Genomic DNA, 53590 nt, shown 5'->3' with positions numbered 1-53590 from the left:
ACCGGCGGCGTCACCGCCTCCTACGCCATGCTGGGCGACGTCCACCTGGCCGAGCCGGGCGCCCTGATCGGCTTCGCCGGTCCGCGCGTCATCGAGCAGACCATCCGCGAGACCCTGCCGCCGGGCTTCCAGCGCTCGGAATACCTCGTCGAAAAGGGCATGGTCGACCGCGTCACCGCCCGCAAGGACCTGCCCGAGACCCTGGGCTCGATCCTCGGCACCCTGATGCTGGGCCGTCGCAAGGCGGCGTAGCCTTCCACGCAAACAAAAAGCTCGTCATCCCGGAAGCCTCGAAGAGGCTATCCGGGACCCAGGGGCCGTGCGCACCGCCCCTGGGTCCCGGCTCTACGCTGCGCTTCGGCCGGGATGACGAAATAAATTCGGGGCCGGAAGCAGCAGCATGACCGACCACCTCCGCGCCCACGACGCCGCGCTGGAGCGCCTGCGGGCGCTGCATCCGCTGAAGATCGACCTGTCGCTGGACCGCATGCGCCGCCTGTGCGCGGCGCTCGACAACCCGCAGGACCGCCTGCCGCCGGTGATCCACGTGGCCGGCACCAACGGCAAGGGCTCGACGGTCGCCTATCTGCGCCACATGGCCGAGGCGGCGGGCCTCAAGGTTCACGTCTTCACCTCGCCGCACCTGGTGCGCTTCGTCGAGCGCATCCGCCTGGGCGGCACGCTGATCACCGAAGAGCATCTGGCCGACGTGCTGGAGCGGGTCGAAGCCGCCAACGCGGGCGAGGCCATCACCTTCTTCGAGATCACCACGGCCGTGGCCTTCGTCGCCTTCGCCGAGACGCCGGCCGACCTCTGCATCGTCGAGGTGGGGCTGGGCGGCGTGCTCGACGCCACCAACGTCATCGCGCAACCGGCCGTCAGCGTCATCGCGCCGATCGACCTCGACCACCGCGAGTTCCTGGGCGACACGATCGAAGAGATCGCGGTGGAGAAGGCCGGGATCATCAAGCCCGGCGCCCCCGCCGTCAGCGCCCGGCAGCAGGACGCCGTCGACGGCGTTCTGGAGACCGCCGCGGCCCTGGCCGGGGTGGAGCTGACCCTGATGGGCCGCGACTTCGACGCCTGGGAGGAGCGCGGCCGCCTGCTGGTGCAGATGGAAGACCGCCTGCTCGACCTGCCCGCCCCCGCCCTGCCCGGCGAGCACCAGTTCGCCAACGCAGGCCTGGCCGTCGCCGCCCTGCTGGCCCTGGGCGACCCCAGGATCGACGAGGCGGCCATGGGCCGGGGGATCGCCGGCACGGTCTGGCCGGCCCGCTTCCAGCGCCTGACGGCCGGTCCCTATGCGGAGGCCGCGCAAGGCGGCGGCGCCGACCTGTGGCTCGACGGCGGGCACAATCCCCACGCCGGCCGCGCCGTGGCCCGCGCCGTGGCGGATCTCGCCGCCCGCGACGGCCGCCCCGTGGCGCTGATCTCGGGCCTGCTGGCCAACAAGGACGCCACCGGCTTCTTCGGAGCCTTCCGGGGGATCGCGGCGAAGGTCTTCACCGTCACCTTCGAAGGCCACGCCGCCGCCAGCGCCGCCGAAACCGCCGCCGCCGCCGAACTGGCCGGCCTGCGCGCCTGCGCCTGCGAGGGGCTGGACGACGCGCTCACGCGCGCGCTCGCGCTGGACCCCGTCCCCCACGTGCTGATCTGCGGCTCGCTGTATCTGGCGGGCGAGGTTCTGGGGGCCAGCGAAGCGACCTGGCCGGTCTGAACCCCGCCTCCTCCCACCTTCCCGTCATTCCCGCCCTTGTGGCGGGAAACCCTCTGTCAGCCGCAAGGGCAGTCGTGGCGGCGCGCCAAGCACGCCGCTGGCGTCTCACCTGCGAGTGGAACCAGGGGTTCCCGCCACAAGGGCGGGAATGACGGGCTTTGGTGGGCGCCGGGGCGTGGGCCCTAGAAGTTCCGCACCGAGATATCCGGCACCGCCAGCACGCCGGCCTCGCCGCTTTCGTCGCCCCAGGCCAGGCGCGAGCCGTCGGCGTTGACCGCCAGGCTGCTGATCGGGGCGCCCTTCTCGGCCTTCAGGGTCTCGATGCGGCCCGAGCGCATGTGCGCGGCCCAGACGCGGCCGTTGTCCTGGCCGGCGATCATCACCGGCAGGGCGTCGATGCCGGCCACCTGCACCACCAGCGAGTCGCGCGAGAAGCCGATCTCGGCGGCTTCCTTGCCCATCGGGCCGCTGGCGCCGGCGAACGGCCAGATCACCGCGCCGTTGGCGCCGGCCGTGGCCAGCAGGTTGCCCTTGTCGAAGAAGTCCAGGCTCTTGATCTTGGCCGGATAGCCGCCCATCCGCATGTCCTTGCCGTCCGACAGGCGCCAGCCGTGCAGCTGGTTCTCCTGCATGGCCGAGACCAGGAACTTGCCGTCGGGGCTGTAGGCCAGGGCCACGTGGCTGCCGGCCCACTTCATCACCGTAGGCTTCTGGTCGGCGATGCGGCTCCACCACAGCGACACGCCGCCGTAGCCGGCCGCGGCCAGGCGCTTGCCCTTCGGGTCGAAGGCCACGCCCGAGACGGTCTTCTCGTGGACAAAGGTGCGGCGGAACTCGGCGTCGGCCGAGTCGAGCACGTGGACCTCCTTGCCGGCCGTGAAGGCGATCAGCCCCGAGGCGGCGCTGGCCGCCACATGCTCAATCCACTTGCCCTTCACCTCGGCCAGCAGGGTGGCCACGACCTCGTCGCCCTCGACCCGGCTCCAGACCACGCGGCCGTCGTCGCCGCCGGTCACCAGGCCCCGGCCCGAGGGGTGCACGCAGGCGGCCAGCACGGCCCCGCCCAGCGGTCCGCCATGGGCTTCCACGGTGACGAAGCCGCCTTCGGCCTCGAATCGGACGGTGCCGTCGCCCAGGGCGAATCCGGCGCGTCCAGCGCGATCGAACAGGGCGGCGGTGACGTAGGCGTCGAAGGAAAAGATCATGCGCGGGGGCTTAGCGCGGCCTGATGGCCAGCGCTAGTCGCGCACGGCGCGAAGCCTGGCGCCCAAAACGCTCTCCTGAACGGCGTTAGGCCAAAAAGACTCACAAAAGGGGTTGCCATTGCAGCGCGTCCTCGGGCTTTACTTCCGCGCTCGTCTGCGCCAGACGTGGCATCTAACAATTTCTGGACCGCCTGGGGGCGGTCCCCGGGAGACAGTCAGGCTATGGCGGCTAAACTTGCTGGCGGCGGCGGCGGTCGCTACTCGCTGAACCAGAATTCAGAAATCAACGTCACGCCCTTCGTCGACATTCTGCTCGTTCTGCTCATCATCTTCATGGTCGCCGTGCCGATGGCCGTGACCTCGATCAAGATCGACCTCCCCCCCGCTTCGCCGCCGCCTCCCGGCGTGAAGCCGAAGGAGCCGGTGTTCATCTCGATCCAGAAGTCGGGCGCTCTGTTCATCGCGGACAAGCAAACCAGCCTCGACAACCTGCAGTTCGACCTGGACGCCAAGTTCACCTCGAACGGCCAGGCTGGCCCGAAGGACGACCAGCGCGTGATGATCCGCGCCGACGCCGACGTCATGTACGCCGACTTCATGGGCGTGCTGAACCAGCTGCAGACCGCTGGCTGGTACAAGGTCGGCCTGATCAACGAAGACATCCACTAAGCAGGACGTCTTCGGCGACAGTCGAAAGTATCAAGGGGCCGGCGGCGAAAGCCTCCGGCCCCTTTTTCTTGCCCGTTTTCCGGAGCCTCTCCCGATGCCCGACGCCAAGACCTGGATCGCCTTCGCCCTGGTGTGCTTAGGCATGGCCCTGACCCCGGGGCCGAACATGCTCTATCTGGTCAGCCGCTCGATCTGCCAGGGCCGCTGGGCCGGGATCGTGTCGCTGGTCGGCACGGCGGCGGGCTTCATCGTCTATCTGGTCTGCGCGGCGCTGGGCATCACCGCCCTGCTGATGGCCGCCCCGATCGCCTACGACGTCCTGCGGTTCGGCGGGGCGCTCTATCTGGGTTGGCTGGCCTGGCAGGCGATCAAGCCGGGCGGACAGTCGCCGTTCCAGGTGCGCGAACTGCCCAAGGACCCGCCCCTGAAGCTGATGGCCATGGGCTTCCTGACCAACCTGCTCAATCCCAAGGCGGCGATGCTCTATCTATCGCTGCTGCCGCAGTTCATCGACCCGAAGCACGGGGCGGTGCTCAGCCAGTCGCTGCTGCTGGGCGGGACCCAGATCGCCGTTAGCCTGACGATCAACGGCCTGATCTGCCTGGCCGCCGGCTCGATCGCGACCTTCCTGGCGACCCGCCCCAGCTTCGCCCTCGTCCAGCGCTGGCTGATGGCCAGCGTGCTGGGGGGCCTGGCCGTGCGCATGGCCACCGAGGCGCGGCGATAGCCTCCAGACTGCTGAGGCGGGCTCAGCAGGCCATGGACGAGCCCGCGGCTAATCCCGCCGCCTGAAGGGCGCTATCTGGGCCTCCTGAACAAAGGAGAGGCTCATGAGCGACGTCATCGTGGTCATCGGGGCCGGCCAGATCGGCCAGGCGATCGCCCGGCGCGTGGGCGTCGGCAAGCGCGTGCTGCTGGCCGACCTGCGGCTGGAGAACGCCCAGGCCGCCGCCGAGGTGCTGGCCGACGCCGGCTACGAGACCCACGTCGCCGCGGTCGACGTCGCCTCGCGGGAAAGCGTGCAGGCCCTGGTCGCCACCGCTGCGGCCCTGGGCGCCGTCACCGGCCTGATCCACGCCGCCGGCGTCTCGCCCAGCCAGGCGCCGCCGAGCGTCATCCTCAAGGTCGACCTCTACGGCACGGCCCTGGTGCTCGACCTGTTCGGCGAGGTGATCGCCCCCGGCGGCTCGGGCGTCGTCATCGCCTCGCAGTCGGGCCACCGCCTGCCGCCGCTCAGCGTCGAGCAGAACCACGCCCTGGCCACGACCCCGACCGAAGCGCTGCTGGCCCTGCCCTTCCTGGCCCCCGACCAGGTCACGGACCCGCTGAGGGCCTACCAGCTCTCCAAGCGCGGCAACGCCCTGCGCGTGGCCTCCCAGGCCGTGCGCTGGGGCTCGCGCGGGGCGCGGATCAACGCCATCAGCCCCGGCATCGTCATGACGCCCCTGGCCCGCGACGAGCTTTCCGGCCCGCGCGGCGAAGGCTATCGCCGGATGATCGAGGGATCGGCCGCCAGGCGCGCCGGAACGCCCGACGAGGTCGGAGCCGTCGGCGCCCTCCTGATGGGCCCCGACGGCGGCTTCATCACCGGCAGCGACATCCTGATGGACGGCGGCGTGACGGCCGCGTGGCTCTATGGGGATCTGGCGAAGGGGTGAGGGTCCGACCCTCCCCTACTCCCGTCATTCCCGCCCTTGTGGCGGGAAACCCTGGTTCCGCTGACACGTGAGATGCGAGCGGCGTGCCGAGCACGCCGCCCCTCCTGCCCTTGCGGCTGACAGAGGGGTTCCCGCCACAAGGGCGGGAATGACGGAAGTTAGTGGGATCGGGAAGTTAGTGGGGCCGGAAGTTAGTGGGGCCGGAAGTTAGTGGGGCCGGGAGGCTAGTGGGGCCGGGAGGCTAGTGGGACCAGGAAGCTGGAAGCCTAACCCTCACCCCCGCGCCTTCACCGGCGCGGCGCCGTCGACATAGGCCTCGTTGAGATAGACCTCGGCCTCCTGCGGCGACAGGGCCGGCGCGTAGCCGAAGCCCTGGCCGTAGTCGCAGCCCAGCTTCTGCAGCGCGTGGGCCATCTCGGCGTTCTCGACGCCCTCGGCGACGACTTCCAGGTCGAGATCCTGGCCCAGCTTGACCACCGACCGGACGATCTTGGCCGAGCCGGCGTTGCCGCCCATGGTCCGCACGAAGTAGCGGTCGATCTTCAGCGTGTCGAACGGCAGGCGCGTCAGGTACGACAGCGACGAGAAGCCGGTGCCGAAATCGTCCAGCGCCAGGCCAGCCCCCGCCTCGCGCAGGCTGCGCAGGATCACCGCGGCCCGCTCGGGGTCGCGCATGATGTCGCTTTCGGTGACTTCCAGCTTCAGCGCGCCGCGCGGCAGGCCGTTGTCGCGCAGCACCTGGGCCACGTCGTGCACCAGGCCCGGACGGTCGATCTCGCCGGTCGACAGGTTGACGCTGACGGTCAGGGCGCCGACGGCCGGGTGGGTATGACGCCAGGCGGCCAGCTGCTTGCCGGCGCTGCGCATCATGTGCTCGCCGAGCTCGGCCATCAGGCCCATCTCTTCGATCAGCGGCAGGAATTCGTCGGGCGGCAGCAGGCCGCGGCGCGGGTGAATCCAGCGCGCCAGGGCCTCAAAGCCCGACAGGGCGCCGGTCGACAGGCGCACGACCGGCTGGAAATAGGGAATGATCTCGCCGCGGCCGATGGCGCCGCGCAGGTCGGCTTCCAGCGCCAGGCGCGACAGGCCGTCGGTCTCCATCGAGCGGCCGTAGGCGGCGGCCGAGCCGCGCCCGTTGGCGGCGGCGGCCTCGACGGCCAGCTCGGCCCGGCGGACCAGCTCGGCGGCCTCCGGCGCGTCCTCGCCGCCCTCGGCCGAGACGGCGCCGATGGTCAGGGTCGGGTGGATGTCGAAGCCGGCGATGCGCAGCGGCTGTTCCAGCGCCGAGCGCAGCAGGTCGGCCGGCTCGTAGCCGTGCGGCTCGCACAGCACGGCGAACTCGTCCTCGCCGATGCGGCCCAGGATCGAGCCCTCGGGGAAGGCGGCGGCCAGGCGCGAGCCGAGAGCGGCCAGCACGAGGTCGGCGCGCTCGTGGCCCAGGGCCTCGTTCAGGCGGCGCAGGCGGTCGAGGTCGGCGACCACCAGCTCGTGCACGCCGGTATGGGTCAGGCGCTCGCGGGCGCGGGCGATGAAGCTGCGACGGTCGAGGAGCCCGGTGAGGTCGTCCTTGCCCGAGGCGGCGAATTTCACTTCCGGGGCGATGACGCCGGCGGCGCGCAGGCCCTCTTCCAGCCAGACGCCGCGCCAGATGCAGGTCTCGCCGCCGCGCATGCGCATGCGCACGACGATCTCGGAGCCGGCCTCGCGCACCCGCAGCAGTTCGTCGGCCTGGGCGCGGTCCTGCGGCAGGGCCAGGGCGCGGAAGGCGGCCGAGGCGCATTCGGGGGCCAGGGGCGACAGGCCCAGGGCCCGGGCCGCGCCGTTGATGCGCAGCCGGTCGGTCTCGGGGTCCCAGTGCCACAGCGCGACCTCAGCGGCGCCCAACGCTTCCAGCGTGGTCGTCGCGTCCCAGATCCTACGCTCGGCTACCTTGAAAGACATGCCCGTTCCCGCGCCGCCCGATCCCCCATGGATGGACGGCGTGCGATCCGAGCGAACTCACGACGGAGCAATCAACCCGAACAGACGATGATCTCGCCACTCGCCGTTAATTTTAAGATAAGCGCGCGCATATCCTTCCTCGGAAAACCCGCATCTCGTGAGCAGGTCGGCCGAGCGCGCGTTATGCGGCATGCAGGCCGCCTCCAGCCGGTGAAGACCCAGCGGGCCGAAGGCGAAGTCGATCACCGCCCGCACGGCCTCGCTCGTATAGCCCTGCCCGGCATGCGCCTCGCCGGCCCAGTAGCCGACCACCCCGGTCTGGGCCACGCCCCGGCGGATGTTGAACAGCCGCACGCCGCCGACGATGGCGTCGTCGGACTTGCGGAACACGAAGAACGGAAAGGCTTCTCCCAGCTCGAGTTCGCGCGCGTAGGCGGCCAGGCGCTGGCGGAAGGCGGCCCGCGTCAGGTCGTCGGCCGGCCAGGTCGGCTCCCACGGCGTCAGGAAGGCGCGCGAGCCGCCGCGCAGCTCCGCCCACGGCTTGTGATCGGCCAGGCGCGGCAGGCGCAGATAGACCCGCTCGCCCTCGATGCGCGGGCCCGGGTCGATGCGGAGAAGACGGAGAATGGCGGACAAGGACGGGTCTCGAACGATAGGGCCGCACAATTGCGGCTTATTGTCCGCCGAACAACGTCCGCCGGAAGATTTCCCCCGCGCCCAGCGCGCCCTTGGCGCCCAGGACCGCCGTGGCGGCCTTGCCGGGCGCCAGCATCCGCCGGCCCAGGCGCGCTATGTCGGCGGCGCCGACGGCCTCGACCCCGGCCGCCAGCTCGGCGGGCGAGAACAGCCGGTCGAAGGTCAGGGCCTGGCCGGCGGCCTGCTCGGCGCGGGCCAGGGGCTGCTCGCGGGCCATGAACATGTGCGCCTTCAGCTGGGCCTTGCAGCGGGCCAGCTCGGCCTCGTCGATGCGCTCGACCAGGGCCAGCAGCTGCTCGGCGCAGACCTGGGCGGTCTGGCCTGCGTCCTTGGCCGCGCAGCCGGCGTAGATGCCGAGCGCCCCTATGTCTGCATAGGTGTCGGCATAGGCGTCGATATTGTAGGCCAGACCGCGCTTCTCGCGGGCCTCCTGGAACAGCCGCGACGACATGCCCCCGCCCAGGGCCTCGGCGAAGACGCGCAGGGCGAAATAGTCGTCGTCGCGCGAACCGGCGGCCGGCAGCATCAAGACGAGATGCGCCTGCTCCAGCTTGCGGGTCTCGGCGAAGGCGCCGCCGACGAAGGGGGCGGGATCGGGCACCGGCGCGCCCGGCGTGGCCGGCAGGTCGCCGAAGGCCTTCTGCGCCAGGTCCAGCAGCTCGGCCTCCTCGACCGCGCCGGTGGCGCTGACCACCAGCCGGTCGGCGGCGTAGAGGCTGGAGCGCCAGTCCGACAGAGCCTCGGGCGTCGCGGCCTCGACGGTGTCGACCGTGCCCAGGATCGGCCGGCCGACCGGATGGTCGCCCCAGGCGCCCTTCTGCAGCAGGTCGAAGACGTAGTCGTCGGGCGCGTCGGCGGCCTCGGCGATCTCCTGGGCCACGACCTGCTTCTCGCGGGCGAGATCCCCGGCGTCGAGCGTCGGGCGCCGCACGAGGTCGGCGATGACCTCGACGCCCAGCGGCAGACCGCCTTTGAGCGCGCGGATCTGGAAGCTGGTGCGCTCATAGCCGGTGGCGGCGTTGATCTGGCCGCCCTGGGCCTCGACCACCTCGACGATGTCGCGCGCGCTGCGTCCGCCCGCGCCCTTGAACACCATGTGCTCGAGCAGGTGCGACCAGCCCGACCGCGCCGGATCCTCATAGGCCGCCCCGCGCCCGGCGACGACGCTCAGGGCCAGGGTCTCGAGCCCCGGCATCGGATCGCAGACGACGCGGACGCCATTCTTCAGGGTGTGGAGGGTCGGAAGGGTCATTTCCCTCCGTGTAGACGCCTAAGCGCGCGAAAGCCACAGATCCGGGAACCTCCCCCTGTGGGGGAGGCGGCCGAAGGCCGGAGGGGGGACGTTTTCAGCTTCCGCTTTGCGAAGCGGTCAATCGCCCGCTCCCCCCCACCGATCGCTCGCGCGATCGCCTCCCCCACGGGGGGAGGTTCTCTCAAGTCACTTCCCCGCGAACGCCCGCACGTGGGCCTTCACGGCCGCCGCTTCCGCCGGCAGGCGGTCGAAGCGTTCGGGCTTGGTCGACAGGTCCGGCGCGCCGCGCGGCACGCCCTGGACGACGCCGGTGGCGGCCAGCACGGCCTCGGGGAACTTGGCCGGATGGGCCGTCGACAGCACCACGACCGGGGTCGTGGGGTCTTCGAAGCGCAGGCGGGCGGCGGCGGCCAGGCCCACGGCGGTGTGCGGATCGACGACCTCGCCGGTCTCGTTCAGCGTGGCCAGCATGGTCTTGGCGGTGTCGGCCTCGCTGACCGAAGCCCCGACGAACAGCTCGCGCATCATCGCATGGGCGCTGGGCGGGATGTCGAGCACGCCGGTGGTGGCGAAACCGCGGAAGGCTCGGCCGGTCTCGATGCCGTCACGGCGCACGGCCTCGAAATAGAGGCGCTCGAAGTTGGAGGCGACCTGGATGTCCATGGCCGGGCTCTGGGTGGCGGCCACGGCCCCGCGGGCGTAGCGGCCGTCCTCGAAGGCGCGCGCGAGAATGTCGTTGCTGTTGGTGGCGGCCACGACCTTGGCGATCGGCAGGCCCAGCTGCTTGGCGACGAAGGCGGCGTAGGCGTCGCCGAAATTCCCCGTCGGCACGACGAAGGCCACTTCGCGGGCCGGCGCGCCCAGGCTGACGGCGGCGGTGAAGTAATAGACGCTCTGGGCCGCGATCCGCGCCCAGTTGATCGAGTTGACGCCCGACAGGTCCACCGCGTGGCGGAACTGGTCGTCCTGGAAGGCCTGCTTGACGATGGCCTGGCAGTCGTCGAACGAGCCCTGCACCGACACGCACGAGACGTTGGCGTCGGCCGCCGTGGTCATGAACCGGCGCTGGACCTCGCTGATCCGGCCCTCGGGGAAGAGCGCGACGATGCGGGCGTTGCTGCGGCCGCGGAAGGCCTCGACGGCCGCGCCGCCGGTGTCGCCCGAGGTGGCGCAGATGATGGTCATGGTCCGCGACTGGCGCGACAGCACGTAGTCGTAGAGCCGCCCCAGGAGCTGCATCGCCACGTCCTTGAAGGCCAGGGTCGGGCCGTGGAACAGCTCCAGCAGGTAGCGGTTGGCGGCCAGCTGCTTAAGCGGCGTCACGGCCGCGTGGGTGAAGCTGGCATAGGCCTCGTCGCACATGGTCTGCAGGTCGTCGGCCGGGATGTCGTCGCCGACGAACCGGCCGAGCACGGCGGCCGCGACCTGGGCGTAGGTCTTGCCGGCGAAGGCGGCGATCTCTTCAGGCGTGAAGGTCGGCCAGGTCTCGGGCACGTACAGCCCGCCGTCGGGGGCCAGGCCGGCCAGCACCGCGTCCAGGAAACCGATCGAGGGGGACTCGCCCCGGGTCGAGACGTAACGCATCAGGGCCTCATCCTCCGCCAGAGCATGGCGGCATAGATAAAGAGCAGGGTGACGGCAAGACCAAACCACGTAAGCGCGTATTCCAGGTGCCGGTTGGAAATTTCTGCCGGCAAGGGCGCGGGCGTGACGCCGGGAACGGCCGGCGTGGCGGTCTCGACCATCAGCAGATAGGACGACATTCCGTCCCGGATGATGATCGATGGCTCGCGGGAGGTGCGCTTGCCCAGGTGGCGCTCGTCGATCAGGACCCCGGTGACCCGCCCCGGCGCCGTGAACAGGCGGTCCGGCGGGGCCGGCTGGCCGGTCAGCGCATCGACCACGCCCAGATCCAGGCGGATGACGTCGGTCTTGCCGAGTTCCACCCAGCAGACGGCCTGGCCGCGCCAGACGATCTGGCCCTCGCGCACGCCGTAGATCATCGACAGGTCGCCGCCCGCGACCTTGGAGGGGGACGGCGATCCGCAGTCGGTCGCGACACGCGTCCAGGTGACGTCCTGCCCCTTGTCGGCGCGGGCCAGGGCCAGGGCCAGCGGAATGGCCGGGGCGGTCTTAAGCTTCTCGATCCGCGCCAGCAGGTCTTCTTTCCAGGCCAGGCGCTTCACCTGCCAGGTCCCCAGGCCGCACAGGATGGCGAAGGCGATCAGGGTGGCGATCGTCAGGCCGATCGGGAAGCCGGGCTTCTTGACGGGCGTCTCAGACATCGTCGCGCCCCGCTTCCGAAGCCTTGTTGGCGATCTGGGCGGCGACCATCAGGCCCTTGGCCGGCCGCATCATGAAGAGACACGCCAGGCCCGTCAGCGGCAGCCAGACCACCAGCAGCAGCCACACCGGCCAGTTCCAGGCGAACATCGAGAACAGCGCCCCGAACGCGCACAGGAACCCGGCGATCAGGATGACGAAGGTCGACGCGCCATCGCCGGTCTCGTGCTTGGAAAGGTCGTAGCCGCAGGCCTCGCAGCGCGGCGCGATCTTGAGGAAGCCCTCGAACAGGAAGCCCTCGCCGCAGACGGGGCATCGCCCGGCGGCGCCGGCGGCGTAGGGGTTGGTCTTGGGCATGGCGATCCCCAAAGCGCTAAAACGAAAAAGGCCCGGAGCGCGGTCGGCGCTCCGGGCCTTTCGGAACTCTGCGACCTTAGTGCGTCGAGGCGCCGAAGATCACGTAGATGAAGGCGAACAGGAACAGCCAGACCACGTCGACGAAGTGCCAGTACCAGGCGGCCGCTTCGAAGCCGAAGTGCTGCTTGGGCGTGAAGGCGCCGTTCATCAGGCGGATCAGGCAGACGATCAGGAACAGCGTGCCCACGAAGACGTGGAAGCCGTGGAAGCCGGTGGCCAGGAAGAAGGTCGAACCGTAGAGGCCCGAATTGGCGGCGGCTTCGCTGTAGAACAGCTTCTCGTGGTTGATGTGGGCGTATTCGTAGACCTGGATGGTCGTGAACAGCGCGCCGAGCAGGATGGTCAGGATCAGGCCCCACTGGGCGCCCTTGCGGTCGCCTTGCTGCAGGGCGTGGTGCGACCAGGTGATGGTCGTGCCCGAGAGAAGCAGGGTCAGGGTGTTGACCAGCGGCAGGTGCCAGGGCGAGACGGTCTCGACGCCGGCCGGCGGCCAGCTGGCCCAGGCGGTGCGCACTTCCTCGATGCCCGACAGGGTGCGGTGGCCGTGGAACAGGGCCATCTCGAAGAAGATCCAGAACCACGCCACGAAGAACATCACTTCCGAGGCGATGAACAGCACCATGCCGTAGCGCAGGCCGATCGAGACGACCGGGGTGTGGTCGCCGGCGTTGGCTTCCTTGATGACGTCGCGCCACCAGCCGAACATCGTGTAGAGCACGCCGGCCAGGCCGGTCGCGAACAGCCACCACTGGCCCTTCTCGATGCCGAACACCCCGCCCTTGATCCAGGCGATCAGGCCGATGGCCATGACCGTGGCGGCCGCCGAGCCGACGAACGGCCACGGGCTGGGCGGCAGGATGTGGTAGTCGTGTTTGACGGCGCCGTGGGCCATGTGTCGCGAACCCTCTTTAATCTTATTGATGGCGCGTCGCTTGGGTCCCCCCGGCCCGCGCCTCTCCCTTGCCGAAAGCTATAGTCTGCCGGACGCTGTTCCGCCAAGAGGCTCGACGATGCGAGGCACGCCTGTCTTGCCTTCCTGGCCTTCGACGGCCGGGAAGAAGGTGTAGGACAGGGTGATCTCTGACTTGCCCTTGGTCTCCGGATCCTCGGCGAAGCGCGGATCGACGAAGTAGACGACCGGGAATTCGACCGTCTGGCCGGGCTGAATCGTCTGGTTCGAGAAGCAGAAGCACTCGATCTTCTGGAAGTACGGGCCGGCCTGCTCGGGCACCACGTTGTAGATCGCCCGGCCGGTCTGGGGCTTGTCGCTGGTGTTGGTGACCTTGAAGAACGCCAGCCCCGAAGCGCCCAGCTTGATGTCCTGGCTGACCTGCTCGGTGGTGAAGGTCCAGGGCAGGCTGCGCACGTTGGCGTCGAAGCGGATCTGGACGGTGCGGTCGAGCACCTTGGTCGGGGCGGCTTCGGCCCGGCGCACCGTGCCGTCGAAGCCGGTGGCCTGGCAGAACAGCTTGTATAGCGGCACCGCCGCATAGGCCGCGCCGACCATGCCCACGAAGGCGACGGCGCAGATCAGCGCCACGCGCTTGTTGCGGCGGGCCTGCAGCGTGGTCTTGTCGGCGCCGGCCCCGCCCGGCGTGGGATCAGAACCGGTTTCCGACATTGGCGCCCAGCCTCACCAGGGTGACCACGAACACCAGCACGACGAAGGCGACCAGGCCCACGGCGAGCGCGATGTTGCGGCCGTTGCGGGCCCGCAGGGCGTCGGCCTTGTCGGGCTGGACGGCGAGGGTCTTCTTCGGGTCGGTCAAGAGATGAGCTCCAGAGCCTTCACGCCGATCATGGCCTCGGCCAGCAGGGCGGCGAACAGGGCGAAGAGATAGAGGATCGAGAAGGCGAACAGGTTGCGGGCGTCCTTGGCCCCGCCCACCGGCGGCGGGCGCTTGCCTTCGACGGCAGGCTCGGGCGCGGGCGCGGCCTCTACCTCGTAGAGGGCGCGGTCGGCGGTGCGCGGGTCGGCCGCGTCGCCGGCGTCGCTGCGGAACACCCGCCAGGCCAGGATCAGGAACACGAGGCCGCCCAGGCCCGAAACGGCCAGGTACAGCGGACCGCCCAGGCCGGTGAAGGCCGGAGCCAGGCAGACGGGGATGAAGATCAGGCTGTAGATCAGGATCTGCCGGCGCGTGGCCTTGGCGCCCTTGACCACCGGCAGCATCGGCACGCCGGCCTTGGCGTAGTCGGTGCTGATATAGAGCGACAGCGCCCAGAAGTGCGGCGGGGTCCACAGGAAGATGATCAGCACCATCAGCCAGGCGTTCAGAGGCGCCGAGCCCGTGGCCGCCGCCCAGCCGATCGCCGGCGGCAGCGCGCCGGCGAGGCCCCCGATGACGATGTTCTGGGCCGTCCAGCGCTTCAGCCACATGGTGTAGACCACGGCGTAGAAGACGATGGTGAAGGCCAAGAGGCCCGCCGCCAGCCAGTTGATGGCCATGCCCAGCAGCATGACCGACAGCAGGGACAGCACCACGCCCAGGGCCGCGGCTTCGGAGCCCTCGACCAGGCCGGCCGGCACAGGGCGGCCGCGGGTGCGGCGCATCTTGGCGTCGATGTCGGCGTCGTACCACATGTTCAGCGCGCCCGAGGCCCCGGCCCCGACGGCGATGCACAACACCGCCACCGCGCCCAGCAGCGGGTGGATGTGGGTGCGGGCGGCGACCAGGCCGGTCAGGCCCGTGAACACCACCAGCGACATCACGCGCGGCTTCATCAGCTGGAAATAGTCCTGCCAGCGCGCGGCGCGAACGGGATCGCTCGCGGCTGCGTCGGACGGGAAAGCGGCGGGCTTGGCCATGGGTACGGGTCTTGCGAAACTTGGGTCTGGATGGGCGAAGGGCGCGAACCGGACTGCCGTCCGATCCGCGCCCCCGCTTATATCGCTATCTTACCAGAGATCAGTGGTGATCGTCGGCCTTGATGACCGGCGGCTCGCTGAACTGGTGGAACGGCGGCGGCGAGGACAGGGTCCATTCCAGCGTGGTGGCGCCTTCGCCCCACGGGTTGGCCTCGGCCTTGCGGCGACGGATGGCGGCCTCGAGCAGGACCACCAGGAAGACGGCGACGCCCGCCACGGTGATCATGTAGCCGACCGACGAGACGTAGTTCCACTTCGCGAACGCGTCCGGGTAGTCGACATAGCGGCGGGGCATGCCGTCCAGGCCCAGGAAGTGCTGCGGGAAGAACACCAGGTTCACGCCCACGAACATGATCCAGAAGTGCAGAGCGCCGAGGAACTCGTTGTACTTCACGCCCCACATCTTCTCGAACCAGTAGTAGAAGCCGGCGAAGATGGCGAACACGGCGCCCAGGCTGAGCACGTAGTGGAAGTGGGCCACCACGTAGTAGGTGTCGTGCAGGCTGTAGTCGATGCCGGCGTTCGACAGCACGACGCCGGTGACGCCGCCGACCGTGAACAGGAAGATGAAGCCGATCGCCCACAGCATGGGCGTCTTGAAGCTGATCGAACCGCCCCACATCGTGGCGATCCACGAGAAGATCTTCACGCCGGTCGGGACGGCGATGATCATCGTCGCGGCCACGAAATAGGCGCGCAAGTTGATGCTCATGCCGACCGTGTACATGTGGTGGGCCCACACGATGAAGCCGACGAAGCCGATGGCGACCATGGCGTAGGCCATGGCGAGGTAGCCGAAGACCGGCTTCTTGGAGAAGGTCGAGACGATGTGGCTGATGATGCCGAACCCGGGCAGGATCAGGATGTACACTTCCGGGTGACCGAAGAACCAGAACAGGTGCTGGAACATCACCGGGTCGCCGCCGGCGGCCGGGTCGAAGAAGTGGGTGCCGAAGTTGCGGTCGGTCAGCAGCATGGTGATGGCGCCGGCCAGGACGGGCAGCGACAGCAGCAGCAGGAAGGCGGTGATCAGCACCGACCAGGCGAACAGCGGCATGCGGTGCAGGGTCATGCCCGGCGCGCGCATGTTGAAGATCGTGGTGATGAAGTTGATCGCGCCGAGGATCGACGAAGCGCCGGCCAGGTGGAGCGACAGGATCGCGAGATCCATGGCCGGACCGGTGTGGCCGGTGGTCGACAGCGGCGGATAGATCGTCCAGCCGCCGCCGAAGCCGTGGCCCGGACCGCCGTCGACGAACATCGAGGTGCAGAGCAGCACCCAGGCGGCGACCAGCAGCCAGAACGAGATGTTGTTCATCCGCGGGAAGGCCATGTCCGGCGCGCCGATCATGATCGGAACGAACCAGTTGCCGAAGCCGCCGATCATGGCGGGCATGACCATGAAGAAGATCATGATCAGGGCGTGGGCGGTGACCACGGCGTTGTAGCCGTGCTTGCCCTTGAACACGCCCAGCTGGGCCAGCAGGCCGTTGTCGGTGAAGACCTGGATGCCCGGGTGCATCAGCTCCCAGCGGATCAGGCCCGACAGGGCGCCGCCCACGATCCCGGCCATGATGGCGAACAGGATGTAGAGGGTGCCGATGTCCTTGTGGTTGGTCGAGAAGAACCAGCGAGCGAAGAAGGGCGGCTTTTCGTCGGCCCCGTGGTCGTCGTGATGATCGATGTCAGCGGCGTGAGCCATCGGACTGATATCCTGCAATCGGGGTCTTAGGCCGCCGGCGCGGCGGCGGGCGCCGCGGCCGGAGCGGAAGCGGGAGCAGCGGCCGGAGCAGCAGCGGGGGCGGCGGCGGCGGGCGTGGCCGCCGGGGTCGCGGCAGGCGCGGCGGCGGGGGCCGCGGCCGGAGCCTTGGCCTTCACCCAGGCGTCGAACTCGGCCTGGCTGACGACCTTGATCTCGATCGGCATGAAGGCGTGGTCGATGCCGCAGAGCTCCGAGCACTGGCCGTAATAGGTGCCCACCTTCTCGGCCTTGAACCAGGTCTCGTTCAGGCGGCCCGGGATGGCGTCGATCTTCAGGCCGAAGGCCGGCAGGGCGAAGGCGTGGATCACGTCGGCGCCGGTGACCTGCACGCGGACCACCTGGTTGACCGGCACCACCATCGCCTCGCTGGCGGCCAGCCGGTACAGGCTGTGCGGCAGGCCCTTGGCGGCCACCTGCTCCTCGGTGAGCACGTTGGAGATGATCTCGGGGATCTTCTGGTCGGGGTACTCGTAGCCCCAGTACCACTGATAGCCCGTGGCCTTCACGGTCATGTAGGGCTTGGGCATGTCGTTGTAGCGGAAGAGCAGCTTGAACGAGAAGATCGCGATGATCATCAGGATCAGCACGGGCACCAGCGTCCAGATGATCTCGATCGTGGTGTTGTGGCTGAACTTCGCGGGAACCGGGTTGGCCTTGGCGTTGTAGCGCACGGCGATCCAGAGGATCAGGCCCAGGACCAGCAGGGTGATGGCCGTGATGATCGGCAGCAGGATCCAGTCGTGGAACCAGATCGCATCATGCTTCAGCACCGACGCGGCGGGCTGGAGGGCGATCCCCCCAGGCGTCGGCTGACCCAATAGATCTTCGGCGAAGGCTTGCCCCGCGAACGCCATCGTGGCGGCGGCGGCGCAAAGGCCAGCCCACTTCCGCCGCATCCCCTGGAATTGCTTCATTTCCCTCTCGGCCCGTTTCGGCGGCGTTCTAACGGGGTGACACTCCGTCTCCCGCCGCGCCGACTTGCACAATACGACCGGATACCAGGGTTCAAGCAATCGACTTTGCAACAAGTCGGAGCTCTCCCCATGGCGCCGATCGGTCGCAGGCGTGCATACGCGCATCAATCCCTGTTGCCAAGCACCCGAAACCACACCTGGCGCAGGGGAATCGCGTCAGTTGCGAAGCATTCTCAATAACTTCGCCAAACCCTCCACACGACCACGGGGCGAATCACGTCGATCCTCGAACATTGATAACTTGTAATAACAGCTACCTTGCATCACACACTACCTGTCGGTACAAGGGTCCTACCAACAGGAAACGAGAGCCGTGCCTGAAGCCATCGAAACACAATTGAAGAAAGGCGTGCTGGCGCTGTGCGTGCTGGCCCTGCTGTCGAAAGCCGACAGCTACGCCTACGAGATCGCCAGCCAGCTGGCCCACGACATCGACATGGGAGAGGGGACCATCTACCCGCTGATGAGACGCCTGCAGTCCGACGGACTGGTCGAGACCTACCTGGTCGAGTCGACCAGCGGTCCGCCCCGCAAATACTACCGCCTGACCACCGCCGGCCGCGACAGCTTCGCCGCCCAGAAGGCCGAATGGGCCGCCTTCACCAAGGCCGTGGACGACATCCTGGGAGCCGCCGCATGACCCGCGCCGAATTCATCAGCCGCCTCAAGCGGGGCCTGGCCGGCCTGCCGGCCACCAGCATCGCCGACGCGGTCGCCGACTACGACGCCCACTTCGACGACGCCGTCGCCGCCGGCCGCACCGAGGCCGAGACGGCCGCCGCCCTGGGCGATCCCGACCGCCTGGCCCGCGAGCTGCGCGCCGAGGCCGGCCTCAAGCGCTGGGAAGAGACCAAGAACCCGTCGGCCGCCGCCGGCGCCGTGTTCGCGGTGCTGGGCCTGGGGGCGATCGACATCCTGATCCTGCTGCCCATCCTGATGGGCGTGATCGGGGCGCTGTTCGGCTTCTTCATGGCCGGGGTCGGCATCTTCGTCGCCGGGGGCTTCGTGTTCTCGGCCGGCCCGTTCTTCGACCCGCCGGGCGGCCCCGCCGTCGCCATCCTGGGCGGCATCGGCCTGATGGCCGCGGCCACCGCCCTGACCGCCGTCACCGGCCTGGTCACGGTCGGCCTGGTCAACGTGCTGGTCTGGTACGGCCGCCTCCACTACCGGCTGCTGAAGCCGGCCATCGAACCGCAAGCCTGAGGTCGCGCCATGATCCGCAACCTGACCATCATCGCCGTCGCCAGCTTCGTCCTGGCCGTGGCGTGCCTTGGAACCGCCTTCGCCATCGGCGGCCGCCAGATGATCCAGCAAGGCGGCTGGACCATCCCCGCCAACGTCCACTTCAACATCGAGGACGAGGACGGCAAGGTCACCGTCCGCCGCAACGGCGAAGTGACGATCGAGGACCACGGTCCCAACACCACCCGCCAGATCGCCTGGACCGGCGGCGAGGCCCTGCGCATCGACCTGCCCGCCCGGGTGATCTTCACCCAGAGCGACAAGGCCGGCGTCACCGTCGAAGGCCCGCAAGGCCTGGTCCGCCGGGTGGTGCTGTCGGGCGACCGCCTGCACCTCGACGGCGACGGCAACGGCCGCGGCTTCACGATCACCGGCGACGGCGTGCGGCTGCTGGCCCACGCCGACGACCTGATCATCCGCGTCTCGGCCCCGTCGGTGAAGAGCTTCGTGCTCAACGGCTCGGGCGACCTGGACATCCAGTCCTACGACCAGCCGAGCCTGGCCTTGGCGCTGAACGGCAGCGGCGAGGTCTACGCCTCGGGCAAGACCAAGGCCGTCGACCTGCACATCGCAGGGTCCGGCGAGGCTGAACTCAGCGCCCTGACCGTCGCCGACGCCAAGGTCGAGATCGCCGGCAGCGGCGAGGCCAAGCTGGGTCCGACGGGCGAGGCCGACGTCAGCATCGCCGGCAGCGGCGATGTCACCCTGACCGAACGCCCGGCCCGCCTGTCCAAGTCGATCGCCGGCTCGGGCGAGGTCAACGAGGACTGGTGACCCCTTTCCCTCCGCCCTGCGACAGGATCGCGGGGCGGAGGGAGATGACGCGGAGCCTTCGAGCGCCTAACTTATCCCTATGACCGCTCCCCTCTCCGCCCCTTCCCTGCTGGACGCCGCCGGCGTCGACCCGCAACGCGCCCGCGCCATCCTGGGCGAGGCCCTGGCCGGAGCCGACGACGGCGAGCTCTTCCTCGAGCGGTCCGAGAGCGAGGCCTTCGTCTTCGACGACGGCCGGCTGAAGACCGCCTCCTATGACTCGGGCGAAGGCTTCGGCCTGCGCGTGGTGGCCGGCGAGACGGCCGGCTACGCCCACGCCTCGGAGATCTCCGAAGCCGCCATCGGCCGGGCCGCGGCCTCGGCCAGCCTCGCCAAGCGCGGCCACGCCGGGATCTCGGCCGAGGGCCCGCGCTCGACCAACGAAAAGCTCTACGGCGAGGACGACCCGGTCTCCTCGCCCGTCTTCTCCGACAAGGTCAGCCTGCTCCAGGAGATCGACGCCTTCGCCCGCCGGCGCGACCCGCGCGTGGTGCAGGTGATGGCCAGCCTGGCCGGCGAGCGCCGCGTGGTCGAGATCCTGCGCGCCGACGGCAAGCTGATCCGCGACGTGCGCCCGCTGGTGCGCCTCAACGTCCAGGTCACGGTCGAGAAGGACGGCAAGCGCGAGGCCGGCACCTCCGGGGCCGGCGGCCGCGCCGGCTTCTCCGCCTGGATCAGCCCCGACAAGTGGCAGGGCCAGGTCGACGAGGCCCTGCGCCAGGCGCTCGTGAACCTCGACGCCGTCGCCTGCCCGGCCGGCGAGATGGACGTGGTGCTCGGCCCCGGCTGGAACGGCGTGCTGCTGCACGAGGCCGTCGGCCACGGCCTGGAAGGCGACTTCAACCGCAAGGGCATCAGCGCCTTCTCGGGCCGCATCGGCGAGCGGGTGGCCGCCAAGGGCGTCACCGTCTTCGACGACGGCTCGATCCCCGGCCGCCGCGGCTCGCTGACCATCGACGACGAGGGCACCCCGACCGAGCGCACCATCCTGATCGAGGACGGGATTCTGGTGGGCTACATGCACGACCGCATGTCGGCCCGGCTGATGGGCATGCAGGCCACCGGCAACGGCCGCCGCCAGTCCTACGCCCACATGCCGATGCCGCGCATGACCAACACCGGCATGCTGGCGGGCGACCACGACCCGGCCGAGATGATCGCCTCGATGAAGAAGGGCCTCTACTGCGCCAATTTCGGCGGCGGCCAGGTCGACATCACCAACGGCAAGTTCGTCTTCCAGTGCACCGAGGCCTATCTGGTCGAGGACGGCAAGATCACCGCCCCGGTCAAGGGCGCCACCCTGATCGGCGACGGCCCCAGCGCCCTGACCCGAGTGACCATGATCGGCAACGACTTCGACTTCGATCCCGGCATCGGCGTCTGCGGCAAGGCCGGCCAGGGCGTGCCCGTGGGCGTGGGCCAGCCCAGCCTGAAGATCACCGGCCTGACGGTCGGCGGCACGAATATCTAGACCCTTTCTCCCTCTCCCCCTGCGGGAGAGGGTGGCCTCCCGGAGGGAGGTCGGGTGAGGGGTCGAAAACCCTGTCAGCCGCGTCAGCCGAACGACCGGGCGCTGCCTTCGAAGTCTGAGAGACCCCTCATCCGTCGGCTTCGCCGCCACCTTCTCCCGCAAGGGGAGAAGGGTGAAACTTGGACGGAAAGGTCCATTCCTGTCCGTTTTTAATCCATATTTCAAGCTTGTAACTTTTCTTCCCACCCCTCTCCGGCCCAGTTTGCGCGGCGCGACTGGCGGGGGCCGGGGACGAAAAGAGATGCAGTTCGGATCGATCTTCGCGGCCCTCACGGCCGTCTCGCCGGAGGCCGCGGCCGCCGCCCAGCCCGCCGCCGTCGCCGTGGCGACCGAGGGCGTCACCCGCTATCCCGCCGCTTTCTTCGCCGAGCGCCAGCCGCTGTCGGCCTACGACATGGTCGTGCGGGTGCCCGGCTTCACCTTCGACGGCGGCGACAGCGTGCGCGGCTTCGGCGGCGCGGCCGGCAACGTGCTGATCGACGGCCAGCGGCCCGCCACCAAGAGCGAGTCCCTGGAAGACGCCCTGCGCCGCATCCAGGCCGGCCAGGTCGACCGCGTCGAGATCATCGTCGGCGGCGCGCCGGGCGTCGACATGCAGGGCAAGACCGTGGTGGCCAACGTGGTGCTGCGCGCCGACGCCAAGGGCTCGACCCTGCTGGCCGTCGCCAGCTCGTTCCAGCAGGACGGCCGCACCACCCCCGCCATGCGCTTCGAAGGCTCGCGCCAGTACGGCGTCAACGCCTTCGACTGGTCGCTTCTCAGCTACCGCTATGTCGACAACGGCGCCGGCGAGGGCCCCAAGGTCGTGCGCCGGGCCGACGGCTCGACCAGCCGCGCCTGGCTGGACGAGACCGCCGGCGGCGACGGCCTGACCGCCAAGGCCAATCTCAAGCGCCCCCTGCTGGGCGGCCGGCTGTCGGTCAACACCGTCTACGAGCGCGAGATCTACGACTGGAGCCTGGAGGACATCGTCCCCGGCGTCGCCGACCGCCTGAAGGTGATCGACGCCGACGACCGCGAGGAGGGCGAGGTCGGCCTCGGCTGGGAACGGGCGCTGACGCCCAAGTCCCGCATCGAGCTGACCGGCCTCGTGCGCCGCAAGCACGTCGACTACGCCAGCCGCTTCACCGAAGCCGCCGAGTCGGGGGTCTTCACCTCGGCCCGCGACAGCGGCGAGACCATCGCGCGCGGGGTGCTGCGCCATGGCGCCAGCCCGACCCTGTCGTTCGAGGCCGGCGGCGAGGCGGCGTTCAATTTCCTCGAAAGCCAGATCGGCTATCTGGTCAACGGCGCGCCCCAGACCCTGCCGGCCGCCAACGTCCGGGTCGAGGAGACCCGCGGCGAGGTGTTCGGCCAAGCCACCTGGCGCGCCCGCGCCGACCTGACCCTGGAAGGGGCCGTCCGCGTCGAGCGCTCGACCATCTCCCAGACCGGCGACACCAATCTGGAGAAGTCGCTCACCTATCCCAAGCCCCGGGTGTCGGCGACCTGGTCGCCCAGCGGCCACGACCAGTTCCGCGCCCGGATCGAGCGCGAGGTCGGCCAGCTGGATTTCGGCGACTTCGTCTCCTCGACCGCCTTTTCCACCGGCCGCGACACCGCCGGCGGCGCCGACCTGGTGCCCGAGCGCGCCTGGGTGATCGAGGCGGCGTGGGAGCGCAAGTTCGGCAAGGACGGCGCCGTGGTGCTGACCGCCCGCCACAAGGAGATCAGCGACGTCACCGACCGGATCGTGGTGCTCGACACCGCCGGAAACGCCTACGACGCCCCCGGCAACATCGGCGATGCGACCAGCGACGCGCTGGAGCTGTCGCTGAACCTGCCGCTGGAGCGCTTCGTCGCCGGCGGCCTGCTGCGCGGCAAGGGAACCTGGACGCGGTCGGAGGTGGTCGATCCGATCACCCGCCAGACCCGCCGCATCAGCGACCAGTCGCCGTTCGAGGGCGAGCTGCGCTTCTCGCAGGACCTGCCGAAGCGGAACCTGCAATGGGGCGTCGAGCTGCTCTCGGGCTTCTCGGAAACGGCCTACGCCTTCAACGAGATCAGCCGCTTCGAGATCGAGCCGTGGCTGCAGGCCTATGCCGAGGTCAAGCCGCGCAAGGGCCTGTCGCTGCGGGTCGAGGCCCAGAACCTGACCGGCCGCGGCCTCAACCGCCAGCGCGAGGTGTTCGGCGGCCGGGTGCGCGCGCCGGGGGCCTTCGTGCGGGCCGAGGACCGCCAGCTCGACTTCGACCCGTTCATCTATTTCCGCCTGCGCCAGACCTGGGGCTGAGCGCGGGGCTTCAACAGGCCCAAGTCACAAGGCCGCCGCCCGCGCCTCTCGGTCCCCAACCCAGGCGGATGCAGAAGCGGCCACTTCGAAGGACCCCGGCGATCAAGGCCGGGGTCCTTTTTCTTCGACGCGAGCGCCTCAGCGCCCCTTGGCCGCCCGCCCGGCGCGCACCGCGGCGGCCAGGTCGTCCAGCAGGCGCACCGACGTGTCCCAGTCGACGCAGGCGTCGGTGACCGACTGGCCGTAGGTCAGCGGCTGGCCCGCAACGATGTCCTGGCGGCCGGCGACGAGGTTGCTCTCGATCATCACGCCCATCACCGGCGAGGCGCCGGTCGCCACCTGGGCGCAGATGTCGGCGACGACGGCCGGCTGGTTCTCGTGGTTCTTGCCGCTGTTGGCGTGGCTGACGTCGACCATGATCCGGGGCGGCAGGCCGGCCTTGGTCAGGGCCTGGGCCACCGCCTCGACGCTGGCGGCGTCGTAGTTGGGCGTCTTGCCGCCGCGCAGCACCACGTGGCTGTCAGCATTGCCCGTGGTGGTGGCGATGGCCGCGCGGCCCTCCTTGGTCACGGCCAGGAAATGGTGCGGCTGGGCCGCGGCGGTCACCGCGTCGATGGCCACCTTGACGTCGCCGTTGGTGCCGTTCTTGAAGCCGACCGGGCACGACAGGCCTGACGCCATTTCGCGGTGGATCTGGCTTTCGGTGGTGCGGGCCCCGATCGCGCCCCAGGCCACCAGGTCGGCGATGTACTGCGGGGTGGTGACGTCCAGGAATTCGCAAGCGGCCGGCAGGCCCTGGGCGCAGACGTCCAGCAGCACCCGCCGCGCCAGCCGCAGGCCCTCGTTGATCCGGAAGCCGCCGTCGAGATCGGGGTCGTTGATCAGGCCCTTCCAGCCGACCGTCGTGCGCGGCTTCTCGAAATAGACCCGCATGATCACTTCCAGCTCGCCGGCGTGCCGCTCGCGCTCGGCCGCCAGGCGCTGGGCGTAGTCGAGGGCGGCCTTGGGATCGTGGATCGAGCAGGGGCCGATCACCACCACCAGGCGGTCGTCGCGGCCGTGCAGCACCTCGTGCACCGCGCGGCGGGCGTCGCCGACGACCTCGGCCGTCGACGAGGAGGCCGGCGCCTCGCCGATCACCTGGGCGGGCGGGCTGAGGGTCTGAAGACGTGAAATGCGCAGGTCGTCGGTGGGGACGGGCAGCGAGACGAGAGCGGCGGCGGTCGATGAAGGCATGGCGCGGTTCCTGGAAGATCGAGAAGAATTTCGCGAGGTCCGGCGGCCATTAAAAAAGCCGCCCGGGAGACCCCTGGCGGCTGGTGAAAGGCGTTTGCGGCTCTGATTTCAGGCCAAACGATCCCCTCCCGGCGCCAGAGGCGTCGGATAGCTAAAGTACCAAAACAGCTGTTGGCTGGCGGCGAGGATCATGGGCGTCACCCTAGAGGCAAGTTTTCCAGGAGTCCACGCCCTAGGTTCGCGGCCTACTGGTCCACCACCTTGATGATCCGCTCCGACGACGGGCGGCCGGCCAGGCCCTTGCCCGAGGCGTAGGTGATGATCAGGGCGTCGTCCTTGATCGTCGCGCCGGGCTTGCGACCCTCGGCCAGCAGCACCCGGGCGATGCGGTTCAGCAGGTTGCGGTCGCCGTTGCGGGCCATGCGCTCGAAGGCCTCGGCCGTGACGTTGGCGCATTCGGCCACCAGCACCGAGGTCTCGGGCCGCACGTCCTGCACGGTCTCGAAGGCCACCCGGTGGCGGGCGGCGCGGCTGGCGCGGTCGGCCGCCTGCAGCATGCGCTGGAACAGGGCGTTGGGCGCGATGACGGCCGGCGGCTGGATGGTCTGGGCCCGGCCCATCAGGGCCGCGGCGGCGCCGGCCGGGCGGTCGGGCGTGAACAGGGTCATGCCGCCCAGCTTGGTGGCGCGCAGCACCGGGTCGCCCATCTCGTTCTTGTAGATCACGTCGCCGCGCGGGCCGGCGTGGGGCGACAGCACCCAGACCTCGGAGCTGTTCTCGAACTTCAGCAGCGGCACCGAGGCGGCGCGGTCGAACACGAAGGCCCCGCCGCTTTCCGAGACGTAGCGCGCCACCGGCGGTGGCGGCGGCTTGCGGGCCTCGGCCGTGGCGCGGTCGCCGAACAGGGCGTCGCGCAGGCTGTGCTTGGACTGGGCGGCGGCGGTCGAAGCGCAGAGGCCCGTCCCGATCAGGGTGAGCGCCAGCGCGGCCGCGCAGCCTCTCGGCCCCATCGTTTCCACCGTCGGTCGTATCATGGCGACGGTGATGGTCCCCGACTGGGGCGATTCTTGGACGTGGAGGCGCCGCTTCCTGGCAAGCGCCGCCATGCGACTTTTCTGCAACGCTTCCCTGGCGCCCGGCCGTCGCCACGCGCCCCCTGAAGATCCCGACCGGCGCCTACAGACGCCGACCGGGACCGTGCGGTCAAGCCACAAGCCGTAAACCGGCCGCCCCTCGGGCGGCCGACGTCTCAGGCGAGGTATTGGCCGCCGTTCAGCGACAGGGTGGCGCCGGTGACGAAGCCGGCCCGCTCGCCGGCCAGGAACGACACCATGTCGGCGATCTCCTCGCCCTTGCCCAGGCGGCCGACGGGGATGGCGCCGATGATGCCGGCCAGCACCGTCTCGGGGACGGCGGCCACCATCTCGGTGTCGATATAGCCCGGGCAGATGACGTTGACGGTCACGCCCTTCTTGGCGTTCTCGAGCGCCAGGGCCTTGGTGAAGCCGATCAGGCCGGCCTTGGCGGCCGAATAGTTGGTCTGGCCGACCTGACCCTTCTGGCCGTTGATCGAGCTGATGTTGACGATCCGGCCCCAGCCGCGCTCGCGCATGCCCTCGATCACCGGGCGGGTCATGTTGAAGGCCGAGTCCATGTTGACCCGGATCACTTCCGACCACTGCTCGTAGGTCATCTTGTGCAGGAAGCCGTCGCGGGTGATGCCGGCGTTGTTGACCAGCACGTCGACGGGGCCGAGCTCGGCGGTGACCTTGGCCACGGCGGCCTGGCAGTCCTCGAACGAGCCGACATTGCCCTTGACCACCATCACGCCCAGCTCCTTGGCGCAGGCCTCGGCCGCCGCCTCGTTGCCGGAATAACCCGCCGCCACCTTCAGGCCGTCGGCGACCAGCCGCTCGCAGATCGCCCGGCCGATGCCCCGGGTGCCGCCGGTCACGAACGCAACTCTAGCCATTCAACGTTCCTCTCTCGATCCGGGCCGCGCGCGGCCACGATGGGGGATGGGTCGTGCAGGAGGCGTCACTGTGCCTGCGGGGTTCCGTAAAGGAAACGCCAATCGTCGGCATAGCGGGGATCACGGATCCCGATCGGATGATAGGGGTTCGGACCGTCGCCTTTGAAGCCCTCGGGTAGAGCTTCACGAAAGATTCTCACATGAGTTGTCTTTATGCCCAGCCGGCGATAGCTCTCCGCCAGCAGGTCGGCGGTGTTTTCGCGGCTGTTGTAGGCGGCGTACCAGCGCTCGGGCGGGGTCGCGCCCGGCCCGTCGATCCACGGCGCCAGCCTGCGGCCGGGCATGGTGAAGTCCCACGGACTGGAGAACAGCACCACCCGCGCCACGGGCGTCTCGCGGGCGATCCAGGCGGCCATGCCCGCGCCCTGCGAGAGGCCGCTGACGACGATGCGGCTCCAGTCGGGCGCGCCGTCCTTCAGATAGCCACCCCAGCCCTGGCCGGGATGATCCCTGTCGAGCCGGGCCAGCAGGGCCGCCAGCCGCCCCTCGATCGAGGCCGCGCGGCTGTTGCTCACGGCGCGCGAAGGTCCGTCGCCGCGGATGCGCATGCGGCGGAAGTCCGACGAGCAGGCGGCATCGGGATCGCGCGGGCAGACCTGCACCACCGCCGGGATGTTGGCGTACTGCAGGCCGATGGTCGGGTAGCCCTGGGCGGCGACGACCTTCAGCAGTTCGGCCGCGCCTTCGGGCCGGCCGCTGGTCCCGGGCAGGAAGATCACCAGCGGCGTTCCCGGCGCGACCTTGTCCGGCGCCAGCACGAGGTTGGGCTCGTCGAAGGCGGTGATCGACGGATCGATCGCCGAGGACTTCAGGCTCCAGGTCCGGACCTCCGCCGCCCGCCCCGTCGAGGCGAGGGCGGCGGAAACCAGGACGGCGGCGATGAGGGCGCCGATCGGCGCCCCCTCACGACGCGGGGTCATGATCGCGGCGGGGTCAGATGGCCTCGATGCAGAGGGCCACGCCCATGCCGCCGCCGACGCACAGCGTCGCCAGGCCCTTCTTGCCGCCCGAGCGCTTCAGCTCGTGCACCAGGGTGGTCAGGATCCGCGCGCCCGAGGCGCCGATCGGGTGGCCGATGGCGATGGCGCCGCCGTTGACGTTGACCTTGGCCGGGTCGAGGCCCAGCTCGCGCACGACCGAGATGGACTGGGCGGCGAAGGCTTCGTTGCTCTCGATCAGGTCGAGGTCCGAGACGGTCCAGCCGGCCTTTTCCAGGGCCTTCTTGCTGGCCGGGATCGGGCCGGTGCCCATGATCTCCGGATCGACGCCGGCGTTGGCCCACGAGACGATCCGGGCCAGGGGCTTCAGGCCGCGCTTCTCGGCTTCCTCGGCCGTGGTCAGCACCAGGGCGGCGGCGCCGTCATTCAGGCCCGAGGCGTTGGCGGCGGTGACCGAGCCGTCCTTGGCGAAGGCCGGCTTCAGGCCCGAGATGCTCTCCAGGGTCACGCCGTGGCGGATGTATTCGTCCTGGTCGACGACGGTGTCGCCCTTGCGGCCCTTGATGGTCACCCCGACGATCTCGTCGGCGAACTTGCCGGCCTTCTGGGCGGCCTCGGCCTTGTTCTGGCTGGCGACGGCGAACTTGTCCTGGTCCTCGCGGGTGATCTGCCAGCGGTTGGCGATGTTCTCGGCCGTCTGGCCCATGTGGTAGCCGTGGAAGGCGTCCCACAGGCCGTCCTTGATCATGGTGTCGACGAAGCCCAGGTCGCCCATCTTCTGGCCGGTGCGCAGGGCCTGGGCGTGCGGGGCCTGGCTCATGCTCTCCTGGCCGCCGACCACGACGATCTTGGCGTCGCCCGACAGGATCTGCTGGGCGCCCAGGGCCACCGCGCGCAGGCCGGACCCGCACAGCTGGTTCAGGCTCCAGGCCGGGCTCTCGACCGGGACGCCGGCCTTGACCGAGGCCTGGCGGGCAGGACCCTGGCCGGCGCCGGCCTGCAGCACCTGGCCCAGGATCACTTCATCGACGTCGGCCGGGGTCAGGCCCGCCCGCTCGACCGCGGCGACGATGGCGGTCTTGCCCAGCTCGGAGGCCGGCAGGCTGGACAGCGCGCCGAGGAAGGAGCCCACCGGCGTGCGAGCGGCGGAGACGATGACGATGTCGGTCATTGGCTTTCGTTTTCCCGTGACTGTTCGGTGACGCCTTCGCAGGTGCGGCGCCCACACTTTTGCAGTGCAACAGCACCATGCCGAAACGAACGCCGTTCGTCACGAATACATTTTCACGTCATGATGCGCAGTCCAGCTATTCGCGGGACTGGCGCCATGCCTTTGCATTGGCGATAGTGCGATGCGAAAAGGCGGGCGACACCGCTGTCCCAGGGAACGAAATGTCCGAGAACCCCGAAAAAGGCGAAGCCGCCCCCGGCGCTGACAAAGCTGAAAAAGGGTCGGGCCAGCGCGTCGTCATCAAGAAGTACGCCAACCGCCGACTCTACAACACGGCGTCCAGTTCCTACGTCACCCTCGAGCACCTGTCGGACATGGTGAAGGAGGGGATCGACTTCGTCGTCTACGACGCCAAGTCCAACGACGACATCACCCGCTCGGTCCTGACCCAGATCATCTTCGAGGAAGAGAACCGCGGCGGCGGCCAGAACCTGCTGCCCATCCAGTTCCTGCGCCAGCTGATCGGCTTCTACGGCAACTCGATGCAGGCCTTCCTGCCCAGCTACCTGGAGATGTCGCTGGAAAGCTTCTCCAAGCAGCAGGAGCGCATGCGCCAGCAGTTCACCGGCCAGGGCCTGACCGGCAAGGCCGCGGCGCCGGGCATGGCGATCTACGAAGAGCAGATCCGCCAGAACATGGCCCTGTTCGACCGGGCCATGAAGATGTTCTCGCCCTTCGCCTACAACCGCCCGGAAGACGGCGGGGCCGCCGAGGTCCAGCCCGCTCCGCCGCCGCAGCCGGCTCCCTCCGCCCCCAGCGAGGACAGCCTGGCCGACCTCAAGCGCCAGCTGGAAGCGATGCAGGCCCAGATCGCCAAGCTGGCGACCAAATCCTAAACCGCCGTCAACCATGCCGGCGCATTCGTTCTTAACGGACGCGCCGCTAGGGTTACCCACGATGAACGGTCCGATCGATCCCATCCGACGTGCGGCCAACGCACGCCGGGCGCTGCCAGCGCCCCGGGACTCCGACCGCCGAGAGGCGGACGGGGAAGACGTGACCCATGTTCGCGAGGAAGAGGAAACGCCGGCCCCGCCGCCGCCTCCGCGGCGCGGGGCCTTCGCGACCTTCGCCGCCCACCTGATGGGCCAGCCCGGCCAGAAGCGCGGCCTGCGCGGTGGGCAGGAAGTGCTCGACAATGCACGTTCGACCTATCTCGGCACGGAATATTCCGGCACGGCCGACCGCCGTCCCAAGGCGGGGCTGATCAAGAAGACCGAGATCTAGCGCTCCAGCGCGGCCAGCCGGGCTTCCAGCGCCGCCACCCTCGCCTCCAGCTCGGCGATGCGCCGCGCGGCCGGATCGACCGGCGCCGCATGCGCCCCGATCCCGGCCCTTCGCGCGGCCTCCTCGCGCGAAACCCCCAGCATTTCGGCGAAAACCGCCAATTCGGCGGGGCTCAGCTCGCGCTGGTCCTTGAACGCCAGGTCCACCGCCTCGGCGCTCAGGCCCGCCGCCGCGGCCAGGGCGGCGCGATCGAGCCCGCGCTCGGCCAGCCGCGCGTCATACCACCCAGGGTCGAAAAACAACGTCATGTGGAATTGTTAGCGCCGGCGGCCGGCTTGGCGCCAGTCTTGCTAGGTCACGCCTCGAGTCTTTTCGCAGAGCGCGCCGACCTATGCTGACCCTCCTGATCCGAGCCTTCGACGTCGCCGTCGTCACCCTGATCTTCACGGCCCTGACCTGACAACGTTTTCCTGACAACGCTTCCCTGCGACAAAAGCGCCGAGCGACGTTCATTCGCTTGATTGGCGGATCGAGCGGGTTCAATTTCAGGACGTCGCGTTCACCCCCCACAACGCGACATGCGTACCGCCGGCCCGAGGTTGCCCCTAGTCCTCGGGCCGGTTCTACGTCTGGGGTGTTCCACGAAAATCACGAGTTTTCTGGCTACCGTTTCACGGGAACGGTCGGCGGCTGAGCATTCGGCTTAGAGCCAATAAACTTAGAGCCAAAAAACCTCCGCCTCCCTCGCCCTCGTGGCGAGGGCCCATGCCGGCGGCTGCTCAGACGGCGACCAGGCTCGAAAGGCCTGAGCAGGCGGAACGATGGATCCTGGGCACAAGGCCCAAGGGAGGCGATTAAGGGGTAGCGAAGGGGCGTGACTACGCCGCCTCCAGCAGCATCATCGTGCCCTGGCCGCCGTCGGCGCAGATGCTGACGATCGCCTTTTCGCCCTTGCCGCGCGCGGCCAGCTCCTTGGTCGCCTGGGACAGGATCCGCGCGCCGGTGGCCCCGAACGGATGGCCGATCGCCAGGCTGCCGCCGGTGGGGTTCATCCGTTCGCGCGGGAAAGCGCCCAGGTCGGCGGTGACGCCGGCCTTCTCGGCCAGGAACTTTCTGCTCTCCCACGCCGCGATGTGCGACAGCACCTGGGCCGCGAAGGCCTCGTGGATTTCCCACAGGCCGATGTCGCCCAGCGTCAGCCCGTTGCGGGCCAGCATGCGCGGCACGCCATAGGCCGGGGCCATCAGCAGGCCCTCGTTCCTCAGGTCGATGGCCGTGACCTCGTAGTCGAGGATCTTCACCCGCGGGGTGCGCTCAGGCAGGCGGGCCAGGCCCGCCTCCGAGGCCACCCAGATGCCGGCCGCGCCGTCGGTCAGGGGCGAGGAATTGCCGGCCGTCAGCGTGCCCTGGCCGCTGGTCTTGTCGAAGGCCGGCTTCAGCTTGGCCAGCTTCTCCAGCGTGCTGTCCTTGCGCGGGATGGTGTCGCGCCGCGCCTCGCCGACAGGAACGACCAGATCGTCGAAGAACCCGCCTTCCCAGGCGCGCACGGCGTTCTGGTGGCTGGCGAAGGCGATGGCGTCCTGGTCGGCGCGGGCCAGGCCCCACTCCTTGGCGGTGATCTCGGTGTGCTCGCCCATGGAAAGACCCGTGGTGCGGTTGGCCACCTTGGGCACATAGAGCCGCGCGTCGGCCGCCTTGAACGCCGACAGCACCGCCAGCCGCCCCTTCAGGTCGCGGGCCTGCTGGAAGCGGCGGATCCAGTCCGACAGCCGCACCGAAAGCCCGATCTGCACCCGGCTCATCGCCTCGACCCCGCCGACCAGGGCCAGATCCCGGCCGCGCCCGTCGATCATGCCGGCCGCCTCGAGCACGCCGGCCATGCTGGTCGAGCAGGCCATGACGGTCGAAAAGGCAGGGATGGTCGGGTCCGCGCCCGCGTCGAGCAGCGTTTCGCGGGCGATGTTGCTCCAGGTCAGGTTGGGGATCACCGTGCCCCAGACGGCGAAGTCGGGCCGCGCGCCCTTCTCCAGCATCGCCTTCACCACGGGCACGGAAAGGTCGATGGCGTCATGGGCGGCCAGGGCGCCGTCCACCTTGGCGAAGGGGGTGCGCAGGCCGGCGGCGAGCCATAGGTTGGAAGCGGTCATGAACGGCGTCCGTAAGAGGGTCTGTTACCGATAGATAGGCGCGCGCCGGCCGCCGCGCTTGTCGAAATCCGCCGCCCTCACGAATAGCGCTCCTCGGCCCAGGGATCGCCGCGATTGTGATAGCCGCGCTCCTCCCAGAAGCCCGGCCTGTCGGCGGCGACGAACTCGATCCGCTTCAGCCACTTGGCGCTTTTCCAGAAATAGAGGTGCGGCGCGACCAGCCGCACCGGCCCGCCGTGCTCGGCCGCGATCGGCGCGCCCTGCCAGCCGTGGGCCAGCAGCACGCCCTCGTGCAGGAAGTCTTCGAGGGTCAGGTTGGTGGTGTAGCCGTCGTAGGAGTGCAGCACCACGAACCGCGCCTCGTCCCTGGGCGCGACGGCCTCGGCCAGGTCGCGGGTCAGCACGCCCCGCCAGTGGTTGTCGTAGCGCGACCAGGTGGTGACGCAGTGGATGTCCGACACCGGCGCGCTCTGCGGCTGGGCCAGCAGGGCTTGGAAGTCCCAGGTCGCCGGACGATCCACCAGGCCATCGATCCGCAGCCGCCAGTCGTGTTGCGACACGTCGGGCTTGAGGCCCAGGTCCAGCACCGGCCAGTCGCGGGTCAGGTGCTGGCCGGGCGGCAGGCGTTCGGCCTCGGGCCTTGCGGCACGGCCGGTCAGGAACTTGCCGGCCCTGGCCCAGGCTTCCTTGCTGCGGGTGAGCTTGCTGTCTTCCGGCGGCTGGTCGTCGTTCATCGGGGCCTCCTGGAAAAGGAGGCTAACGCGCGCGGCCGGCTCGCGGCTTGAAGAAACGCCTCAGCGGTCGCCGAAATCGACGTCGCGGCGGGCGGCCACGATGGTGACGATGAAGCCGGCCAGCACGTCCAGCAGCACCATCAGGGTGATCAGGAAGAACACCGAGGTGGCGAAGGCCGGCAGCAGCAGCAGTTGCACCAGGCAGACGATGAACAGCACCATCGACAGCGAGTGGTTGATGATCGCGATCTTGCGGCTGGTCGTCGACTTCAGGAGCTCGACGAACAGCACCACCAGCGACGCGCCCAGCAGGAGGTCGCCCCAGCTGACGATCCAGTCGACCCGCGAGGCCATGTGGATGCGGAACAGCTGCTCGCCGAACCGATAGCTGGCCGCGTCGGACGAAAAGCCGCCGCCGACGGTCAGGGCCAGCAGATTGTAGATCAGCACCGGCAGGGCCAGCAGCGGAAAGGCGGCGAACATTCGTGATCCCCTCGACGACCGCCAGAGTTAACCGGTTTTCAGCCGCCGGTGAAGCTGGCGCCGCTTGGCGGGCGAGCGGCCTGCTCGCGCCACCCCCGACCTCCCGTCATTCCCGCCCTTGTGGCGGGAACCCCTCTATCAGCCGCAAGGGCGAATGGGGCGACGTGCCGAGCACGCCGCTGGCTCTCCCGTGCAAGCGGAACCAGGGTTTCCCGCCACAAGGGCGGGAATGACGGGAGAAAAGGTAGGCGCTCTAACCCCTACGCCTCGTCCACGCCCTGCGGGTTGCGCGCCCGCGACTGCAGCCACATCACGCCGAACAGGTCGCTGATCGAGGCCTTCAGGCGGCCGAAGTTGGTGTATTTCGACACCCCGGTCTCGCGGTGACGGTGGTTCACCGGCTGGAAGGCGATCTCGTAGCCCTCGCGCAGCATCAGCGCCGGGATGTAGCGGTGGATGTGATCGAAGTAGGGCAGGCGCAGGAAGGCCTCGCGGCGGAAGGCCTTAAGGCCGCAGCCGGTGTCGTTGGCGGTGTCCTTCAGCAGGCGCTTGCGCACGCCGTTGCCGAACTTGCTGGCGAAACGCTTGGCGTTGCTGTCCTGGCGCTTGACCCGCTCGCCGCCCACCAGGGCCAGCTGCGCCGGCGCCGCCTTCAGGGCCTTGGCCAGGCGCGGCGCGTCGGCCGGGTCGTTCTGGCCGTCGCCGTCCATGGTGATCACGATCGGCGCGCGGGCGGCCAGGATGCCGCTGCGGATCGACCGGCTCTGGCCCGAGTTCTTGCGGTGGCCCAGCACGCGCAACTGCGGGATCTCGGCCTTCAGGGCGGTCAGCAGGGCCTTGGTGTCGTCGCGGCTGGCGTCGTCGACGAAGATCATCTCGTAGGACTCGCCGGCGAAGGCGGCCGCGATCTCGCGCGCCAGGGCCGGCGCCGCGCCGCCCTCGTCGAATACAGGCACGACGACGGAGAAATCGGGGATCGCGGCGGGATTGGAAGACGTCATGGCCGCTTTTACCGCAAAACTCGCGCCAGGAAAGGATCGTGCTATTCCATCGCTCATGAGCGCCAATACGAGCCCCAGCCCGACCGCCAGCATGAGCCTTGAATCCCGCCTCGACGCCTGGTCGCGCGGCTGGCGCGCGCCGGTCTTCGCCGCCCTGGTCGCCCTGATCGCCGGCCTTCCGGGCCTGTTCGCCATGCCGCCGCTCGATCGCGACGAGTCCCGCTTCACCCAGGCGACGGCCCAGATGCTCGAGACCGGCGACTACGTGAACATCCGGCTGCAGGACCAGCCCCGCAACAAGAAGCCGGTCGGCATCCACTGGCTGCAGGCGGCGGCGGTCTCGGCCGTCTCGGCGCCGGAAGACCGGGGCATCTGGGCCTACCGCATCCCCTCGCTGCTGGGCGCCATGCTGGCGGCGGCGGCCTGCGCCTGGGGCGCGGGCGCCTTCTTCGGCCCGCGCGAGAGCCTGCTGTCGGGCGCGATCCTGGGCGCGACCTTCCTGCTGTCGACCGAGGCCTTCATCGCCAAGACCGACGCCTCGCTGTGCGGCTTCACGACACTGGCCATGGCGGGCCTGGCCCGGATCTACGCCGCGGGCCTGGCCGGCGAGAAGGCCGGCAAGGGTCCGAAACTGGCCTTCTGGATCGGCATGGCCATGGCCGCCCTGATCAAGGGCCCCGTCGGCCTGCTGGTCGTCATCCTCGCCATCCTGTCCCTGTGGGCCTGGGACCGGAAGGCTGGCTGGCTCAAGCAACTGGGCTGGAGCTGGGGCCTGATCCTGTTCGCGGCCATCGTCCTGCCCTGGGCGACGATGATCACCGTCGCCACCGACGGCGCCTTCTGGGGCGCGGCGGTGGGCGGCGACCTGGCGCCCAAGCTGGCCGGCGGCCACGAGCGCCACGGCGGGATTTTCGGCTACTACGCCCTGCTCTCGCCGCTGCTGCTGTTCCCGGTCACCCTGCTGCTGCCCGCCGCCCTGGTCCTGGGCTGGACCGGCCGCAAGGAGCCGGGCGTGCGCTTCGCCCTCTGCTGGCTGATCCCGACCTGGCTGATGTTCGAGATCCTGCCGACCAAGCTGGCCCACTACACCCTGCCCGCCTTCGGGGCCCTGGCCATGCTGATGGCCGCGGCCCTGCGCAAGCCTCTGGGTCTTCCCTCGCGGATCGTCGGCACGGTGCTGCTGGCCATAGCCGGCCTCGCCTTCGCCGGGGTCTGCATCGTGGCCTGGAAGCAGTACGCCGCGCCCTCGGCCCTGCCGCTGGCCATCCTCGCCGCCCTGCTGTTCGTCGCGGCCGCCGTCGCCGGCGGCTGGCTGATCCTGCGCGAGCGCAAGGCCGCCCTGGCCCTGGTCACGGCCGGCGCCCTGGGCATCCTGGCCCACGGCGCCATGGCCGGCCTGCTGGCCCCGCGTCTCGACTCCCTGTGGCTGTCGCAGCGGCTGGCCCGCGCCCTGGAGAAGGCCGACCTGGCCCCCCGCGCCGGCGCCCCCGGCCCCGTGGCGGTGACCGGCTATTCCGAGCCCAGCATGGTCTTCCAGCTGGGCACCACCACCGAACTGACAAACGCCGAGGGCGCCGCCGACGCCGTCGACGAGGGCCGCCCGGCCGTGGTCGAGGGCCGCGAGGACGCCAAGTTCAAGGCCGCCCTGGCCGCGCTGGGCCATGCCCCGCGTCCGGCCGGCGAGATCAAGGGCCTGAACTATTCCGACGGCGACGACGAGGTGCTGCGCATTTATCGCGGCGAGCCGCGCCGCCACGATGCGCCGGAAGACGCCGTGAGCGGCGCCGAAGTGGAGGCCCAGCCGTGAGCCGCTTCATCGAGATCGTCGAGGTCGGTCCCCGCGACGGCCTGCAGAACGAGAAGGCCATACTGTCGGTCGAGGAAAAGCTCGACCTGATCCGCCGCCTCGAAGCCGCCGGCGCCCGCCGCACCGAGGTGGTGTCGTTCGTCAATCCAAGCCGCGTGCCGCAGATGGCCGGCGCCGAAGAGATCATGGACGCCCTGGGCGGCCCTGATCCCAAGCGCTCGCGCATCGGCCTGGTGCTCAACATGCGCGGCTGGGAGCGCTGCGTCTCGACCGGCTGCGACGAGGCCAATGTCGTGGTCTGCGCCTCTGACGGCTTCGGCGTGAAGAACCAGGGCGCCACGGTCAACCAGCAGCTCGACACCCTCGCGGCCATCGTCGAGCGCCAGGCCGTCGACGGCGGCCCGCCGATCACCGCCACCATCTCGGTGGCCTTCGGCTGCCCGTTCGACGGCGAGATCAGCGAGGACCAGGTCGTCGCCATCGCCCGCGAGGCGGCCGCCATGAACGTGCCCGAGATCGCCATCGCCGACACCATTGGCGTGGCGGATCCCTGGACCGTCCGCAGGCGCATCGAGGCCGTCCGCGCCGCGGCGCCCGACGCGCGCCTGCGCATGCACTTCCACGACACCCGCAACACAGGCCTGGCCAACGCCTTCGCCAGCGTCGAGGCCGGGATCGACGTGCTCGACGCCTCGGTCGGCGGCCTGGGCGGCTGCCCCTTCGCCCCGGCGGCGACGGGCAACATCGGCACCGAGGATCTGGTCTACATGCTGGAGCGGGCCGGGTTCGAGACCGGCTACGACCTGGAAGCGCTGATCAAGATCGGCCGCGACATCAGCGAACGCCTGGGCAAGGCCCCGGCCTCGTCGCTGGCGCGCGCGGGCGGGTTTCCCCCGAAATAAACCTCTCCCGTGGGGAGAGGGAGGGGCCCGCGCCGCAGGCGTGGGAGGGTGAGGGCGTACGCCGTCGGCGGTCCCGTCACCGGACTGAAGTGCGAAATCGGCGAGGGTGAAACCCCTCACCCTCCCAGGCTATCGCCTGGGCCCCTCCCTCTCCCTATGGGAGAGGGGTTTAGGCCGCGAACCTTCCCAGGTCCTGCTTGCTCTCGACCAGGTCCAGCACGTCGCCCATGCGGAAGCCCGGATCGACCGGATGCAGGGCGTCGTAGATCGAGCGGGCGAAGGCGAGATCGGCCGGGGTCTTCACGCGCCAGTCGAGGCTGGACCAGTCGCGCACGGCCCGCAGGTGGGCCTGGCGGAAGCGGCCCGGTTGGCTGCGGATGGCGGCGGTCGGCGAGATGCGGGCCAGCGGGTCGCGCTCCTCGGCGGCGGCGGTGCGCAGGGTCTGGGCGGCGATGACCTCGACCTCCAGCCCAGCCGGATAGGTGCGATGCACGCGGTTGGAGGCGTAGTCGGCGCCGGTGCTCAGGGCCAGGCGGACGGTCTGGTCGATCAGGCCCGGATCGACGAAGGGCGCGTCGCCCTTCAGCCGGACGATGTGGCTGACCGGGCCGGCGGCTTCGGCGCAGCGGGCGATGCGGTCGAGGATGTCGGCGCCGGCCCCGCGATAAACGGTGACGCCGCGCGACACCAGGAAGCCGGCCAACGCGTCGTCGGCGGCCTGGTCGCTGGTGGCGACGATGATCTTGGAAAGGGTGCGCGCCTCGCGGATCCGCTCCAGCTGGCGCAGGATCATCGGCTGTCCCTGGAGGGTCGCCATCGCCTTGCCGGGCAGACGGCTGGAGCCCATGCGGGCCTGCAGGACAGCGAGGATCATCGGCTTTGCCTCCCTTCGAGGCGTCTTCTCGGTTCTTATCCGAACCTTGAGCTCTGAATCGGCGACCCCGCTAGGCGACCCAACGTCGCGGGTCGAGGGCCACCGGATCGTCGATGGCCATCTCGTCCCAGTCGAGGTCCGGCGGCGGGCTGGACGCGGCGGCGACGACGGCCGACAGCTCGGCGGCCGAGGTCACGCCGACGATCACGGCGGAGGCTTCCGGGCGCGACAGGGCGAAACCCAGGGCGGCCTGCAGCGGGTCGGAACGGCCTTCGGCGATCATCCGGCGCACGCGCGACAGGCGGCCCGAGGCCCCCTTCAGTTGGGCCGGAACGCGGTCGGGCGGCAGGAACAGCAGGCCGTTGAGGAAGATGGAGCGCAGCTGCACTTCGATGCCCATGCCGGCGATGCGTTGCAGCGAGCCGTCGGCCAGCAGGCGCTGGTCGAGCAGGCTGGCCGGCGCCTGGAGGATGTCGGGCTTGAAGCGGCGGGCCACGCCCACCGGATCGTCGGTGGCGTGGGCGGAAATGCCGATGTTGCGGAACAGGCCCTGCTCGCGCAGGCGGTGCAGGCGGTCCCACATGGCCGGGCCATGGGCGCCGAACAGTTCCGACGGCGATTGCACGATGATGGCGTCGGCGCGTTCCAGGCCCATGCGGCGCAGCGAGGCGCGGGCCTCGGCCTCGACGAAGTCGGGACCGCGGTCGGCGCGGGCGGCCGCCAGGGTGACCCGGCACGAGACCGGACGCGGGATCAGGTCGCCGAGCACGGACTCCGAACGGCCATAGACGCCCGAGACGTCCAGCACCGACAGGCGGGCGCGCGCGGCGATGTTCAGGATGTCACGCGCCTCGACCTCGGGGGAACGCGAACGCGGCGACGCGTTCATGCCGTCCAGTCCGAACTGGGCGGCGGCGAGACCGAGCTTGGAGACGGTGAGCGACATGAAAATCCGCGTCGGGTGAGCACCAATGTCGGGCAGCGTACGCGCCAAGGTTTGAAGAAGGCGTTTCTGGAAACTTGCCGAGGGGTTAAGATCGGGCCGATGGACCTTACCGATCCCGCCGTCCTTTCCGGCCGCGAATGGCCCATGCACGGCCTGGCCGACGACATCCGGCCGGCCCTGGAAAAGGCCTTGGCGGAAGGGCCGGCGGTCCTGGCCACCATCATCGCCCTGGAGGGCGGCGGGCCGCGTCCGGTCGGCACGCAGATGCTTTTCGCGCAAGGTTTTGCGAGCGGCTTCCTGTCGGGCGGCTGCATCGAGGGCGACGTCGAGATCCACGCCCGCGCGGTGCTGGAGACCGGCGCGCCCCGGCGCCTCGTCTACGGCGAGGGCAGCCCCTGGCCCGACATCCGCCTGCTGTGCGGGGCGCGCATCGAAATCCTTGTCGAGCGCCTAGACCCCGACGATGTCGTCGCGCGCGACCTTTTGACTCACGCAACCGAAAGACGGCCGGCGGTCTGGTTCAGCGATGGCGTCCGGCGACTCTGCGCGCGCAAAGAGTCGGCGCCGGCCCCTTGGCCCGGCGCCTTCGGCCGGGGGTTCGATCCTGTTCCACGCCTGGTGGTGATCGGCGGCGATCCGACCGCCCTGGCCCTGGCGAGCCTGGGCGTCCAGGCCGGGTTCGAGACCGCGCTGGTCCGTCCCAAAGGACCGCTCGAGCCGCCTCCCCTGGCCGGCGTCAGCTACAGCCGCGAGGCCGCCGGCTCCGCCCTGGCCGCGATCGGCCTGGACCCCTGGACGGCGGTGGCGGTGTGCGGCCACGACATGGCGCAGGACCACGAGGCCCTGCTGGCCGCCCTGCCCTCGCCGGCGTCCTACGTCGGCCTGCTGGGCGCGCGGCGGCGGCTGGCCGAACGGATCGCGGCCTTGCGGGCGGAGGGTTTGACGGAGCGAGATCTTTCGAAACTGCGCGCGCCGATCGGCCTGGATCTCGGCGGCAAGGCGCCGTTCGAGGTGGCGATCGCGGTCATCGGCGAGATCATCGCCGCGCGCCATGGACAGCCGGCGCTGGAGCGGCGGGCGCATTCGGAAACGCTTTCAATATAGCCGTCATCCCGGCCGGAGCGCGCAGCGCGGAGAGCAGGGACCCAGGGGCGAGCGACGAAGCGCCGGCAGCCGCGAGGGCGCCAACCTTGCCACCGAGCCCAGTCTCCTGGGTCCCGGCTCTACGCTTCGCTTCGGCCGGGATGACGAACTTTGGAGCCCGGGAGAAGGATCAGACCTTCCAATCCCCCGACTTCCCGCCCGTCTTCTCGACCAGCCGCACGGCCTCGATGACCATGCCCTTCTCGGCGGCTTTCAGCATGTCGTAGATCGTCAGGCAGGCCACCGACACGGCGGTCAGGGCCTCCATCTCGACGCCCGTCGGCCCGGTGGTCTTGACGCGAGCGACAACGGCAAGCCCGCCCTCGCCCGGCTCGACCTCGACCACCACCTTCGACAGCGCCAGCGGGTGGCACAGCGGGATCAGGTCCGACGTCCTCTTGGCGGCCATGACGCCGGCCAGCTCGGCCACGGCGCGCACATCGCCCTTGCGGCCGGTCCCCGAAACGGCCAGGGCCAGGGTCTCCGGCGTCATCCGCACGAAGCCGCTCGCCACCGCCTCGCGCACCGTCGAGACCTTGTCGGAGACGTCGACCATGCGGGCGCGGCCCTGGTCGTCAATGTGGGTCAGCTTGCTCACTTTGCGAGGCGCCCTATCGTTCCAGAAGCCGGGGCATCAGCTCGACCATGTTGCAGGGCTTGTGGCGGCTGTCGAGCTGCGGGCCGATGACCTTGTCCCAGCCGTCCTTCACCGCCCCGTTCGAGCCGGGCAGGCAGAACACGAACACCCCGTCGATCAGCCCGGCCGTGGCCCGCGACTGCAGGGTCGAGAGCCCCACCGTGGCGTAGGACACCAGGTGGAACACCACGGCGAACCCGTCGATCACCTTGTCGAACAGCGGCTGCAGCGCCTCGACCGTGACGTCGCGCCCCGTCAGGCCCGTGCCGCCGGTGCTGACCACCGCATCGACCTGCCCGCTCGCGATCCAGCCGCGCACGGTGGCGCGGATCTTTTCGATGTCGTCGCGCACCACCGCCCGGCCGGCGAAGTCGTGGCCGGCGGCCTTGACCCGCTCGATCAGGATGTCGCCCGAGGTGTCGGTGCTCTCGTCGCGGGTATCGGAGACAGTGAGGATCGCCACCCGCACCGGTTTGAACGGCAGTTCCGGCTTGATCCCGCCGCCCGGGGTGAGGCCTGACATGCGATCTCTCTCCTTGCCTTTCGAAGGCCCGCGCGACGCCCTCGCCCTTCGACAGGCTCAGGGTGAGGGCGATTGCCAAGGTTCCTCATCCTGAGCTTGTCGAAGGACGAGGAACCGCTTCCACGGCCTAATCCCAACGCTGCGCGTCGGTCCTATCCTGAGCCGTCGGCTCGATCCAGCGGGCGCCGGCCGGCCCGTGCTCCTTCTTCCAGAACGGGGCGCGGCTCTTGAGCCAGTCCATCAGGAAGTCGCAGGCCTCGAAGGCGGCCCGGCGATGCTTCGAGGCCGTCGCCACGAATACCACCGCCTCGCCCGGCGCGATCTTCCCCACCCGGTGGACGATCCGCCAGCCCTGCAGGCCGAACCGCTCGGCGGCTCCGACCGCGAAGGCATCGATCGCGCTTTCGGTGAAGCCCGGATAGGCCTCCAGCTCGAGGATCGACGCGGCGCCGCCCTCGGCGCGGGCTAGGCCGACGAAGCTGGCCACCGCCCCCGTCTCGTCGCGGCCCTTGCAGAAGTCGGTCAGCAGCGCCCCGGGTTCGAACGGCGCCTCGGTGAGGGTGATCATCCGCCGCTCATCGGCGGCAGGAAGGCGACCTCGGTCGAGACCGCGAGCACCGCCTCGCCGCGCACCAGCGCCTTGTCGACCGCCACCTGCACGCCTGGACCGGCGAGAGCTTCGGCCAGCTCGGCGTCGTCATTGGCGATAGAGTCGCGCAGGGCCGCGAGGCTTCCCGCCTCGACCTCGCGCTCGCGCCAGCCGGCCTGGTCGGCCAGGCGCCCGAACAGCAGCACGCGGGCCATGGCCTAGCCTCCGGTCGTCGACATGTGGCGGGCCACGGCCGGCCGGGGCGCATCGACCTGGAAGTCGTGGCCCTTGGGCTTGGACCCGATCGCCGCGTGGATCGCCGCGACGAGTTCGCCGTCGGTCGCCCCGCCGCGCAGCACGGCCCGCAGGTCGCTGGCGTCGTCGCGGCCAAGGCAGGTGTGCAGGGTGCCGGTGCAGGTCAGGCGCACCCGATTGCAGGCCTCGCAGAAATTGTGGCTCAGCGGCGTGATGAAGCCCAGGCGCCCGCCGGTCTCCTCGACCTTGGCGTAGCGGGCCGGGCCGCCCGTCGCATAGGCCAGGTCGGTCAGGGTCCAGTAGGACGACAGCTCGCGCCGGACGTCCCTTAGCGACAGGAACTGGTCGGTGCGGTCCTCGTCGATCTCGCCCAGCGGCATGGTCTCGATCAGGGTCATGTCGCAGCCGCGGTCGTGCGCCCACTGGATCAGCGCCGGCAGTTCCTCGGCGTTGTCGCGCTTGAGGGCCACGGCGTTGATCTTGACCTGGAGGCCGGCCGCCAGGGCCGCGTCGATCCCGCCGATCACCTTGGCCACGTCGCCGCCGCGCGTCAGCCGGCGGAAGAGGTCGGGCCTCAGGGTGTCGAGCGAGACGTTGATCCGCTTCACGCCCAGCTCCGCCAGCCGCTGCGCATGCTGGGCCAGCCGGGTGCCGTTGGTGGTCAGGGTCAGCTCGTCCAGCGCGCCGGTCTTCAGGTGGCGCGACAGGCTTTCGACCAGCTCCATGATTCCCTTGCGCACCAGCGGCTCGCCGCCGGTCAGCCGCAGCTTGCGCACGCCAAGCCCAACGAAGGTCGAGGCCAGGCGGTCCAGCTCCTCCAGCGTCAGCACCTGCGCCTTCGGCAGGAAGGTCATGTGCTCGGCCATGCAATAGACGCAGCGCAGGTCGCAGCGGTCGGTCACCGACACGCGCAGATAGCTCACCGCCCGGCCAAAGCCGTCGATCAGGCGGGGGGTGTCGTCAGGGGACGTCATATCCGCGATAGAATAGGCGTCTCGGAGCCTGGCGGAAAGGGAACTGATGCGGCTGGAGGCGATCGTGCTGGCGGCGGGGGCGGCGTCACGGTTTGGCGGCGGCAAGCTGCTGGCCGATTATCGCGGCCGGCCGCTGCTGGATCATGCGCTGGACACGGCCCTGGCCGCGCCGGCGCGCGGGGTCACGGTGGTGCTGCGTCCCGGCGATGCGGCGGCCTTGAACCTGGTCGAGGCCCGGGCCGAGCCTCGCCTGCGTCCCTTGGCCGCGCCCGACGCCGCCCAGGGGTTCGATCAGGGCCTGGGCGCCTCGCTGCGCACGGCGATCCTGGCCCTGCCGGGCGACGCCGAGGCGGCGCTGGTGCTGCTGGGCGACATGCCGCGCGTTCCGCACGACCTGGCGGCCGACCTGGTGCAGGCCCTGAGCGCCGGCCCCGGCATCGCCGCCCCCGTCCACGCCGGCCGGCGCGGCCACCCGGTGCTGTTCGCCCGCCGCTGGTTCGCGGATCTCGCCGCCCTGGCCGGCGATCGCGGCGCGCAGGGGGTGCTGACCAAGGCCGGCGACGCCATCGCCCTGGTCGAGACCGACGACCCCGGCGTGCTGTTCGACGTCGACCGGCGCGAGGACCTGGATCGGTAGCTCCGCCGCGCCGATCAGAATCCCCCGCCGGCGGTCGGCCAGGGCGGCGCGGTCGCGCGCCACCTCAGAACGTGAAGACCGGAGAGCTTGGGACGCAGCCGCCGGCGCAACGCGGTTTCTCCGCGCTCCTTCCTCCAGCCTGGCCGATCCAGCGTGCGGTCCTGGGCGGCGACCACGCGCCAGACGGCGCGCAGGACCTCGCGAGGCGGGTCACGACCCAGGCGACGCTGGAGAAGAATCCGCAGCGAGAGCGAAGCCCGGGACGAGGCCCTGAACCACCGCACGATCATTCGCGCATCGGCCCGCACGCCCTCCTCGCCGAGCGGCGCCGAAAGCAGCGGGCAGAAATGGGTTCGCAGCGCGTCGGCGACCCGCCGTTCAGCGGCCGCGACCAGGCGCGCGTGCTCGCAGGCCACATAGCCGAGCCTGAAGACCGGTCGTCGCGGCTGGGGAAAAGCCGTCAGCTTGCGCTTCACTCCGCCAGGTCCGCCTCGTAGCGCCGCATCTCGCGCCAGTGCAGCCAGACGCCCAGGGCCAGGGTCAGCAGGATGGCGTAGCTCCAGACCGCCAGGCTCATCATGTAGGTGTTGATGGTCACCCGCAGGTCGATCAGCACCGCCACGTGCGAGGCCAGGGCGACCAGTTGGAACGCCGAGATCGCCACGGTCCAAAGCAGGCGCGAGCGCACCGACTCCCAGATGAAGATCAGCGCCGCCACGGCATCGACGATCATCACCCCGACGTCGGGATTGATGCGGTTGTGACGGAACATCACCAGCGAGGCGGCCCAGCCGGCCAGCAGGGTGACGGCGATCCGCTTCTCCGACGATCCGCCGCGCCAGAAGGCCAGGCCGCAGATCGCCAGGGTCAGAACGAGATAGAGATAAGCCGACACGGTACGCCCCCCTTCACCGCTCCAGGTTGACGCAAGTCCGGCTCGGATCAAAGGACGATCCGAGCCGGAGCTTTACGCCTTGGATATCGGCGACCCAGCGGACGGAGGCTTAATGCCGCGTCTTGTCGCCGTCGCAGAGAATCCGGCGGATCTCATCGACGACGCGCACCGCGCCGTCGGCGTCGTCAGCCGCCTCCATGTCGACGAGCCGCCGCAGCAGCACCGTCAGCACCCGTTGCTGGGTCGGACACAGGGACCGAATGCACCGCCCGAACTCGGCGGCCTCTTCGATGGCCGGATCCATGGTCGCCAGGACCGCGCTCATGCCGCGCCCTCCATTAGAACTTCGCGCTTCCCGGTGACGATCAGGCGGCACGACCGCCGTCGACGGCGCGCAGGCCCGAGGTGCGCGGCGTGTCGCCGCCCTCGACCTTGCCCAGGTCGCCCAGCGCCAGGGCGCCGCAGCCGATCTGCGCGCGAACTTCGGCCAGATCGCCATGCGCCTTCACGATGGTGCGGCGGGCCGACAGGATATGGGTCAGGGTCACGCCCAGGGTTTCGAGGGCTTCCTGACCGATGACGGCCGACAGGTGCGCGTCCATCCGCAGGGTGGGCAGCAGGCCCATCAGCTCGGCGGTTTCACGCACGGCCGCGTCGATCGCGGCTTCGGCCTGTTTCAGTTTTTCGGCCCCGGCACGGGCTGCGTCGCTGCGCTTCATGCAAGACTCTCCCACTCGCGCGGGCGCCCCCCGCACGTTCAAAGGCTTGGATTGTTTGGAATTCGGTTTTTCGGTTGGCCCGAAACCGACGATCAGTTCGCCGGCGGGGCGCTCCAACCCTCGCGGAATCGCTGGAGGGCGAAGAGGAATTCATGGGCTCCCATGGTCACCACGCTGAGCAGCACGCCGGCCGCCAGGGCTGAAACCAGGATCAGGCCCATCCATTGGGCGGGACTCAGGTCATGGCGCCAACCTCCCCGCGTTCGGACCTGATCGGACTGTCGTCCGACAGGAACGCCGTGGCCGCGAGGACTCGCAGCAACAGCTTCGAAGGAGGATCGCCGGCCGCCTGAGCCTTGCGCAGAGCCGACACCGTCTCCGGCACCAGGCGCTCCCGCTCGGGGGTGGCCGCCATCAGGGTCAGGCCTTCCTCGAGAGACTTCCAGCTCGCGATGAAGAACGCCGATCCCGGGGGCGAGCCAGTAGTCTTGGTCTTGGGTGTGTTGTCGTTCATGGCCGCTCCCGCTGCTGTCGTCAGGAGAGACCGGCTCAGGTTCGTCGGCTAGGCCCGGCGATTGCCTACGGTAGTCATTACCGGGGTGCTGTTCCCACGCCACGAAGGCCAGGGCGGCGTCGCGGCGCGGCATGCCGGCCAGGCGCCGGCGGGCGCTGAGCACGTGCATCTCGACGGTCTTGGGCGACAGGCTGAGCAGGCGCGCGATTTCCTTCGAGCGCTGGTGCTGGGCGATCAGGCGCAGGATCTCGCGCTCACGGGGCGTGAGCTTCTCGAAACCAAGGCTGTCGGCAGGCTCGACCATGGCGCTAACATGGTCCCAGCACAGCCTCCCGTCCAGCCGGTGAGGCGTCAATTTCGGACGCTTCAAAGTTAACAATCAGACAGTTCGCCTGATCGCCTCGCCCCCGGCCTCGCTTGACGGCCTCGCGTGATGGGGCGGGCGATCAGGCGCCCCGCACGAACGGCAGGCTGACGGTCGGCTGGCCCGACAGCGCCAGCAGGGCGTTGGCCGTCGCCGGACCGATCACCGGCGTGCCCGGCTCGCCCACCCCGCTGGGCGGGGCGGCCGACGGCACGATGTAGGTCTCCACGGTCGGGGCCTCGGCGAAGCGCAGCACGCGATAGGTGTCGAAATTGCTCTGGTCGACCACGCCCTCGGTCAGGGTCACCTGGCCGAAGAGCGCCGCCGACAGGCCATAGCAGGTCCCGCCCTCCATCTGGGCGGCGATCTGGTCGGGCGAGACGGCCACGCCGCAGTCGATGGCGGTGACCACCCGGCCGACGCGCGGCTCGCCGTCCACCAGCTTGACCTCGGCGACCTGGGCCACGACCGAGCCGAAGCTCTCGTGAACCGCCACGCCGCGCGTCCAGCCCGCCGACGCCTTCGGACCGGCCTTCTCCAGGGCTAGGTCCAGGGCCGCCAGGTGCCGGTTGGCCCCGGCCTTGGCGTGGAGGGCGCGGCGGTATTCGATCGGATCCTTGCCGGCCTTGCGGGCCAGCTGGTCGATGGTGTGCTCCATGACGAAGGCGGTATGGGTCGCCCCCACCGAGCGCCACCACAGCACCGGCACGCCCACCTCGGGGAACGCCACCTGGGCGTCGACGACGGGCGTGGCCTTCAGATAGGGCGAATCCGACGCCCCCTCGACGGCGGTCTGGTCGACGCCCTTCGAGGGCATCGGCGAGTCCTTCATGATCGACTGGCTGACGATGCGGTGACGCCAGGTCGCCGGCAGGCCGTCCTTGTCCAGCGTGACCCGCACGGCGTGGACCACCAGCGGCCGGTAATAGCCGGCCTTCATGTCGTCCTCGCGCGTCCAGACCAGCTTCACCGGCTTGCCGCCCCCCACCTTCTTGGCGACGTGCACGCACTCGGCCACGTAGTCGGCGTTGAAGGTCGCGCGCCGGCCGAACGAGCCGCCCGCGAACAGGGTCTCGATCTCGACCGAGCCCGGCAGGGTTCCGACGATCTTGGCGGCGGCCAGCTGGTCCAGGGTCTGGCCCTGCGAGCCGTGCACCAGCTTGACCGAATTGCCGTCGACGATCGCCACGCAGTTCATCGGCTCCATGGTGGCGTGGGCGAGATAGGGGAACTCGTAGACCGCCTCGAAGGCGTCCGCTCCCCCCGCCGCCTGGGCCGCGTCGCCCTTGGCTCCAAACGATTCCCACTTCTGCTCGGCCGGACCCTTGCCGGTGGCGAGATCCCGGAAGGCGGCCGTGATCTCTTTCGAGCCGCGCTTCTCGGCCTTGGCCTCGTCCCAGCGCACGACCAGCGCCTCGCGTCCCAGCCGCGCGGCCCAGGTGGATTTGGCCACCACCGCCACCCCGGTCGGGATCTCGAAGACGTCGACCACGCCCGCCACCTTCCTGGCCGCATCGGCGTCGAAGCTCTCGACCTTGGCCCCGAAGCGCGGCGGATGGACGACCATCGCCGTCAGCATGTCGGGCAGGTGGACGTCCTGGGTGTAGCGGGCCGTGCCGTCGACCTTGGCCTGCGCATCCTTGCGGCGCACGCGATCGGTGCCGATCAGGGTGAAGGCCTTGGGGTCCTTCAGCGGCGGGTTCTGCGGCGGCGTCACCTTGGCCGCGTCGGCCGACAGGTCGGCGAAGGCGGCGCTCTTGCCCGAGGCGTGGGTCAGCACCCCGTCCTTGACCACGACCTCGCCGGCCGGGACGTTCCAGCGGTTGGCGGCGGCCTCGACGAACATCGCCCGCGCCCCGGCGCCGGCCTTGCGCAGCTGCTCCCAGCTGTTGGAGATCGCCGAGCTGCCGCCGGTCAGCTGCGCGCCCAGGGCGCCGTTGCCGTAGAGCTTGGCGTTGGCCGGCGACTGCTCGACCCGCACCTTGGCCCAGTCGGCGTCCAGCTCCTCGGCGACGATGGCCGCCAGACCGGCATGGCTGCCCTGGCCGAATTCGACGTGCTTGGAGATGACGGTGACGAAGCCGTCCGGCTCGAAGCGGATGAAGGGGCCGAACGCCCCGACCTCGACCTTGGAGCCGGCGCTCATCAGGTCGGCCGGCGAGCAGCCGACCACCAGGGCGCCGCCGACCACCGCGGCCCCGACCACCACCTCGCGGCGGCTGAACCCTTCGGACTTCACGGGCGCGTTCATCGCACTTCTCCGCGCTGGATCCGCGACGTCGCGCCCGAGGCGGCCGAGATCGCCTCGTCGATGTCGGCCTCCTTGGCCGGTTCGGCGACGGCCGCCGGCGCGGCGACCACTGGGATCGCCTGGCCCGTCGCGGCCTGCCTGATCGCCGCCCGGATCCGCTGATAGGCGCCGCAGCGACAGATGTTGCCGCCCATGGCCGCGTCGATGTCCTCGTCGGTCGGCTTCTTGTTGGCCTCAAGAAGAGCGGCGGCCGACATGATCTGGCCCGACTGGCAGTAGCCGCACTGCGGCACGTCCAGCTTCACCCAGGCCTGCTGCAGCGGATGGGCGCCGCCCAGGCCCTCGATGGTGGTGATCTTGGCGCCCGACAGCGCTGCGATCGGGGTGACGCAGGATCGCACCGGGTCGCCGTTCACATGCACGGTGCAGGCCCCGCACTGGGCCAGGCCGCAGCCGAACTTCGTGCCCGTCAGGCCCAACTCGTCGCGCAGCACCCACAGCAGCGGGGTATCGGGATCGGCCTCGACCGACATCGTCTTGCCGTTGACGTCCAAGCTCGCCGCCATGCGCCTGTCTCCCTGCCCTCGGGGCAGCTAACACCGTTCTCCCGAGGCTCCGCCAGTGAAATTTTAACGCCGTCAGGATGGTTGGAAGGCCGGTTCCGCCACGCCTGTTGCGCGAAAGGCCTCACGTTCTTGGCCGACGCGCCCTAGCTTGAACGCACGACGCCTGCAGAGGACGCGCTGCCTTGGACTCCTTTCCCGCCTACTTCCCCCTCGCCGGCCGCAAGGTGGTGATCGCCGGAACCGGCGAAGGCGCCGAGGCCAAGGCCCGGCTGTTCGACGGCTCGCCCGCCACCCTGGTGCGGCTCGACGGCCATGCGGCCTTCCTGCCCGGCTCCTATACGGGGGCGGTGCTCGCCTTCATTTCCAGTTCCGACGAGGTCTTCGCCCAGGCCGCCGCCCGCGCCGCCCGCGCCGCCGGGGTGCTGGTCAACGTCGTCGACAAGCCCGACATGTGCGACTTCAACACCCCCGCCGTCATCGACCGCGGCGAGGTGGTGGCCGCCGTCGGCACCGGCGGCGCGGCCCCCGTGCTGGCCACCATGCTGCGCTCCGACATCGAGGCCCAGGTGCCCGAAGGCGCCGGCCGGGTCGCGGCCCTGATGCGCAACTTCCAGAGCGAGGTGCGCGGCGCCCTGCCCACCCTGCACGAACGCCGCGCCTTCCTGCGCGAGGCGCTGTCGGGCGAGGCCGCCCAGGCGGCCATGACCGGCGACATGGAAAAGGCCGGCGCCCTGTTCCGCGAGGCCCTGGCCAAGAGCGTCAAGAAGGAAGGCAAGGTCCGCTTCGTGGCCGGCAAGGGCCCGGCCGACCTCTTGACCCTGCGCGCCGTGCGGGCCCTGTCGGCCGCCGACGTGCTGGTCATCGACGAGGCCGCCGACCCCGAAGTCGTCACCATGGCCCGCCGCGACGCCCGCCGCCTGTCGGCCGCCGAAGCGACGCCGGAACACCTGATCGAACTGGCCCGCAGCGGCCGCCAGGTCGTGCGCCTGGTCGCGGCGCCGGTCGAGGCTGCGGACATCCAAGCCCTGTCGGCGGCGGGTGTGGCGGTGGAAGTGCTGCTGACAGCGCCGAGCGCCTAGATCCCTCTCCCCTTGCGGGAGAGGGTGGCCCCGCGGAGCGGGGTCGGGTGAGGGATCGAAAGCCCTATCCGCTTCGACGGCCGAACGACCGGACGCGGACGCCGAGATATCTGAGAGACCCCTCATCCGACGCCTTCGGCGCCACCTTCTCCCGCAAGGGGAGAAGGATCACCACGCCGCATTGACTCCCCGTCCCCCCTCCGTATGTTCCGCGCCGTTCGAGTGACTGGCGTTGAAGGTGGGTGACCACCGGGGAGCTCGGAACGCATTCGCCGCGCGCCTGGGCTCCTTTCTGACCGCAACCAGACCCGGAGTCCCCCGTGCCCGCCGCCCCCGACTATCCGTCCGCCCCCGATCTCGTCGCCCCCAAGCGCGCCCTGCTGTCGGTCTCCGACAAGACCGGCCTGGTCGAGGCGGCCAAGGTCCTGCACGAGGCGGGCGTCGAGCTGGTCTCGACCGGCGGCACCAAGGCGGCCATCGCCGCGGCCGGCCTGCCGGTGAAGGACGTGTCGGACCTGACCGGCTTCCCCGAGATGATGGACGGCCGGGTCAAGACCCTGCACCCCATCGTCCACGGCGGGCTGCTGGGCGTGCGCGACGCCCCCGAGCACGCCAAGGCCATGGCCGACCACGGCATCGGCGGCATCGATATCCTCTATGTGAACCTCTACCCGTTCGAGGCCACCGTCGCGAAGGGCGGCTCGTACGAAGAGTGCGTCGAGAACATCGACATCGGCGGCCCGGCCATGATCCGCTCGGCGGCCAAGAACCACGGCTATGTCTCGGTCTGCACCGACCCGGCCGACCTTGGCGAAGTGCTCGAAGCCCTCAAGGCCGACGGCGGCACCTCGCTGGGCCTGCGCAAGACCCTGGCCGCCCGCGCCTACGCCCGCACGGCGGCCTATGACGCGGCGATCTCAGCCTGGTTCGCCGGCCAGCTCGGCCAGGACTTCCCGGCCCGCAAGTCGATCGCCGGCGAGCTGCGCCAGACCATGCGCTATGGCGAGAACCCGCACCAGAAGGCGGCCTTCTACACCTTCCCCAGCCCCCGCGTCGGCGTGGCCACCGCCCGCCAGCTGCAGGGCAAGGAACTGAGCTACAACAACATCAACGACACCGACGCGGCCTTCGAGCTGATCGCCGAGTTCGACCCGGCCCAGGGTCCGGCCGTCACCATCATCAAGCACGCCAACCCCTGCGGCGTGGCCCTCGGCGCCACCCAGCGCGAGGCCTATGAGCGGGCCCTGGCCTGCGACCCCACCTCGGCCTTCGGCGGCATCGTCGCCACCAACACCCGCCTGACCCGCGAAGCGGCCGAAGCCATGGTCGAGATCTTCACCGAGGTGGTGATCGCGCCGGAAGCCGACGACGACGCCGTCGCCGTGTTCGCCGCCAAGAAGAACCTGCGCCTGCTGGTCACCGGCGGCCTGCCCGACCCGCTATCGACGGGCGACACCTTCAAGAGCGTGGCCGGCGGCTTCCTCGTGCAGTCGCGAGACGACGCGCGGATCAAGGCCGGCGACCTGAAGATCGTCACCCAGCGCCAGCCGACCGAGGAAGAGATCCGCGACATGCTGTTCGCCTTCCAGATCGGCAAGCACGTCAAGTCGAACGCCATCGTCTACGCCCGCGCCGGCCAGACCCTGGGCGTCGGCGCCGGCCAGATGAACCGCAAGGACTCGGCTCGCATCGCCGCCCTGCGCGCCGCCGACTTCGGCCTGGACCTGAAGGGCTGCGCCTGCGCCTCGGAAGCCTTCTTCCCGTTCGCCGACGGCCTGATCCAGGCGGCCGAAGCCGGCGCCACGGCGATCATCCAGCCGGGCGGCTCGATGCGCGACCCCGAGGTCATCGAGGCCGCCGACAAGCTTGGCCTCACTATGGCCTTCACCGGCGTGCGAGTGTTCCGCCACTAGGGATTGAGTGGAAGAGCCATGGACAGCGCCTCCTGGGGAGCCAAGGTCGTTTCACGCTCGCGGGTGTTCAAGCCCGCGGGCCTGGGCCCCTTTCCGGTGGCGCTGATCCTGCACGGCTGCGGCGGCAAGACCCCGTTCCTGGAGACCTATGCCGAGGTCGCGGTGAAGGCCGGCTACGCCGCCATCGTGCTCGACTCGTTCGCGCCGCGCGGCATGAGCACGCTCGACGGCAAGCTCTTCGTCTGCACCCTGATGACCCTGCACGGGGCCAAGCGCGCGGCCGACGTGTTCGGAACCCTGGCCTGGCTGAAGACGCAGAGCTGGGCGCGGGCCGACCAGGTGTTCCTGGCCGGCTGGAGCCATGGCGCCTGGACGATCATGGACGCCTACGCCGCCGGGACCTCGGCTCCCAGCGCCACCGGCCTGGCCGACGCCGACGCGGTCGCCCTGCGCCGCCAGGTCAAGGGCGCGCTGCTGGTTTATCCGTATGCGGCCTATCCATCAATGACCAGCCGCCGGGGCTGGGGTCCGGGCGCCCCGCCGGTGTGGTCGGTGCTGGGCCAGAAGGACGGCGTGGTCGGCTGGCGCTATCCCAAGAAGGCCCTGGAACGGCTCAGCGCCGACGGCGTCAAGGTCGACCTCAAGCTCTACCCCGACGCCACCCACGCCTTCGACGACGACAAGGCCAACGACCCGCGGGCGATCTACCGGCCGGACCTCTTCCAGGAGGTCCAGGACTATTTCGCCGCCGCGCTGAAGGCGGTCGCGCCGAAACCGGGGCTGTTCGCTTAAGATCCTGCCAAGAGGGAGAGTCCCTTTCGGCCCCTCCCCCGTAAAATCCCCGCGAAAGCGGGGACCCAGGTGTTTTCTGAAACGCGTGGCGCTCGACGATAAAAAGCCTGGGTCCCCGCTTTCGCGGGGATTTTACGGATTTGGGTTGCTAACGGGGATAGACGAAGCTCTATCCCCGACGATCTCGCCAAAGACCCAAAACAATCCAGCCGCTTACAACTTTCTCAGCGCTCTGGATCAGACGCGCTGAAACCCGCTGCATAATCAGAGCTGTCCCGTCGCAGGGAGAGGGCGCAAGGATCCGGCCCGAAGCGTGCGACGGTGATGCGATCGAGCGGGGCCGCCGGAGCTGCGTGAGCAGGACCGAACGGCTTAAATGAGGATGGAGGACGTAAACCCATCCATCGGGAGCTTGCCTGTATCGGCTCCCGCCCGTCCGAGGGTCCGCTCCGGCGCCTTCTGTCTGCACGCGATGGCTAGCGAAGCTTACAGCCCGGTTCCGGGGAAGGCACACGCCGAAGGGGGTGAAGGGCGGAAGAGGCCCGCGCGCCCCGGCCTGAGGCACAACGATCGCGCGGGGCGTCCAGCTTCGTCGAAACGGTATTTAGAACTCACACATCCGGGCGAGGCCCGGACGCCCCGCGCCCTCTCCACAAACTCTGCGCAATCGCGCGAGAGATCGCCAACCCGTTCCCTCTCCCCTTGCGGGAGAGGGTGGCCTGCGAGGCAGGTCGGGTGAGGGGTCGCGCGTACAGAAACGCCGCGACAGCCGATCAGCTGTCGCGGCGTCAGAAGTCTGAGAGACCCCTTGTCTGTTGGAAGGCTGTTAGCGTGAGGGGGTCTTCCGGGACACCCGCCCGACGGTGCAACGTCAGGCGGG

The 53590-nt window shown here is 69.9% G+C and carries 57 protein-coding genes, 3 pseudogenes and 1 riboswitch (1 of these 61 cut by a window edge); of the genes and pseudogenes, 20 read left to right on the top strand and 40 right to left on the bottom strand.

From position 1 onward, the window contains the following. On the top strand, positions 1 to 252 hold the 3' end of the coding sequence (locus AC07N1_RS21425; RefSeq protein WP_492856393.1) for an acetyl-CoA carboxylase carboxyltransferase subunit beta. It extends 672 nt beyond the left edge of the window; the window shows 252 of its 924 coding nt (coding positions 673-924); its start codon lies off the left edge, out of view; it ends in the stop codon at positions 250 to 252. 50 nt (positions 253 to 302) lie between these two features. On the opposite strand, the pseudogene AC07N1_RS21420 reads toward AC07N1_RS21425, so the two are convergent. Beyond that, positions 303 to 369: pseudogene (locus tag AC07N1_RS21420) on the bottom strand (hypothetical protein); the annotation flags it as partial. 31 nt (positions 370 to 400) lie between these two features. Here AC07N1_RS21420 and AC07N1_RS21415 point away from each other — a divergent pair. Further along, a complete protein-coding gene (locus AC07N1_RS21415) occupies positions 401 to 1717 on the top strand; it encodes a bifunctional folylpolyglutamate synthase/dihydrofolate synthase (RefSeq protein WP_494673629.1) in 1317 nt (438 codons plus the stop codon). A 182-nt stretch (positions 1718 to 1899) separates the two neighbouring features. On the opposite strand, the gene AC07N1_RS21410 is transcribed toward AC07N1_RS21415, so the two are convergent. Then, entirely contained in the window at positions 1900 to 2922 is a 1023-nt protein-coding gene (locus AC07N1_RS21410; protein ID WP_494673628.1) for a WD40 repeat domain-containing protein, read from the bottom strand. Between the two features lie 222 nt (positions 2923 to 3144). Between AC07N1_RS21410 and AC07N1_RS21405 the strand changes: the two genes are divergently transcribed. The 3 genes from AC07N1_RS21405 to AC07N1_RS21395 all read left to right on the top strand — a co-directional run bounded on the left by AC07N1_RS21405 (position 3145) and on the right by AC07N1_RS21395 (position 5249). After that, positions 3145 to 3591, top strand: coding sequence for a biopolymer transporter ExbD (locus AC07N1_RS21405; RefSeq protein ID WP_110121124.1), 447 nt, complete (start codon positions 3145 to 3147; stop codon positions 3589 to 3591). A 94-nt stretch (positions 3592 to 3685) separates the two neighbouring features. Next, complete coding sequence (locus tag AC07N1_RS21400; RefSeq protein WP_494673627.1) at positions 3686 to 4318, top strand: LysE family translocator; 633 nt, start codon at positions 3686 to 3688, stop codon at positions 4316 to 4318. A 103-nt stretch (positions 4319 to 4421) separates the two neighbouring features. Continuing rightward, on the top strand, positions 4422 to 5249 hold the full coding sequence (locus AC07N1_RS21395) for an SDR family oxidoreductase (protein WP_494673626.1): 828 nt from the start codon (positions 4422 to 4424) through the stop codon (positions 5247 to 5249). Positions 5250 to 5522: 273 nt separating this feature from the next. On the opposite strand, the gene AC07N1_RS21390 is transcribed toward AC07N1_RS21395, so the two are convergent. The 12 genes from AC07N1_RS21390 to coxB all read right to left on the bottom strand — a co-directional run bounded on the left by AC07N1_RS21390 (position 5523) and on the right by coxB (position 17383). After that, complete coding sequence (locus AC07N1_RS21390) at positions 5523 to 7190, bottom strand: putative bifunctional diguanylate cyclase/phosphodiesterase (RefSeq protein WP_494673625.1); 1668 nt, start codon at positions 7188 to 7190, stop codon at positions 5523 to 5525. A 57-nt stretch (positions 7191 to 7247) separates the two neighbouring features. Continuing rightward, positions 7248 to 7826 (bottom strand): GNAT family N-acetyltransferase, encoded by a 579-nt coding sequence (locus AC07N1_RS21385; protein ID WP_494673624.1) that lies wholly within the window; start codon positions 7824 to 7826, stop codon positions 7248 to 7250. A gap of 37 nt (positions 7827 to 7863) precedes the next feature. After that, on the bottom strand, positions 7864 to 9138 hold the full coding sequence (locus AC07N1_RS21380; RefSeq protein WP_494673623.1) for a M16 family metallopeptidase: 1275 nt from the start codon (positions 9136 to 9138) through the stop codon (positions 7864 to 7866). Between the two features lie 186 nt (positions 9139 to 9324). Then, a complete protein-coding gene (thrC, locus tag AC07N1_RS21375; protein ID WP_494673622.1) occupies positions 9325 to 10722 on the bottom strand; it encodes a threonine synthase in 1398 nt (465 codons plus the stop codon). Further along, on the bottom strand, positions 10722 to 11423 hold the full coding sequence (locus AC07N1_RS21370) for an SURF1 family protein (RefSeq protein ID WP_494673621.1): 702 nt from the start codon (positions 11421 to 11423) through the stop codon (positions 10722 to 10724). The genes thrC and AC07N1_RS21370 overlap by 1 nt, the downstream gene beginning before the upstream one ends. Beyond that, positions 11416 to 11778 carry a DUF983 domain-containing protein gene (locus AC07N1_RS21365; RefSeq protein WP_494673620.1) on the bottom strand — a complete coding sequence of 121 codons (363 nt, stop codon included), beginning with the start codon at positions 11776 to 11778 and terminating at the stop codon, positions 11416 to 11418. The genes AC07N1_RS21370 and AC07N1_RS21365 overlap by 8 nt, the downstream gene beginning before the upstream one ends. Positions 11779 to 11854: 76 nt before the next feature. Next, the gene (locus tag AC07N1_RS21360) at positions 11855 to 12730 is read right to left on the bottom strand and encodes a cytochrome c oxidase subunit 3 (protein ID WP_494673619.1); all 876 of its coding nucleotides are present in this window, start codon (positions 12728 to 12730) and stop codon (positions 11855 to 11857) included. A 78-nt stretch (positions 12731 to 12808) separates the two neighbouring features. After that, positions 12809 to 13459, bottom strand: coding sequence for a cytochrome c oxidase assembly protein (locus AC07N1_RS21355; RefSeq protein ID WP_494673618.1), 651 nt, complete (start codon positions 13457 to 13459; stop codon positions 12809 to 12811). Continuing rightward, positions 13440 to 13556, bottom strand: coding sequence for a cytochrome c oxidase system small membrane protein (locus AC07N1_RS21350; RefSeq protein ID WP_494673634.1), 117 nt, complete (start codon positions 13554 to 13556; stop codon positions 13440 to 13442). Before AC07N1_RS21350 ends, AC07N1_RS21355 begins: the two co-directional genes overlap by 20 nt. 47 nt (positions 13557 to 13603) lie before the next feature. Beyond that, complete coding sequence (cyoE, locus tag AC07N1_RS21345) at positions 13604 to 14647, bottom strand: heme o synthase (RefSeq protein WP_494673617.1); 1044 nt, start codon at positions 14645 to 14647, stop codon at positions 13604 to 13606. 100 nt (positions 14648 to 14747) lie between these two features. Then, positions 14748 to 16409, bottom strand: coding sequence for a cytochrome c oxidase subunit I (gene ctaD / locus AC07N1_RS21340; RefSeq protein WP_494673616.1), 1662 nt, complete (start codon positions 16407 to 16409; stop codon positions 14748 to 14750). A 26-nt stretch (positions 16410 to 16435) separates the two neighbouring features. Next, positions 16436 to 17383 carry a cytochrome c oxidase subunit II gene (coxB, locus tag AC07N1_RS21335; protein ID WP_494673615.1) on the bottom strand — a complete coding sequence of 316 codons (948 nt, stop codon included), beginning with the start codon at positions 17381 to 17383 and terminating at the stop codon, positions 16436 to 16438. A 373-nt stretch (positions 17384 to 17756) separates the two neighbouring features. Between coxB and AC07N1_RS21330 the strand changes: the two genes are divergently transcribed. From AC07N1_RS21330 to AC07N1_RS21310, 5 genes are all read left to right on the top strand, one after another. Next, on the top strand, positions 17757 to 18083 hold the full coding sequence (locus AC07N1_RS21330; RefSeq protein WP_110121359.1) for a PadR family transcriptional regulator: 327 nt from the start codon (positions 17757 to 17759) through the stop codon (positions 18081 to 18083). After that, positions 18080 to 18646, top strand: a complete 567-nt coding sequence (locus AC07N1_RS21325; RefSeq protein WP_494673614.1) for a DUF1700 domain-containing protein — start codon at positions 18080 to 18082, stop codon at positions 18644 to 18646. Before AC07N1_RS21330 ends, AC07N1_RS21325 begins: the two co-directional genes overlap by 4 nt. Before the next feature lie 9 nt (positions 18647 to 18655). Then, positions 18656 to 19459, top strand: a complete 804-nt coding sequence (locus AC07N1_RS21320; RefSeq protein ID WP_494673613.1) for a GIN domain-containing protein — start codon at positions 18656 to 18658, stop codon at positions 19457 to 19459. 79 nt (positions 19460 to 19538) lie between these two features. Beyond that, on the top strand, positions 19539 to 20969 hold the full coding sequence (gene tldD, locus AC07N1_RS21315) for a metalloprotease TldD (protein WP_494673612.1): 1431 nt from the start codon (positions 19539 to 19541) through the stop codon (positions 20967 to 20969). A gap of 301 nt (positions 20970 to 21270) precedes the next feature. Next, a complete protein-coding gene (locus AC07N1_RS21310) occupies positions 21271 to 23301 on the top strand; it encodes a TonB-dependent receptor plug domain-containing protein (protein ID WP_494673611.1) in 2031 nt (676 codons plus the stop codon). Positions 23302 to 23439: 138 nt separating this feature from the next. Here AC07N1_RS21310 and AC07N1_RS21305 read toward each other — a convergent pair whose 3' ends face one another. The 6 genes from AC07N1_RS21305 to AC07N1_RS21280 all read right to left on the bottom strand — a co-directional run bounded on the left by AC07N1_RS21305 (position 23440) and on the right by AC07N1_RS21280 (position 28678). Next, positions 23440 to 24537: a 3-deoxy-7-phosphoheptulonate synthase gene (locus AC07N1_RS21305; RefSeq protein WP_494673610.1), complete on the bottom strand. Its 1098-nt coding sequence runs from the start codon at positions 24535 to 24537 to the stop codon at positions 23440 to 23442. Positions 24538 to 24645: 108 nt separating this feature from the next. Further along, complete coding sequence (locus AC07N1_RS21300; protein ID WP_101711352.1) at positions 24646 to 24729, bottom strand: hypothetical protein; 84 nt, start codon at positions 24727 to 24729, stop codon at positions 24646 to 24648. Positions 24730 to 24782: 53 nt separating this feature from the next. Next, positions 24783 to 25547: a DUF4908 domain-containing protein gene (locus AC07N1_RS21295; RefSeq protein WP_494673609.1), complete on the bottom strand. Its 765-nt coding sequence runs from the start codon at positions 25545 to 25547 to the stop codon at positions 24783 to 24785. A 239-nt stretch (positions 25548 to 25786) separates the two neighbouring features. Continuing rightward, positions 25787 to 26509: an acetoacetyl-CoA reductase gene (phbB, locus tag AC07N1_RS21290; RefSeq protein ID WP_494673608.1), complete on the bottom strand. Its 723-nt coding sequence runs from the start codon at positions 26507 to 26509 to the stop codon at positions 25787 to 25789. 65 nt (positions 26510 to 26574) lie between these two features. Next, entirely contained in the window at positions 26575 to 27489 is a 915-nt protein-coding gene (locus tag AC07N1_RS21285) for a BPSS1187 family protein (RefSeq protein WP_494673607.1), read from the bottom strand. Between the two features lie 13 nt (positions 27490 to 27502). Beyond that, a complete protein-coding gene (locus AC07N1_RS21280; protein ID WP_494673606.1) occupies positions 27503 to 28678 on the bottom strand; it encodes an acetyl-CoA C-acetyltransferase in 1176 nt (391 codons plus the stop codon). Positions 28679 to 28899: 221 nt separating this feature from the next. On the opposite strand from AC07N1_RS21280, the gene phaR reads away from it, so the two are divergent. Next, positions 28900 to 29574 (top strand): polyhydroxyalkanoate synthesis repressor PhaR, encoded by a 675-nt coding sequence (gene phaR, locus AC07N1_RS21275; RefSeq protein ID WP_494673605.1) that lies wholly within the window; start codon positions 28900 to 28902, stop codon positions 29572 to 29574. A 61-nt stretch (positions 29575 to 29635) separates the two neighbouring features. Continuing rightward, positions 29636 to 29965 carry a hypothetical protein gene (locus tag AC07N1_RS21270; protein ID WP_494673604.1) on the top strand — a complete coding sequence of 110 codons (330 nt, stop codon included), beginning with the start codon at positions 29636 to 29638 and terminating at the stop codon, positions 29963 to 29965. Here the strand turns inward: AC07N1_RS21270 and AC07N1_RS21265 are convergent. The 5 genes from AC07N1_RS21265 to AC07N1_RS21245 form a co-directional block, all read right to left on the bottom strand. After that, positions 29962 to 30273, bottom strand: a complete 312-nt coding sequence (locus AC07N1_RS21265) for a DNA-binding protein (protein WP_494673603.1) — start codon at positions 30271 to 30273, stop codon at positions 29962 to 29964. The two genes, AC07N1_RS21270 and AC07N1_RS21265, sit on opposite strands and share 4 nt — an antisense overlap. Before the next feature lie 570 nt (positions 30274 to 30843). Further along, the gene (locus AC07N1_RS21260) at positions 30844 to 32112 is read right to left on the bottom strand and encodes an acetyl-CoA C-acyltransferase (protein WP_494673602.1); all 1269 of its coding nucleotides are present in this window, start codon (positions 32110 to 32112) and stop codon (positions 30844 to 30846) included. Positions 32113 to 32189: 77 nt separating this feature from the next. After that, entirely contained in the window at positions 32190 to 32846 is a 657-nt protein-coding gene (locus AC07N1_RS21255; RefSeq protein WP_494673601.1) for a sulfite oxidase-like oxidoreductase, read from the bottom strand. Positions 32847 to 32906: 60 nt separating this feature from the next. Further along, positions 32907 to 33329, bottom strand: coding sequence for a hypothetical protein (locus AC07N1_RS21250; RefSeq protein WP_110120940.1), 423 nt, complete (start codon positions 33327 to 33329; stop codon positions 32907 to 32909). Between the two features lie 260 nt (positions 33330 to 33589). Next, positions 33590 to 34330: a glycosyltransferase family 2 protein gene (locus tag AC07N1_RS21245; protein ID WP_494673600.1), complete on the bottom strand. Its 741-nt coding sequence runs from the start codon at positions 34328 to 34330 to the stop codon at positions 33590 to 33592. Positions 34331 to 34421: 91 nt separating this feature from the next. On the opposite strand from AC07N1_RS21245, the gene AC07N1_RS21240 reads away from it, so the two are divergent. Both AC07N1_RS21240 and AC07N1_RS21235 read left to right on the top strand, forming a co-directional pair. Continuing rightward, positions 34422 to 36137, top strand: a complete 1716-nt coding sequence (locus AC07N1_RS21240; protein ID WP_494673599.1) for an ArnT family glycosyltransferase — start codon at positions 34422 to 34424, stop codon at positions 36135 to 36137. Next, on the top strand, positions 36134 to 37039 hold the full coding sequence (locus tag AC07N1_RS21235; RefSeq protein WP_494673598.1) for a hydroxymethylglutaryl-CoA lyase: 906 nt from the start codon (positions 36134 to 36136) through the stop codon (positions 37037 to 37039). Before AC07N1_RS21240 ends, AC07N1_RS21235 begins: the two co-directional genes overlap by 4 nt. 169 nt (positions 37040 to 37208) lie before the next feature. Here the strand turns inward: AC07N1_RS21235 and AC07N1_RS21230 are convergent, their stop codons facing one another. Both AC07N1_RS21230 and AC07N1_RS21225 read right to left on the bottom strand, forming a co-directional pair. After that, positions 37209 to 37913 carry a glycosyltransferase family protein gene (locus AC07N1_RS21230; protein ID WP_487290070.1) on the bottom strand — a complete coding sequence of 235 codons (705 nt, stop codon included), beginning with the start codon at positions 37911 to 37913 and terminating at the stop codon, positions 37209 to 37211. 70 nt (positions 37914 to 37983) lie between these two features. Continuing rightward, on the bottom strand, positions 37984 to 38859 hold the full coding sequence (locus AC07N1_RS21225; protein ID WP_494673597.1) for a bifunctional regulator KidO: 876 nt from the start codon (positions 38857 to 38859) through the stop codon (positions 37984 to 37986). A 99-nt stretch (positions 38860 to 38958) separates the two neighbouring features. On the opposite strand from AC07N1_RS21225, the gene AC07N1_RS21220 reads away from it, so the two are divergent. Further along, positions 38959 to 39963: an XdhC family protein gene (locus tag AC07N1_RS21220; protein WP_494673596.1), complete on the top strand. Its 1005-nt coding sequence runs from the start codon at positions 38959 to 38961 to the stop codon at positions 39961 to 39963. Between the two features lie 169 nt (positions 39964 to 40132). On the opposite strand, the gene moaC is transcribed toward AC07N1_RS21220, so the two are convergent. Next, entirely contained in the window at positions 40133 to 40600 is a 468-nt protein-coding gene (gene moaC, locus AC07N1_RS21215; RefSeq protein WP_494673595.1) for a cyclic pyranopterin monophosphate synthase MoaC, read from the bottom strand. A gap of 13 nt (positions 40601 to 40613) precedes the next feature. Next, positions 40614 to 41162: a molybdenum cofactor biosynthesis protein B gene (gene moaB / locus AC07N1_RS21210; RefSeq protein ID WP_494673594.1), complete on the bottom strand. Its 549-nt coding sequence runs from the start codon at positions 41160 to 41162 to the stop codon at positions 40614 to 40616. Between moaB and AC07N1_RS21205 the strand changes: the two are divergent. Next, positions 41161 to 41275 (top strand): annotated as a pseudogene (locus tag AC07N1_RS21205) (hypothetical protein); the annotation flags it as partial. The gene moaB and the pseudogene AC07N1_RS21205 overlap by 2 nt on opposite strands. Before the next feature lie 14 nt (positions 41276 to 41289). Here AC07N1_RS21205 and AC07N1_RS21200 read toward each other — a convergent pair. Genes AC07N1_RS21200 through moaA form a run of 3 tightly spaced genes read right to left on the bottom strand, consistent with a single transcriptional unit; the run spans position 41290 to position 42980 of the window. Continuing rightward, the gene (locus AC07N1_RS21200) at positions 41290 to 41730 is read right to left on the bottom strand and encodes a molybdenum cofactor biosynthesis protein MoaE (protein WP_494673593.1); all 441 of its coding nucleotides are present in this window, start codon (positions 41728 to 41730) and stop codon (positions 41290 to 41292) included. Beyond that, entirely contained in the window at positions 41727 to 41966 is a 240-nt protein-coding gene (locus AC07N1_RS21195) for a MoaD/ThiS family protein (protein WP_494673592.1), read from the bottom strand. The genes AC07N1_RS21200 and AC07N1_RS21195 overlap by 4 nt, the downstream gene beginning before the upstream one ends. 3 nt (positions 41967 to 41969) lie before the next feature. Next, a complete protein-coding gene (gene moaA, locus AC07N1_RS21190; RefSeq protein WP_494673591.1) occupies positions 41970 to 42980 on the bottom strand; it encodes a GTP 3',8-cyclase MoaA in 1011 nt (336 codons plus the stop codon). Positions 42981 to 43026: 46 nt separating this feature from the next. Between moaA and AC07N1_RS21185 the strand changes: the two genes are divergently transcribed. After that, on the top strand, positions 43027 to 43617 hold the full coding sequence (locus AC07N1_RS21185) for a nucleotidyltransferase family protein (protein ID WP_494673590.1): 591 nt from the start codon (positions 43027 to 43029) through the stop codon (positions 43615 to 43617). Between the two features lie 14 nt (positions 43618 to 43631). Here the strand turns inward: AC07N1_RS21185 and AC07N1_RS21180 are convergent, their stop codons facing one another. From AC07N1_RS21180 to AC07N1_RS21145, 8 genes and pseudogenes are all read right to left on the bottom strand, one after another. After that, positions 43632 to 44093, bottom strand: a complete 462-nt coding sequence (locus tag AC07N1_RS21180; protein WP_494673589.1) for a hypothetical protein — start codon at positions 44091 to 44093, stop codon at positions 43632 to 43634. Next, a complete protein-coding gene (locus AC07N1_RS21175; protein ID WP_494673588.1) occupies positions 44090 to 44512 on the bottom strand; it encodes a hypothetical protein in 423 nt (140 codons plus the stop codon). The genes AC07N1_RS21180 and AC07N1_RS21175 overlap by 4 nt, the downstream gene beginning before the upstream one ends. A 109-nt stretch (positions 44513 to 44621) precedes the next feature. After that, a complete protein-coding gene (locus tag AC07N1_RS21170; RefSeq protein ID WP_494673587.1) occupies positions 44622 to 44837 on the bottom strand; it encodes a hypothetical protein in 216 nt (71 codons plus the stop codon). A 40-nt stretch (positions 44838 to 44877) separates the two neighbouring features. Further along, the gene (locus AC07N1_RS21165) at positions 44878 to 45231 is read right to left on the bottom strand and encodes a hypothetical protein (protein ID WP_494673586.1); all 354 of its coding nucleotides are present in this window, start codon (positions 45229 to 45231) and stop codon (positions 44878 to 44880) included. A 235-nt stretch (positions 45232 to 45466) separates the two neighbouring features. Then, entirely contained in the window at positions 45467 to 45745 is a 279-nt protein-coding gene (locus AC07N1_RS21160; protein WP_494673585.1) for a hypothetical protein, read from the bottom strand. Positions 45746 to 45872: 127 nt separating this feature from the next. Next, positions 45873 to 46049 (bottom strand): annotated as a pseudogene (locus tag AC07N1_RS21155) (response regulator transcription factor); the annotation flags it as partial. A 142-nt stretch (positions 46050 to 46191) separates the two neighbouring features. Then, the gene (locus AC07N1_RS21150; protein WP_494673584.1) at positions 46192 to 48360 is read right to left on the bottom strand and encodes a xanthine dehydrogenase family protein molybdopterin-binding subunit; all 2169 of its coding nucleotides are present in this window, start codon (positions 48358 to 48360) and stop codon (positions 46192 to 46194) included. Beyond that, positions 48357 to 48926, bottom strand: a complete 570-nt coding sequence (locus AC07N1_RS21145; RefSeq protein WP_494673583.1) for a (2Fe-2S)-binding protein — start codon at positions 48924 to 48926, stop codon at positions 48357 to 48359. Before AC07N1_RS21145 ends, AC07N1_RS21150 begins: the two co-directional genes overlap by 4 nt. 182 nt (positions 48927 to 49108) lie before the next feature. Here AC07N1_RS21145 and AC07N1_RS21140 point away from each other — a divergent pair, with 182 nt between their 5' ends. The 3 genes from AC07N1_RS21140 (at position 49109) to AC07N1_RS21130 (ending at position 52710) form a co-directional block, all read left to right on the top strand. Continuing rightward, positions 49109 to 50005: an NAD(P)-dependent oxidoreductase gene (locus tag AC07N1_RS21140; protein WP_494673582.1), complete on the top strand. Its 897-nt coding sequence runs from the start codon at positions 49109 to 49111 to the stop codon at positions 50003 to 50005. A 212-nt stretch (positions 50006 to 50217) separates the two neighbouring features. Further along, a riboswitch (ZMP/ZTP riboswitch) is annotated at positions 50218 to 50298 on the top strand. A 27-nt stretch (positions 50299 to 50325) separates the two neighbouring features. After that, a complete protein-coding gene (gene purH, locus AC07N1_RS21135; protein ID WP_494673581.1) occupies positions 50326 to 51918 on the top strand; it encodes a bifunctional phosphoribosylaminoimidazolecarboxamide formyltransferase/IMP cyclohydrolase in 1593 nt (530 codons plus the stop codon). Positions 51919 to 51936: 18 nt separating this feature from the next. Beyond that, positions 51937 to 52710: a dienelactone hydrolase family protein gene (locus AC07N1_RS21130; protein WP_494673580.1), complete on the top strand. Its 774-nt coding sequence runs from the start codon at positions 51937 to 51939 to the stop codon at positions 52708 to 52710. Positions 52711 to 53590: the final 880 nt, after the last annotated feature.

Source organism: Caulobacter sp. GW821-FHT09B11 (genome assembly GCF_059418205.1).
Note: the sequence above shows the minus strand (reverse complement) of the source record. Positions and strands in the feature narration are given on the sequence as shown.

What these genes read in the sequence shown, in the direction of transcription:
- AC07N1_RS21305 (WP_494673610.1), bottom strand. Translation starts at nt 24,537, where the DNA reads ATGCCTTCATCGACCGCCGCCGCTCTCGTCTCGCTGCCCGTCCCCACC.
- AC07N1_RS21415 (WP_494673629.1), top strand. Translation starts at nt 401, where the DNA reads ATGACCGACCACCTCCGCGCCCACGACGCCGCGCTGGAGCGCCTGCGG.
- thrC (WP_494673622.1), bottom strand. Translation starts at nt 10,722, where the DNA reads ATGCGTTACGTCTCGACCCGGGGCGAGTCCCCCTCGATCGGTTTCCTG.
- AC07N1_RS21230 (WP_487290070.1), bottom strand. Translation starts at nt 37,913, where the DNA reads ATGATCCTCGCTGTCCTGCAGGCCCGCATGGGCTCCAGCCGTCTGCCC.
- AC07N1_RS21280 (WP_494673606.1), bottom strand. Translation starts at nt 28,678, where the DNA reads ATGACCGACATCGTCATCGTCTCCGCCGCTCGCACGCCGGTGGGCTCC.
- AC07N1_RS21150 (WP_494673584.1), bottom strand. Translation starts at nt 48,360, where the DNA reads ATGAACGCGCCCGTGAAGTCCGAAGGGTTCAGCCGCCGCGAGGTGGTG.
- AC07N1_RS21260 (WP_494673602.1), bottom strand. Translation starts at nt 32,112, where the DNA reads ATGACCGCTTCCAACCTATGGCTCGCCGCCGGCCTGCGCACCCCCTTC.
- AC07N1_RS21285 (WP_494673607.1), bottom strand. Translation starts at nt 27,489, where the DNA reads ATGACCCCGCGTCGTGAGGGGGCGCCGATCGGCGCCCTCATCGCCGCC.
- AC07N1_RS21130 (WP_494673580.1), top strand. Translation starts at nt 51,937, where the DNA reads ATGGACAGCGCCTCCTGGGGAGCCAAGGTCGTTTCACGCTCGCGGGTG.
- AC07N1_RS21265 (WP_494673603.1), bottom strand. Translation starts at nt 30,273, where the DNA reads ATGACGTTGTTTTTCGACCCTGGGTGGTATGACGCGCGGCTGGCCGAG.
- coxB (WP_494673615.1), bottom strand. Translation starts at nt 17,383, where the DNA reads ATGAAGCAATTCCAGGGGATGCGGCGGAAGTGGGCTGGCCTTTGCGCC.
- AC07N1_RS21380 (WP_494673623.1), bottom strand. Translation starts at nt 9,138, where the DNA reads ATGACCCTTCCGACCCTCCACACCCTGAAGAATGGCGTCCGCGTCGTC.
- AC07N1_RS21220 (WP_494673596.1), top strand. Translation starts at nt 38,959, where the DNA reads ATGGACCTTACCGATCCCGCCGTCCTTTCCGGCCGCGAATGGCCCATG.
- AC07N1_RS21225 (WP_494673597.1), bottom strand. Translation starts at nt 38,859, where the DNA reads ATGTCGCTCACCGTCTCCAAGCTCGGTCTCGCCGCCGCCCAGTTCGGA.
- moaA (WP_494673591.1), bottom strand. Translation starts at nt 42,980, where the DNA reads ATGACGTCCCCTGACGACACCCCCCGCCTGATCGACGGCTTTGGCCGG.
- AC07N1_RS21355 (WP_494673618.1), bottom strand. Translation starts at nt 13,459, where the DNA reads ATGTCGGAAACCGGTTCTGATCCCACGCCGGGCGGGGCCGGCGCCGAC.
- AC07N1_RS21405 (WP_110121124.1), top strand. Translation starts at nt 3,145, where the DNA reads ATGGCGGCTAAACTTGCTGGCGGCGGCGGCGGTCGCTACTCGCTGAAC.
- AC07N1_RS21195 (WP_494673592.1), bottom strand. Translation starts at nt 41,966, where the DNA reads ATGGCCCGCGTGCTGCTGTTCGGGCGCCTGGCCGACCAGGCCGGCTGG.
- ctaD (WP_494673616.1), bottom strand. Translation starts at nt 16,409, where the DNA reads ATGGCTCACGCCGCTGACATCGATCATCACGACGACCACGGGGCCGAC.
- AC07N1_RS21250 (WP_110120940.1), bottom strand. Translation starts at nt 33,329, where the DNA reads ATGTTCGCCGCCTTTCCGCTGCTGGCCCTGCCGGTGCTGATCTACAAT.
- AC07N1_RS21400 (WP_494673627.1), top strand. Translation starts at nt 3,686, where the DNA reads ATGCCCGACGCCAAGACCTGGATCGCCTTCGCCCTGGTGTGCTTAGGC.
- AC07N1_RS21360 (WP_494673619.1), bottom strand. Translation starts at nt 12,730, where the DNA reads ATGGCCCACGGCGCCGTCAAACACGACTACCACATCCTGCCGCCCAGC.
- AC07N1_RS21395 (WP_494673626.1), top strand. Translation starts at nt 4,422, where the DNA reads ATGAGCGACGTCATCGTGGTCATCGGGGCCGGCCAGATCGGCCAGGCG.
- AC07N1_RS21160 (WP_494673585.1), bottom strand. Translation starts at nt 45,745, where the DNA reads ATGAACGACAACACACCCAAGACCAAGACTACTGGCTCGCCCCCGGGA.
- tldD (WP_494673612.1), top strand. Translation starts at nt 19,539, where the DNA reads ATGACCGCTCCCCTCTCCGCCCCTTCCCTGCTGGACGCCGCCGGCGTC.
- AC07N1_RS21390 (WP_494673625.1), bottom strand. Translation starts at nt 7,190, where the DNA reads ATGTCTTTCAAGGTAGCCGAGCGTAGGATCTGGGACGCGACGACCACG.
- AC07N1_RS21310 (WP_494673611.1), top strand. Translation starts at nt 21,271, where the DNA reads ATGCAGTTCGGATCGATCTTCGCGGCCCTCACGGCCGTCTCGCCGGAG.
- cyoE (WP_494673617.1), bottom strand. Translation starts at nt 14,647, where the DNA reads ATGGCCAAGCCCGCCGCTTTCCCGTCCGACGCAGCCGCGAGCGATCCC.
- AC07N1_RS21270 (WP_494673604.1), top strand. Translation starts at nt 29,636, where the DNA reads ATGAACGGTCCGATCGATCCCATCCGACGTGCGGCCAACGCACGCCGG.
- AC07N1_RS21410 (WP_494673628.1), bottom strand. Translation starts at nt 2,922, where the DNA reads ATGATCTTTTCCTTCGACGCCTACGTCACCGCCGCCCTGTTCGATCGC.
- AC07N1_RS21200 (WP_494673593.1), bottom strand. Translation starts at nt 41,730, where the DNA reads ATGATCACCCTCACCGAGGCGCCGTTCGAACCCGGGGCGCTGCTGACC.
- phbB (WP_494673608.1), bottom strand. Translation starts at nt 26,509, where the DNA reads ATGGCTAGAGTTGCGTTCGTGACCGGCGGCACCCGGGGCATCGGCCGG.
- AC07N1_RS21370 (WP_494673621.1), bottom strand. Translation starts at nt 11,423, where the DNA reads ATGTCTGAGACGCCCGTCAAGAAGCCCGGCTTCCCGATCGGCCTGACG.
- AC07N1_RS21185 (WP_494673590.1), top strand. Translation starts at nt 43,027, where the DNA reads ATGCGGCTGGAGGCGATCGTGCTGGCGGCGGGGGCGGCGTCACGGTTT.
- phaR (WP_494673605.1), top strand. Translation starts at nt 28,900, where the DNA reads ATGTCCGAGAACCCCGAAAAAGGCGAAGCCGCCCCCGGCGCTGACAAA.
- AC07N1_RS21255 (WP_494673601.1), bottom strand. Translation starts at nt 32,846, where the DNA reads ATGAACGACGACCAGCCGCCGGAAGACAGCAAGCTCACCCGCAGCAAG.
- AC07N1_RS21240 (WP_494673599.1), top strand. Translation starts at nt 34,422, where the DNA reads ATGAGCCTTGAATCCCGCCTCGACGCCTGGTCGCGCGGCTGGCGCGCG.
- AC07N1_RS21145 (WP_494673583.1), bottom strand. Translation starts at nt 48,926, where the DNA reads ATGGCGGCGAGCTTGGACGTCAACGGCAAGACGATGTCGGTCGAGGCC.
- AC07N1_RS21170 (WP_494673587.1), bottom strand. Translation starts at nt 44,837, where the DNA reads ATGAGCGCGGTCCTGGCGACCATGGATCCGGCCATCGAAGAGGCCGCC.
- AC07N1_RS21165 (WP_494673586.1), bottom strand. Translation starts at nt 45,231, where the DNA reads ATGAAGCGCAGCGACGCAGCCCGTGCCGGGGCCGAAAAACTGAAACAG.
- AC07N1_RS21320 (WP_494673613.1), top strand. Translation starts at nt 18,656, where the DNA reads ATGATCCGCAACCTGACCATCATCGCCGTCGCCAGCTTCGTCCTGGCC.
- AC07N1_RS21325 (WP_494673614.1), top strand. Translation starts at nt 18,080, where the DNA reads ATGACCCGCGCCGAATTCATCAGCCGCCTCAAGCGGGGCCTGGCCGGC.
- AC07N1_RS21365 (WP_494673620.1), bottom strand. Translation starts at nt 11,778, where the DNA reads ATGCCCAAGACCAACCCCTACGCCGCCGGCGCCGCCGGGCGATGCCCC.
- AC07N1_RS21295 (WP_494673609.1), bottom strand. Translation starts at nt 25,547, where the DNA reads ATGGGGCCGAGAGGCTGCGCGGCCGCGCTGGCGCTCACCCTGATCGGG.
- moaB (WP_494673594.1), bottom strand. Translation starts at nt 41,162, where the DNA reads ATGTCAGGCCTCACCCCGGGCGGCGGGATCAAGCCGGAACTGCCGTTC.
- AC07N1_RS21300 (WP_101711352.1), bottom strand. Translation starts at nt 24,729, where the DNA reads ATGATCCTCGCCGCCAGCCAACAGCTGTTTTGGTACTTTAGCTATCCG.
- AC07N1_RS21245 (WP_494673600.1), bottom strand. Translation starts at nt 34,330, where the DNA reads ATGACGTCTTCCAATCCCGCCGCGATCCCCGATTTCTCCGTCGTCGTG.